Source organism: Planctomyces sp. SH-PL62 (assembly GCF_001610895.1).
Classification (GTDB): Bacteria; Planctomycetota; Planctomycetia; order Isosphaerales; family Isosphaeraceae; genus Paludisphaera.
In genome coordinates this window covers 2,132,977-2,190,647 of the sequence record NZ_CP011273.1, presented here as the reverse complement: position 1 = coordinate 2,190,647, position 57,671 = coordinate 2,132,977, and the positions used below count along the sequence as shown (strand labels likewise).

General features: G+C 70.3%; 46 protein-coding genes (1 of these 46 running past the window's edge). 29 read left to right on the top strand and 17 right to left on the bottom strand.

Annotated features, from left to right (window positions below; all coding sequences use genetic code 11):
• Window positions 1-185 precede the first annotated feature (185 nt).
• Complete coding sequence (locus VT85_RS08375) at window positions 186-1,433, bottom strand: acyltransferase family protein (RefSeq protein ID WP_197491170.1); 1,248 nt, start codon at window positions 1,431-1,433, stop codon at window positions 186-188.
• A 183-nt stretch (window positions 1,434-1,616) separates the two neighbouring features.
• Between VT85_RS08375 and VT85_RS08370 the strand changes: the two genes are divergently transcribed.
• The 3 genes from VT85_RS08370 to VT85_RS08360 all read left to right on the top strand — a co-directional run bounded on the left by VT85_RS08370 (window position 1,617) and on the right by VT85_RS08360 (window position 6,110).
• Window positions 1,617-3,818, top strand: coding sequence for a sigma-70 family RNA polymerase sigma factor (locus VT85_RS08370; protein WP_197491169.1), 2,202 nt, complete (start codon window positions 1,617-1,619; stop codon window positions 3,816-3,818).
• Window positions 3,819-4,061: 243 nt separating this feature from the next.
• On the top strand, window positions 4,062-5,396 hold the full coding sequence (locus tag VT85_RS08365) for a Gfo/Idh/MocA family protein (RefSeq protein WP_068413238.1): 1,335 nt from the start codon (window positions 4,062-4,064) through the stop codon (window positions 5,394-5,396).
• Window positions 5,397-5,420: 24 nt separating this feature from the next.
• Window positions 5,421-6,110, top strand: a complete 690-nt coding sequence (locus VT85_RS08360; protein WP_068413236.1) for a HEAT repeat domain-containing protein — start codon at window positions 5,421-5,423, stop codon at window positions 6,108-6,110.
• A 344-nt stretch (window positions 6,111-6,454) separates the two neighbouring features.
• Here VT85_RS08360 and VT85_RS08355 read toward each other — a convergent pair whose 3' ends face one another.
• From VT85_RS08355 to VT85_RS08345, 3 genes are all read right to left on the bottom strand, one after another.
• Window positions 6,455-7,267, bottom strand: coding sequence for a carbon-nitrogen hydrolase family protein (locus VT85_RS08355; protein ID WP_068421666.1), 813 nt, complete (start codon window positions 7,265-7,267; stop codon window positions 6,455-6,457).
• Between the two features lie 26 nt (window positions 7,268-7,293).
• Window positions 7,294-8,058, bottom strand: coding sequence for a biotin/lipoate A/B protein ligase family protein (locus tag VT85_RS08350; protein ID WP_068413233.1), 765 nt, complete (start codon window positions 8,056-8,058; stop codon window positions 7,294-7,296).
• 76 nt (window positions 8,059-8,134) lie between these two features.
• Window positions 8,135-8,563, bottom strand: a complete 429-nt coding sequence (locus tag VT85_RS08345; protein WP_068413230.1) for a hypothetical protein — start codon at window positions 8,561-8,563, stop codon at window positions 8,135-8,137.
• Between the two features lie 191 nt (window positions 8,564-8,754).
• Here VT85_RS08345 and VT85_RS08340 point away from each other — a divergent pair, with 191 nt between their 5' ends.
• The 3 genes from VT85_RS08340 (at window position 8,755) to VT85_RS08330 (ending at window position 11,779) form a co-directional block, all read left to right on the top strand.
• Window positions 8,755-9,741 carry an aldo/keto reductase gene (locus tag VT85_RS08340; protein WP_156513136.1) on the top strand — a complete coding sequence of 329 codons (987 nt, stop codon included), beginning with the start codon at window positions 8,755-8,757 and terminating at the stop codon, window positions 9,739-9,741.
• 108 nt (window positions 9,742-9,849) lie between these two features.
• Window positions 9,850-11,163 (top strand): MFS transporter, encoded by a 1,314-nt coding sequence (locus VT85_RS08335; RefSeq protein ID WP_068413224.1) that lies wholly within the window; start codon window positions 9,850-9,852, stop codon window positions 11,161-11,163.
• Window positions 11,156-11,779 carry a hypothetical protein gene (locus VT85_RS08330; RefSeq protein ID WP_068413221.1) on the top strand — a complete coding sequence of 208 codons (624 nt, stop codon included), beginning with the start codon at window positions 11,156-11,158 and terminating at the stop codon, window positions 11,777-11,779. Before VT85_RS08335 ends, VT85_RS08330 begins: the two co-directional genes overlap by 8 nt.
• A gap of 21 nt (window positions 11,780-11,800) precedes the next feature.
• Here the strand turns inward: VT85_RS08330 and VT85_RS08325 are convergent, their stop codons facing one another.
• Both VT85_RS08325 and VT85_RS08320 read right to left on the bottom strand, forming a co-directional pair.
• Window positions 11,801-14,659: a molybdopterin oxidoreductase family protein gene (locus tag VT85_RS08325; protein WP_068421662.1), complete on the bottom strand. Its 2,859-nt coding sequence runs from the start codon at window positions 14,657-14,659 to the stop codon at window positions 11,801-11,803.
• A 129-nt stretch (window positions 14,660-14,788) separates the two neighbouring features.
• Entirely contained in the window at window positions 14,789-15,823 is a 1,035-nt protein-coding gene (locus VT85_RS08320) for a YheT family hydrolase (protein WP_068413218.1), read from the bottom strand.
• A gap of 407 nt (window positions 15,824-16,230) precedes the next feature.
• On the opposite strand from VT85_RS08320, the gene VT85_RS08315 reads away from it, so the two are divergent.
• The 3 genes from VT85_RS08315 (at window position 16,231) to VT85_RS08305 (ending at window position 20,909) form a co-directional block, all read left to right on the top strand.
• On the top strand, window positions 16,231-17,796 hold the full coding sequence (locus VT85_RS08315) for a B12-binding domain-containing radical SAM protein (protein WP_068413215.1): 1,566 nt from the start codon (window positions 16,231-16,233) through the stop codon (window positions 17,794-17,796).
• Window positions 17,797-18,149: 353 nt separating this feature from the next.
• The gene (locus VT85_RS08310; protein WP_082858446.1) at window positions 18,150-19,115 is read left to right on the top strand and encodes an acyl-CoA desaturase; all 966 of its coding nucleotides are present in this window, start codon (window positions 18,150-18,152) and stop codon (window positions 19,113-19,115) included.
• A gap of 630 nt (window positions 19,116-19,745) precedes the next feature.
• A complete protein-coding gene (locus VT85_RS08305; RefSeq protein ID WP_068413212.1) occupies window positions 19,746-20,909 on the top strand; it encodes a TlpA family protein disulfide reductase in 1,164 nt (387 codons plus the stop codon).
• Window positions 20,910-21,292: 383 nt separating this feature from the next.
• Here VT85_RS08305 and VT85_RS27470 read toward each other — a convergent pair whose 3' ends face one another.
• Window positions 21,293-21,532 (bottom strand): hypothetical protein, encoded by a 240-nt coding sequence (locus VT85_RS27470; protein WP_156512751.1) that lies wholly within the window; start codon window positions 21,530-21,532, stop codon window positions 21,293-21,295.
• A 3-nt stretch (window positions 21,533-21,535) separates the two neighbouring features.
• On the opposite strand from VT85_RS27470, the gene VT85_RS27465 reads away from it, so the two are divergent.
• From VT85_RS27465 to VT85_RS08290, 4 genes are all read left to right on the top strand, one after another.
• Window positions 21,536-22,324, top strand: a complete 789-nt coding sequence (locus VT85_RS27465) for a hypothetical protein (RefSeq protein WP_156512750.1) — start codon at window positions 21,536-21,538, stop codon at window positions 22,322-22,324.
• On the top strand, window positions 22,306-23,082 hold the full coding sequence (locus VT85_RS27460) for a hypothetical protein (protein WP_156512749.1): 777 nt from the start codon (window positions 22,306-22,308) through the stop codon (window positions 23,080-23,082). Before VT85_RS27465 ends, VT85_RS27460 begins: the two co-directional genes overlap by 19 nt.
• Window positions 23,083-23,164: 82 nt before the next feature.
• Window positions 23,165-24,541 carry a glycosyltransferase family 87 protein gene (locus VT85_RS08295; RefSeq protein ID WP_068413209.1) on the top strand — a complete coding sequence of 459 codons (1,377 nt, stop codon included), beginning with the start codon at window positions 23,165-23,167 and terminating at the stop codon, window positions 24,539-24,541.
• Between the two features lie 473 nt (window positions 24,542-25,014).
• On the top strand, window positions 25,015-26,004 hold the full coding sequence (locus tag VT85_RS08290; protein ID WP_068413202.1) for an Ig-like domain-containing protein: 990 nt from the start codon (window positions 25,015-25,017) through the stop codon (window positions 26,002-26,004).
• A gap of 55 nt (window positions 26,005-26,059) precedes the next feature.
• On the opposite strand, the gene queG is transcribed toward VT85_RS08290, so the two are convergent.
• The 3 genes from queG to nth form a co-directional block, all read right to left on the bottom strand.
• On the bottom strand, window positions 26,060-27,175 hold the full coding sequence (gene queG / locus VT85_RS08285; protein WP_068413199.1) for a tRNA epoxyqueuosine(34) reductase QueG: 1,116 nt from the start codon (window positions 27,173-27,175) through the stop codon (window positions 26,060-26,062).
• 9 nt (window positions 27,176-27,184) lie between these two features.
• Window positions 27,185-28,102, bottom strand: a complete 918-nt coding sequence (gene metF / locus VT85_RS08280; RefSeq protein WP_068413196.1) for a methylenetetrahydrofolate reductase [NAD(P)H] — start codon at window positions 28,100-28,102, stop codon at window positions 27,185-27,187.
• A gap of 122 nt (window positions 28,103-28,224) precedes the next feature.
• Window positions 28,225-28,896: an endonuclease III gene (gene nth, locus VT85_RS08275; protein ID WP_068413193.1), complete on the bottom strand. Its 672-nt coding sequence runs from the start codon at window positions 28,894-28,896 to the stop codon at window positions 28,225-28,227.
• 105 nt (window positions 28,897-29,001) lie between these two features.
• On the opposite strand from nth, the gene VT85_RS08270 reads away from it, so the two are divergent.
• The 6 genes from VT85_RS08270 (at window position 29,002) to VT85_RS08245 (ending at window position 38,203) form a co-directional block, all read left to right on the top strand.
• Window positions 29,002-29,679, top strand: coding sequence for an LON peptidase substrate-binding domain-containing protein (locus tag VT85_RS08270; protein ID WP_068413190.1), 678 nt, complete (start codon window positions 29,002-29,004; stop codon window positions 29,677-29,679).
• A 135-nt stretch (window positions 29,680-29,814) separates the two neighbouring features.
• The gene (folE, locus tag VT85_RS08265; RefSeq protein ID WP_068413187.1) at window positions 29,815-30,405 is read left to right on the top strand and encodes a GTP cyclohydrolase I FolE; all 591 of its coding nucleotides are present in this window, start codon (window positions 29,815-29,817) and stop codon (window positions 30,403-30,405) included.
• A gap of 57 nt (window positions 30,406-30,462) precedes the next feature.
• Window positions 30,463-31,215: a hypothetical protein gene (locus VT85_RS08260; RefSeq protein WP_068413181.1), complete on the top strand. Its 753-nt coding sequence runs from the start codon at window positions 30,463-30,465 to the stop codon at window positions 31,213-31,215.
• Between the two features lie 29 nt (window positions 31,216-31,244).
• A complete protein-coding gene (locus VT85_RS08255) occupies window positions 31,245-31,757 on the top strand; it encodes a hypothetical protein (RefSeq protein WP_068413178.1) in 513 nt (170 codons plus the stop codon).
• A gap of 93 nt (window positions 31,758-31,850) precedes the next feature.
• Window positions 31,851-34,889 (top strand): FAD-binding and (Fe-S)-binding domain-containing protein, encoded by a 3,039-nt coding sequence (locus VT85_RS08250; RefSeq protein WP_068413176.1) that lies wholly within the window; start codon window positions 31,851-31,853, stop codon window positions 34,887-34,889.
• Window positions 34,890-35,272: 383 nt separating this feature from the next.
• Window positions 35,273-38,203: an outer membrane protein assembly factor gene (locus tag VT85_RS08245; RefSeq protein WP_197491167.1), complete on the top strand. Its 2,931-nt coding sequence runs from the start codon at window positions 35,273-35,275 to the stop codon at window positions 38,201-38,203.
• Between the two features lie 820 nt (window positions 38,204-39,023).
• Here the strand turns inward: VT85_RS08245 and VT85_RS08240 are convergent.
• The gene (locus tag VT85_RS08240; RefSeq protein WP_156512748.1) at window positions 39,024-39,305 is read right to left on the bottom strand and encodes a hypothetical protein; all 282 of its coding nucleotides are present in this window, start codon (window positions 39,303-39,305) and stop codon (window positions 39,024-39,026) included.
• Window positions 39,306-39,423: 118 nt separating this feature from the next.
• Window positions 39,424-40,270 (bottom strand): IS5 family transposase gene (locus VT85_RS26600; RefSeq protein ID WP_068419915.1). Its coding sequence is split into 2 segments (ribosomal slippage): window positions 39,424-39,930 and window positions 39,932-40,270, totalling 846 coding nucleotides; the frame shifts between segments, so codons are not numbered across the junction.
• A 401-nt stretch (window positions 40,271-40,671) separates the two neighbouring features.
• Between VT85_RS26600 and VT85_RS08225 the strand changes: the two genes are divergently transcribed.
• Window positions 40,672-42,117, top strand: a complete 1,446-nt coding sequence (locus VT85_RS08225) for a DUF1501 domain-containing protein (protein WP_068421651.1) — start codon at window positions 40,672-40,674, stop codon at window positions 42,115-42,117.
• Window positions 42,118-42,231: 114 nt separating this feature from the next.
• On the opposite strand, the gene VT85_RS08220 is transcribed toward VT85_RS08225, so the two are convergent.
• A complete protein-coding gene (locus tag VT85_RS08220; RefSeq protein WP_068413167.1) occupies window positions 42,232-42,444 on the bottom strand; it encodes a hypothetical protein in 213 nt (70 codons plus the stop codon).
• Window positions 42,445-42,649: 205 nt separating this feature from the next.
• Here VT85_RS08220 and VT85_RS08215 point away from each other — a divergent pair, with 205 nt between their 5' ends.
• From VT85_RS08215 to VT85_RS08185, 7 genes are all read left to right on the top strand, one after another.
• The gene (locus VT85_RS08215; RefSeq protein WP_197491166.1) at window positions 42,650-43,009 is read left to right on the top strand and encodes a PadR family transcriptional regulator; all 360 of its coding nucleotides are present in this window, start codon (window positions 42,650-42,652) and stop codon (window positions 43,007-43,009) included.
• A 100-nt stretch (window positions 43,010-43,109) separates the two neighbouring features.
• Window positions 43,110-46,376, top strand: coding sequence for an efflux RND transporter permease subunit (locus tag VT85_RS08210; protein WP_082858442.1), 3,267 nt, complete (start codon window positions 43,110-43,112; stop codon window positions 46,374-46,376).
• A gap of 29 nt (window positions 46,377-46,405) precedes the next feature.
• Window positions 46,406-47,761, top strand: a complete 1,356-nt coding sequence (locus VT85_RS08205; protein ID WP_068413165.1) for an efflux RND transporter periplasmic adaptor subunit — start codon at window positions 46,406-46,408, stop codon at window positions 47,759-47,761.
• A gap of 479 nt (window positions 47,762-48,240) precedes the next feature.
• Window positions 48,241-49,488 (top strand): TolC family protein, encoded by a 1,248-nt coding sequence (locus tag VT85_RS08200; protein WP_156512747.1) that lies wholly within the window; start codon window positions 48,241-48,243, stop codon window positions 49,486-49,488.
• Between the two features lie 366 nt (window positions 49,489-49,854).
• Window positions 49,855-50,157, top strand: coding sequence for a type II toxin-antitoxin system prevent-host-death family antitoxin (locus VT85_RS08195; RefSeq protein ID WP_082858440.1), 303 nt, complete (start codon window positions 49,855-49,857; stop codon window positions 50,155-50,157).
• A complete protein-coding gene (locus VT85_RS08190; RefSeq protein WP_082858439.1) occupies window positions 50,154-50,453 on the top strand; it encodes a PIN domain-containing protein in 300 nt (99 codons plus the stop codon). The genes VT85_RS08195 and VT85_RS08190 overlap by 4 nt, the downstream gene beginning before the upstream one ends.
• Window positions 50,454-51,371: 918 nt before the next feature.
• Window positions 51,372-51,968, top strand: a complete 597-nt coding sequence (locus VT85_RS08185; RefSeq protein WP_068413161.1) for a transposase DNA-binding-containing protein — start codon at window positions 51,372-51,374, stop codon at window positions 51,966-51,968.
• Here VT85_RS08185 and VT85_RS08180 read toward each other — a convergent pair.
• The 3 genes from VT85_RS08180 to VT85_RS08170 all read right to left on the bottom strand — a co-directional run bounded on the left by VT85_RS08180 (window position 51,936) and on the right by VT85_RS08170 (window position 54,227).
• Window positions 51,936-52,712 (bottom strand): transposase, encoded by a 777-nt coding sequence (locus VT85_RS08180; RefSeq protein ID WP_082858376.1) that lies wholly within the window; start codon window positions 52,710-52,712, stop codon window positions 51,936-51,938. The two genes, VT85_RS08185 and VT85_RS08180, sit on opposite strands and share 33 nt — an antisense overlap.
• A complete protein-coding gene (locus VT85_RS08175; RefSeq protein WP_068411620.1) occupies window positions 52,709-53,266 on the bottom strand; it encodes a helix-turn-helix domain-containing protein in 558 nt (185 codons plus the stop codon). Before VT85_RS08175 ends, VT85_RS08180 begins: the two co-directional genes overlap by 4 nt.
• A gap of 145 nt (window positions 53,267-53,411) precedes the next feature.
• Window positions 53,412-54,227 carry an IS5 family transposase gene (locus VT85_RS08170; protein WP_068413158.1) on the bottom strand — a complete coding sequence of 272 codons (816 nt, stop codon included), beginning with the start codon at window positions 54,225-54,227 and terminating at the stop codon, window positions 53,412-53,414.
• Window positions 54,228-54,347: 120 nt separating this feature from the next.
• Between VT85_RS08170 and VT85_RS08165 the strand changes: the two genes are divergently transcribed.
• On the top strand, window positions 54,348-55,763 hold the full coding sequence (locus VT85_RS08165; RefSeq protein WP_068413155.1) for an IS701 family transposase: 1,416 nt from the start codon (window positions 54,348-54,350) through the stop codon (window positions 55,761-55,763).
• A gap of 127 nt (window positions 55,764-55,890) precedes the next feature.
• On the opposite strand, the gene VT85_RS08160 is transcribed toward VT85_RS08165, so the two are convergent.
• Window positions 55,891-57,285 (bottom strand): ISNCY-like element ISPlas1 family transposase, encoded by a 1,395-nt coding sequence (locus VT85_RS08160; RefSeq protein WP_068413152.1) that lies wholly within the window; start codon window positions 57,283-57,285, stop codon window positions 55,891-55,893.
• Between the two features lie 152 nt (window positions 57,286-57,437).
• On the opposite strand from VT85_RS08160, the gene VT85_RS26595 reads away from it, so the two are divergent.
• The gene (locus tag VT85_RS26595) for an IS5 family transposase (RefSeq protein ID WP_231871479.1) occupies window positions 57,438-57,671 on the top strand; it runs 613 nt beyond the window's last position. Within the gene, window positions 57,438-57,671 belong to an annotated coding region that runs on past the window's edge; the region does not span the whole gene.

Here is a 57,671-nt window from a genome sequence, read left to right as displayed (position 1 = left end):
TTGTCCATCAGCAATCGTCTCTGCCCAGGTCGCTCGCTCATGTCGTCGGCCGCTGAGACGCTCGACACCATTGTACAACATGGGCAATTGGAGAAGCATGGAAAATTTGTAACGATCAGGAGTCATGGGCGATTCGTCATGGGTTTGCACAGATGCAAAACCTGGGCCGATCCTGATCATTGCTCCTAGACCTTCAGGAAGAGCCGACGGCGGTACATCCAGAATAGGACGAGCCATAAAATCGACAAGGTCGCGACGCCCTGCACGAACGGCTCATACTCCGGGCCGAACCCCTTGAAGACGTCGGGGCCCAGGTGGGTGCGGAACGCCGAAACGATGAAATCCTCGACGAGGTGGGCCAGGCAGTAGGCGGCGATCGAGTTCATGCCGATGACCCGGAGCGGGAACGCCCACCGCTTCCAGCCTAGCATGTCCATCACCAGGTAGAATGCGGCGAGGGTCAGGAAGGCGATCCCGCCCGAATAGAGGGTCCACGAGGGGGTCCAGATCCGCTTGACGACCGGGACCAGCCCCGCCGCCCCGAGTCCCCAGCCGACGGCCGTCGCGGCGACCCCGGCGGCGGCCAGCAGGCCGAGCTTCGACCAGGGGGTCCGCCGCTCCTTCAGCAGGCCGCCGGCGAGCAGCCCCATGATCATCGTCCCCAGCGTCGGGATGAAGCTGAGCGTGGCGTAGCCGCCGCCGTTGTAGAGGAACGGCTTCTCGCGCGGGAAGAGGTTGAGGAACCAGGCGTCGAACGCCCAGGCCGGGTTGCTGTTCTTGTTCCAGTGGGCCTCGAAGCCCCCCAGCAGGTGCGGCCAGTCGGCCGGGACGCCGTGCGCGGGGTAGTCGAACCCCGTCCCCGGCGCGGGATAGGCCGCGAACAGCAGCCAGTAGCCCGCCAGGATCACCGCCAGCGCCGCACCCTGCACGCGGCGGGAATACCAGCCCAGCAGGAACAGGAACGGATATCCCAGGCCGATCTGCGAGAGCGTGTCCTCGAACGTCCAGTTCGTCTGGGAACGGCCGACCGACCGCAGGAAGACCCCCAGCAGCACCAGCACCAGCGCCCGCCAGAGCGCGTGCGCGCTCATGACCCCCCGCGACTGCCCCTTCGCCATCCGCGAGGCGATCGAGAACGGCAGGGCGACGCCGACCAGGAACGAGAACGACGGCTGGATCATGTCGTGGACGACGCAGCCGATCCACTCGACGTGGTCCTGCTGGGTGGCGAGGAACCGCCAGAACTCGCTCTCCGGGAAGTTCCGGGCCATCTGCCCGAAGCGGAGGACCTCGGCCATCATCAGGAACATGACCAGGCCGCGATAGGCGTCGATCGAATCCAGCCGGGCCATCGCCGCGACCGCCGGGTCGGGGATGGTCGGCGAGTCGGCGACGGGGGCCTCGGGCTCGACGGGCGTCGTCTCTGTGCTCATGGATGGTGTCTCGGGGCTGCGAGGAAGACCTCGGGCACGTTTGCCTGCCACGATAACCCGTGCGACCGGCCGAAGCGAGGAGCCATGTCCCGCCCCGAATCACCGGCCCCTCGCGAAATTGTTGAAAGCGCCGGGCGTCCCCGGGGCACTATGGGGCGACGAACCATCCAGGAGGGCGACGAAATGACGGCAAGCCGGGGCGGGGGCGGGCTGGTCCGCTCGATCCAGACGCTGTACGAGGCGGGCTCCCTCGCCGGGCTCGACGACGCGGAGCTGCTCGGGCGGTTCCTCGACCGCGCGGACGGGGCGGAGGCCGCGTTCGAGGCCATCCTGGCGCGGCACGGGGCGATGGTCCATCAGGTCTGCCGCTCCGCCGCCGGCTCGGACGCCGACGCCGAGGACGCCTTCCAGGCGACGTTCCTCATCCTGGCCTGCCGCGCGCCGAGCGTCCGCCGCCGCGCCTCCCTGGCCCCCTGGCTGTTCGGAGTCGCCCGCCGGGTCGCGGCCCGGGCGAGGGCGAACTCGGCCCGACGACGCGTCCACGAACACCGGGCCGGAGCGATGGCGCCCACCGTCTCCCTCCCGCCCGACACGGCCGACGACCTGGCGATCCTGATCGAGGAACTCGACCGACTCCCCGCCCGGTATCGCGACCCGATCGTCCTCTGCCACCTCCAGGGCCTGACCTACGAGGCCGCCTCGCGACAGCTCCAGTGCCCGCTCGGCACCCTCGGCGTCCGCCTGAAGCGAGGCAAGGAGCGGCTGCGGGCCCGCCTCGAACGCCGAGGCGTCTCCGACCCGGCCCGGGCCCTCGCCCCGCTCCCCCCTCCCTTCGTCCCTGTCGCCCTGTCGACCGCGACGGCGAGGCTGGCGACCCTCGCCGCCTCGGCCCTCGGCGCCGGCGTCCCGATCCCCGTCCTGAACCTGACCCAAGGAGCCTTGCGGACCATGCGGATCTCGAAACTCATCGGAGCGTCGGTCGCCTTGCTCGCCCTGGCGGCCGGCGCGTGGACCTGGAACGCCTCGGCGGCCGATGACAAGGCGGCTCCGTCTCGTGAAGCCTTCGGAGCCCGCTCGCCGACGAAGTACCGACTCACTGGACGGGTCGCAGACCCGGACACCGGAGAGCCGATCGCCGGCGCCACGGTCGAGGTCTTCACCTCGGAACCGGGCAAGAAGGAACTGGTGCTTAAGTCCGCCCAGTCCGGCGCAGATGGCGTCTACTCGGTGGATCTGCCGCCAGGGCACTGCTCCATGCCGAGGATCGAGCCCGCACCAGGCTGCTATGTCCTGTGGGACGGGCTGAGCTTCACGCCGTTCGCGGTGGGGGACGCCGCCCCGGTCGCGCGCAGGGACTATCCGATGCGTCGGGGGGCGACCTGGGAGTTCCAGCTGGCCTGGGCCGGCGACGGCCGCCCGGCTGCGCACGGTAGGATCTTTACAGGGCCCGTCCGGGCCGTCGCGGGTGCCGATGGCGTGGCGCGGATGGGGCTCCCCCGCACCGGCGGCGAGATCGAGGGCAACATCGAGGCGCCTCGGCGGTGGGACGCCCGGCCGCTCGGGTTCTCGCTCCGGTGGGACGACGGTTTCCGACCCGAGGCCGTCCGGAGCGTGGAACGCCTTGACGGATCGGATCGCTACCGGCTGATGGACGGGGAGGGCCGGTCGGCCCAGTTGGAATGCAAGGAAGGCGGCCACATCCAACCGCGTCTCGAAGACGGCCGGATGGCGATCCACGTCGCACTGCCCTCGTCCGAGCCGGCGGTGCTCGCCGAGGTCGGCGGGACGGTCGTCGACCGCTCGGGCGACCCCGTCTCCGGAGCCCTGGTCGAAGCCGCCTACGTTTGGAGAAACGAGAACGGCTCGACGAGCAGCACGATGATCGCGACGGAATCCTGCCGGGCGACCACCGATGAGCGGGGCCGCTATCGGCTCGACTGCATGCCCGACGCGGTGGCGGGAGCCGCGCCGACCGCGATCCGCCTGCTGGTGAGCAAGGAGGGGTTCGTCGGCGTCGACACCGAGCCTCTCGACGTCGAGCGAGGCAAGCCCGCGACTTTTCCGGATGTCCTGCTGGCACCGGGTTGCTCTGTCGTCGGCACGGTCGTGGACGTAGACGGCAGGCCGGTGGAGGGGGCCCAGGTCGAAAACCATTCGAGGCAGAACCCGCGGGTCGAGGTCGCGCGGACCGACGCCTCCGGCCGCTTCCGGTTCGACGGATTGGCCGAAGGGCCCGCCTCGCTCTCCGTCCGGTGCGGCGACCTGATGAGCGAGCCCGGCCAGGCGCTCCGGGCTCGCCGCGATCCGGAGCCCGTCACGATCCGTCTCGTCCCCGTCTCGCGCATCGACGACCCCGCGCCCGCTCCCCGTCGGCCGATCCTCTGAACCCGCATCGATGGTCGTCGACTGCCTCCTTGCTTCGCATGCCGGGGACGGGGATGATGGCGGGAGGCCCGTCGGCCGACGGGTCGTCCTCCTACCTTCGCGAGCGAGCTTCCCCCTCCCTGCAACCGGCCGATCGACGCCCGGCGAGTGCGACGCCGGCGGCCCCGGGCGGAGACGCCCCGGGGGGCGGACGGCACCCACGGGAGGCTCGCCCGGACATCCCAGACAGAGGGAGACTCCACGATGACGGATCCCGTTTCGACCGCCGACGGCACGGCCGCGAAGGGCCAGACCCGGCGCGACTGCTTGAAGACGGCGGCCCTCGCCGGCGCGGCGTTCGCCGTCCCGACGATCGTGCCGGCCTCGGCCCTGGGCCGCGACGGAGCCGTCGCCCCCAGCGAGCGGATCACCATGGCGGGCGTGGGCCTGGGCCCTCGCGGCCAGTTCGTGCTCGACTGGATGAGCCCCGAGCCCGACGTCCGGTTCGTCGCCATCGCCGACGTCCAGAAGAGCCGTCGCGAGGAGGTGAAGGCCAAGATCGACAAGAAGAACGGCGACCAAGACTGCAAGATGTACGCCGACTTCGAGGAGATGCTGGCCACCCGGCCCGACATCGACGCCGTCCTCATCGCCACCGGCGACCGCTGGCACGCCCAGGCCGCCATCCGCGCCATGCGGCTCGGCAAGGACGTCTACTCCGAGAAGCCCTCCAGCATGACCGTCGCCGAGGGCCGCGCGGTCGTCGACGCCGCCGAGCGGTACGGCCGGATCTATCAGACCGGCACCCAGCGGCTCAGCGAAGGCCCGTTCCGGACGATCATCGAACTGGCGCGCAAGGGCAAGCTCGGCAAGATCCACACCGTCCGCGCCCACATCGCCCCCTGGGACTCGGCCGACCTCAGCCACGCCTGGCTCCCCGAGGAGCCCCTCCCCTCCAAGGAAGACGTCAACTGGGACGCCTGGCTCGGCGGCTGCCCCTGGCGGCCGTTCAACACCGGCTACATCAAGGGCGGCTGGCGCGGCCACTACGACTTCCACACCAGCTGCATCGGCGAGTGGGGCGCCCACACCTTCGCCCAGGGCCAGGCCGGGATCGACGCCCTGGACACCTCGCCGATCGAGTACGCCTACGTCAACAACGTCAGCGGCGACGGCATGGTCACGACCTTCGCCTCCGGCGTGAAGATGATCCTCCAGCGCGAGGGCTGGCGCGGCTCCTGCGGCATGACCTTCGAAGGCGACGAGGGCTCCGCCTCCTGCGCCGACGGCTATGAGAAGCCCGACGTCTCCTCGCCCGCCCTGCTCGCCGAGGGGGAGAAGCTCCTGGCCGAGTACATGGAAGAGACCAAGCGGCCGATGAACCACGTCCGCGACTTCTTCGACTGCGTCAAGACCCGGCGCCAGGCCGTCGCCAACCCCGGGGTCATGCACCACTCGATGGCCACCGTCCACGCGGCCAACGTCTGCATGTGGCTCAGGCGCGACGTCCACTTCGACCCGGTCCCAGAGGAGTTCGTCGGCGACGCCGAGGCCGACCGCTTCCTCACCCGAGCCCAGCGCGCCCCCTGGATCATCTAATCCCACCCGTCGAGGAATGCCAAGATGAAGACCAAAGCCGCCGTTCTCGCCGGGGCCGCGCTGCTGGCCGCCTCGTCCTCGGCCTTCGCCCAGAAGGCGTCGCAGTCCGCGGGCAACCGCAAGAAGAAGAGCCAGGACGAACTGGTCGAGACCCTGCAGAAGTCCGACGCCACCCGCAAGGATAAGGCCGACGCCCTGCGCATCCTGGCCCAGGTCGGCGACCGAGGCTGCCTGCCGGTCGTCGCCCCCCTGCTGAAGGATGAGGACCTGGCCGACATGGCCCGCTACGCCATCGAGCCGATCCCCGACCCGGGCGTCGACGAGGCCCTCCGCGCCGTCGTCGCCGAGGCCTCGGGCCGCCCGCTCGTCGGCGCGATCGCCAGCCTTGGCGTGCGCCGCGACGTCAAGGCCGTCCCCGCCCTGGTCGCCAAGCTGGCCGACGCCGACGCGCAGGTCGTCGTCGCCGCCGCCAAGTCCCTGGGCGCGATCGGCACGCTCGCCGCCGCCAAGGCCCTCGAAGAGGCCCTCGCCAAGACCAAGGACGCGCCCCAGGCCGCCGTGGTCGAAGGCCTCTTCCGATCGGCCGAATCCCTCGCCGCCCTCGGCCAGTGCAAGGCCGCGGCCGAGGTCTACGACGCCCTCGCCAAGTCCGCCCCCCTGGACTGCGTGAAGGAATCCGCCGCCAAGCACGCCGAGAAGCTCCGCAAGGCCTGAGCCTCGGCGCGATCCCCTCGCCCCCCTCCCCGACTCCGGGGAGCGGGGGCCGCCCCCCAACTGCAAAATCGGGTCCGTTCCTTCCCGCCGGGAATCGGAGCCCGAGATTGGGTTCGCTCGACGGGTCCTGGAAACGAACCCATCGGGCGCAAGGGCCGACCAAATCGGTGTTTAAGCCGAGTTGTCGGTCCCGAGAATTGGGTTTGTTCGGCGGTTTTCATGGTGGAGATTCGCTCGTCGTCCCTGGCCTCTCGGTGGGGGGCCGTCGTGGCTGCGACGATCGCGGCGCGCAACGGCCCCCACCATGACAATGGCGCATGTCGCGGGATCGCGAACGGCGGTCGTCAGGCCGGGTCGTAGGCGGAGACCGGGATCGCGCGGCGGATCTCGGCGACGCGGCCCGGGTCGATCTCGGCGAGGGCCAGGCCGGAGGGGCCGTCGGGGGCGGTGGCGAGGACCACGCCCCAGGGGTCGACGATCATCGCGCGGCCGAAGCTCTCGCGAAGCTCGGACTCGCCGCCGTGGCGGCCGTACTGCGCGGGGGCCAGGACGTACGACTGGCACTCGATCGCGCGGGCGCGGAGGAGTTCGGCCCAGTGATCGCGGCCGGTCCGCATGGTGAAGGCGGCCGGGACGCAGAGCATCTCGGCCCCTCGCCGCACGAGGCCGCGGTACTGGTCGGCGAACCGCAGGTCGTAGCAGACGCTCAGGCCGAACCGGCCGAGCGCCGTGTCGGCGCCGACGAGGTCGGTCCCCGGCTCGATCGTCCGCGACTCCATCGCCCGCACGGCGTCGGAATGGTCCACGTCGAACAGGTGGATCTTGCGATAGATCGCCAGCCGGGAGCCGTCCGGGCCGAACAGGACGCTCGTGTTCCGACACCGCTGGGGCGACCCCCCGCGCTCGTTGAACGAGCCCAGCAGCAGGTGGATCGCGTGCCGCCGCGCGAGGTCGGCGAAGAACGAGCACGTCGGGCCGTCGAGCGGCTCGGCGCGGCGGACCTTCTCGTCGGCCGGGCCGAGGAAATTCGCGTTCTCGGGCGTGCCGATGAACTTCGCCCCATACCCCGCCGCGCGGGCGACCAGGGCTTCGATCTCGGCCAGGTTGCGGCCGACGTCGGTCGTCGAGGAGGTCTGGATCACGGCGGCCAGGAACATCGGATCGTCCTTCTCGGATTCGGCTTTCAACGCTTGTGATTCCAGTCGGGGTTCCGGTACACCTCACGCTCGATGCGCCCGGCGTGGTCGAGGAGCCCGTCGGGCCAGAGGGCGGCGGCGGGGTCCATGCCGAGAGCGCGGGCGAGGGGGGCGGCGAGGGCGTCGGCCCAGTCGCGAGCGTCGTCCGAGACGTCGGCCAGGTCGGCCGCGCCGGGGAGTTCGGGGACGGCGTCGGCGGCCCTGAGGAGGAGCGAGCTGTGCTGGAGGACGGCCCCCGCCCTCCTCCGTTGGGCGCTCCCCAGCAGCTTGACGCCGCGATGCACGAGGTCCTCGCCGTCGCGGCCGGCGAAGCAGAGGAACGGATGGTCGGGGACGGCGACGGCCTCGGCCCCAGCCTCGGCCGGGTCCAGTTCGCCGTGGCGGCGGGCTTCGACGGCGCGGGAGGCGAGGAGGTCGGCCGTGGCGCGATGCACCGCGCGGTAGAGGGCCGTGTTGGGCCTCGCGAGCGGGTGGTCCGACGGGATCACGATCGCGAAGGTGAGTTCGTTCTCATGCCAGATCGCCCCGCCTCCGGTCGAGCGCCGGACCTTGGCGGCGTCGCGCCATCGGGGCTCGGCCTCGGTCTCCGCCCAGCGCTGGAAGTAGCCGAGGCTGAGGGTGGGCGTCGCCCAGCCGTAGGTGCGGAGCCAGGCCGACGACGGGTCGCGCGCGACGAGGTCCAGCAGGGCCTCGTCGATCGCCATGTTCGTCGGCCCCTCGGCGACGTGGTAGGGGAGGATTCGGCAGATCATGTCGCTGCGACGGCGTCGCGTCCTCCAGGATCGGGATTCGGGAGCGGACCTGAATCCGCCGTTGATCGTCGCCGCCTCATCGAGCCTTCGGGCGGCCCGTCAGCCGGCGATACCGCCCACCGCAGCGGCGGTCTGCGGATTGCTCGTGCTCCCGTCTCCAGCGCCGGCGGACGGCCAGAAGCCGTGGCGACTCGCGGCCGTAACAATGGACGTCCCCCTCGTGGCAGAACAGGAATTCGAGTCCACCGCCCTGGAGAATCAGGTCCGACTCGCGGAGTTGGAACGTCCCGTCGGCCTCGGCGTCCTCGATGAAGCGGATCAGGCGGCCCAAGGGGACGGGGACGTCCTGGGACTGCACGCGGGCGTCGAGGGCGCAGCCGAACCCGAAGGTCACGTGGATCGTCTCGACCCCCATCGCACGGAAGTCGTCGACCACGGAGACGATTTCGGCGTCGAGTTCTTCGAAGGTCGGATAGCCGGTCGTGAGTTCGATGATGGAATCCATAAGGCGGCCCTGATCGCGGGGCCGTTCGCTTCGATGGGTTGGGCCGGGCTCCGAGATCCTCGCTCCAGCCCTTGTCCTCGATTCTATACTGGAATCGACGAACCACCAATGACGACGATCGGTCGTCGGGCGATGGGCTCGTCTCACACCTCCGGGAACATCGATCGATGTCGCATGGATTTCGCCGAGAACTGCCGCTCCGCAAGCTGGGCGGCCTGGACGTGCGGGCGCCGGGATTGGGCTGCATGGGGATGAGCGAGTTCTACGACCCCGCGAGTCAGGACGAGGCCGAGTCGATCCGGGTGATCCACCGCTTCCTCGACGAGGGGGGCGACCTGCTGGACACGGCCGACATGTACGGCTCGGGGCGGAACGAGGTGCTCGTCGGCAAGGCGATCGCGGGCCGTCGCGATCGGGTGATCCTGGCGACCAAGTTCGGCAACGTGCGGGGGCCGCAGGGGGAGTTCCTGGGCGTCCGGGGCGATGCGGCGTACGTCAAGGAGGCCTGCGACGCCAGCCTCCGGCGCCTGAAGGTCGATTACATCGACCTTTATTATCAGCACCGGGTCGACCCCCAGGTCCCCATCGAGGAGACGGTGGGGGCGATGGCCGAGCTGGTCCGGGAGGGGAAGGTGCGGCATCTGGGACTCTCGGAGGCGGCGACCGAGACGATCAAGCGGGCGGCGGCCGTCCACCCGATCGCGGCCTTGCAGACCGAGTACTCGCTCTGGAGCCGGGAGCCGGAGCTGGCGATCCTGCCGACCGTCCGGGCGCTCGGGATCGGCTTCGTGGCCTACAGCCCGCTCGGCCGGGGCTTCCTGACGGGCCGGTACAAGTCGCCCGAGGACTTCGCGGCCGACGACTACCGGCGGAACTCGCCGCGGTTTCAGGGGGAGAATTTCCGGAAGAACCTCGACCTGGTGAAGGTGATCGAGGAGATGGCCGCCGCCAAGGGCTGCTCGCCGAGCCGGCTCGCCCTGGCCTGGGTGCTGGCCCAGGGGGTCGACGTCGTGCCGATCCCGGGGACCAAGCGGATCGAGTACCTGGACGAGAACCTGGGGGCGGCCGACGTGACGATGACGGACGAGGACCTCGGGAAGATCGACGCCCTGCTCCCCGCCGGCTCGGCCTCGGGCGACCGCTACCACGCCCAGGCGATGCAGGCCGTCAACAAATAAGCGGACGGTCGGGGGCGTCCCGGCAACTGGCCTTGGGTGCCGTCGCGCGTCTCTGGTAAAGTCGCATACGCCCAGGGGAGGGCTCGACGGACCAGGAGCAGAGCGGCGATGAAGACGCGCGGGCGGTGGCGGCTGTCGGTGATGATGGCCTTGCTCTACGCGGTGCAAGGCGTCTTCTGGCCGCTGCTGGGGGTGCACCTGGGGGAGCTGGGGATCGACGGCCGCTGGCGGGGGCTCATCTTCGCCTCGCAGGCGCTGGCGGCGACCCTCCTGCCGCTGGGCGCCGGGCAGCTGGTGGACCGGCTGATGCCGACGCAGACGTTCCTCGTGCTGGCCTACGGGATGGGGACGCTCCTGCTGGCGGCGCTGGCGTCGGGGTGGATCGTCGGGGCGGTCCCGCTCTTCCTGACGTTCCTGCTCTATTTCTCGATCATCATGCCGACGCACAGCCTGAGCAGCTCGCTGGCGATGCGGAACCTGGACGACCCGAGGCGCGAGTTCGCGTCGGTCCGGCTCTGGGGGACGGTCGGCTGGATGGCCGTGGGCTGGCTGGCCTCGATCGTGATGCTGACGCTCGGCGGCGGCCGGCTCGCGACCGCCGGGGGGATCCCCGAGGTCTTCTGGACCGCGGCGGCGCTCTCGCTGGTCATGGCCGTCTACTGCGCGACCCTGCCGAACACGCCCCCGCTCGCCGGCGAGACGTCCGGCCGGGCGAACCTCCGCAAGGGGGTCGAAGTGCTTCGCGAGAAGGACGTTCGGGTCTTCTTGATCACCGCCTTCGGCGTCTTCCTGACGATCCCCCTGGTCTACCAGGTGGTGCCGGCGTATCTGGCGGCGAGGGGGCTGCCGCGGCCCTGGATCTCGACGGCCATGTCGCTCGGCCAGGCCCCGGAGGTCGTCGCCCTGGCGGTGATGCCCTGGCTGCTGGGGCGGTGGGGCTACAAGGGGACGATGACCCTGGGCCTGGCGGCGTGGGTCCTGCGCTACCTGGTCCTGGCGACCCACCCGCCGCTCTGGCTGGCGGTGGGGGTGGGGGTGCTCCAGGGGGTCGGGATCGCCTGCTTCTCGATCGGCGGCCAGGTGTTCCTGGACGGGCGGGCGCCGACGACGCACCGGGCGAGCGTCCAGGCGATCTTCCTGATCCTCTCGACGGGGCTGCCGTCGTTCCTGGGGAGCCTCGCGGTGGGCGAATGGGTGCGGCGGATCTCCCTGGGGGACGACGTCTGGGTCTTCCTCGTCCCTTGCATCCTCGATGGTGCGCTGCTAGTTTATTTCGTGAGGGGGTTTCGATCGCAAACTCCCATCGCGGGTCGTTCCGGCGCGGCAGTCGACGACGACGCCGACCGCCTTCAACGACTCCCTGCCAGGCGAGGCGTGGTTGCGTGCGTCGGGAATTTGGTGACGGAGTCGGCCGATGGGTGATTATCTCCGCCTGTTGACCGTCGATGAACGCGACGTCCCCCTCGCCGTGTTGCAGCGGGCCGTCCCCTTCGGGGCGGTCTGGTCGGTCGACCATCCGGGCATGCTGGGGAACTACCTGGCGATCGGCCCCGAGGCCGAGGACCTGCACGACGTCTGGGCGACCGTCGAGCTCAACCCCGTCGGCCCCAACACCCTGGGGGCCGAGGAAGTCGCCGACTTCATCGACAGCCTGGAATCGGGCGGCCCCCCCTCGGCCGTCCGCTGGCTGGGCGACTACCTGGAGAGCGTCCGGGCGATCTACGCCATCCGGATCTATCCCGAGACCATCCGCAACCACCCCGAGGCGATCGAGGCGATCTACGCCGTCCGCGCCGCCCTTCGGGAGACGATCGGGGGCGTCGGCCAGTGGGACGGTCAGGGCTTCACGAACGAGGACGACCGCCTCGTCTGGACCACCCCCCGGACCACCCTGCGGGGCCTCACCGACGCCGCCCTCCTGGACGAATCCACCGGCGAATGGATCCCCTTCGAGCTCGACCTCGACGAGCCCCGCGCCCGCGACGCCTTCCTCCGCGGCGAGTTCCCCAAGCCCGGCCCCGCCCCCCGAGGGGCGTGAGCGCGCCGATCGCGGGACGACTCACGACGGGACGTTGAGCGCCTGGGGGGCGGCGTGGTCGATCCGGGTCCGAAGCCAGGTGGACTGGCGGTGGTTCCGGGACGAGGCCTGCGCCAGGTCTGATTCCATCTCCCGGTCGCGGAGGGCGAGGGCGGACGCGGACAGGACCTCGTAGGCCAGCTTCAGCTCCTGTGTGAGCAGCCAGAGGTCGTGGAGGTCGCGCACCAGGCCGAGGCTGCCGCCGCGAGGGCCCCGGAAGAGGGCCGCGTGGAGGTTCTCGGGCTCCTCGTCGCTGGTCTCGCCGTGGCGTTCGGCCAAGGGTTCGAGGAGGCGGCCGTTCTCGTCGGACCAGGAGGCCAGCATCCGGGTCGTCTGGAGGACGTCCGGCTCGTGGCCGTGGCGATCGGCCACGAGCCGGAGGGACTCGGCGAGATGCGCCTCGCTCCGCCTCGCCAGGCCGAGGTAGTTCGCCACGTGCCGCTTGCCGGCGGTGGACGCCTCGACGAGCTTGGCGGCCGAGCGGACGGCCGCGACCGCCGAGCCGACCCCCCGCGCGACCGCGCCGGCGACGTCCCCGGCCCGGGTCGCGATCGAGACCTTCGCCAGGCTCACGGCGGCGTACTTGAAGTGGGGCTGCTTGCTCACGGGGTCCCATTCCGTGAGCGTCAGCTCGTTGGCGGCCCGGGGGCGGTCGGTGTAGTCCCAGTACCCGTAGTGGAACGGGACGAAGGCGTGGCCCGGGAGGATGTCGCCGATCCTGGCGGCGACCCGGATCCGGCCCCGGCTCGAGGCCACCTCCACCAGGTCCCCCTCGGCGATCCCGAGCGTCTCGGCGTCCTCGGCCGCGATCTGCACGTAGGCGTCGGGCGCGGCGGCGTCGAGGGCCCGCGACCGCGCCGTCTTGGTCCGGGTGTGGAACTGGTAGACCACCCGCCCGGTCGTGAGCCGGAAGGGGTAGTCGGCGTCCGGCTCCTCGTGCGGCGGCTCGTAGTCGGCCGGCTTGATGAGCGCCTTGCCGCCGGGGTCGCTCGCCCTGTAGAGCTCGGGGCGGACGAGGCCGCCGGTGATCAGGTCGTGGCCGTAGGTCTCGCAATAATCCGCCGACGTCGGGAAGACCCCATCCTCGTAGAGCCGCTCGCGGCCGTCCGGATAGCGATCGTTGCAGGGCCACTGGAGCGGGCCGCGCGCCAGGCGGGCGTAGGTCATCCCGGTGTAGTCGCAGGGGCGGCCCCGCGTGCATTCCTTCCAGGCCTCGAAGGCCCCCTCGGGGTCGGACCACTTGATGAGAGGCGCGCCGTCCTTGTCGCGGAAGTCCATCCGTCGGGCGTAATCCAGGAAGATGTCGAGGTCGGATCGGGCCTCTCCGGGGGGCTCGACCGCCTTCTGGGCGAGGTGGACCGTCCGGTCGACGTTCGTGAAGCATCCCGTCTTCTCGCCCCAGAGCGCGGCCGGCAGGACGACGTCGGCCAGCTCGGTGGTCTCGGTCGCGAAGGCGTCCTGGGCCACGACGAACAGGCCGGGCTCGGCGAGGATCTCGCGGATCCGGTGCAGCTCGGGGAGCGAGACCGCGGGGTTGGTGGCGCTGATCCAGAGAAGCTTGATCGAGCCGGTCTCGGCGTATCGGAAGATCTGCATCGCGTGGGTCGGGGGGGCCCAGTGGGGGATGACGTCGGGATCGACGTTCCAGAGCCGGGCGAGCTCGTCGACGTGCGCGGGGTTGTCCCAGTTTCGGAAGGCCGGCAGGTCGCCGTCGGCGCCGCACTCGCGGGTGTTCTGCGCCGTGGGCTGGCCGTTCATCTGATAGAGGCCGCAGCCGGGCCGGCCGAGCATCCCCCGGATCAGGTGGAGGTTGTTGACCTGGCACGCCGCGGCCGTCGCCTGCATCGACTGATACACCCCCTGCAAGACCGTCGAGACCAGCGACTTCGCCCCGCCGAGGATCGCCGCCGCGGCGCGAAGGGAGTCGGCCGGCACGCCCGAGACCTCGGCGACCCGCTCGGGGGGCCAGCTCCGGACGGCCTCCTCCAGGCGCTCGAAGCCGACGGTGTGGGCCGCGATGTAGTCGCGGTCGACCTGGCCCGCCTCGATGATCAGGCGGATCAGGCCGTTGAGCACCGGGACGTTCGTGCCGAGCCGGGGGGCGAGGTGGACGTCGGCCTCCTTCGCGGTCGCCGTGGACCGAGGGTCGATCACGACGAGCCGGGGCGGGTCCGGCCCGCGCCGGCGGTCGAGGATCCGCGCCCAGAGGACGGTCTGCTGCGAGGCGACGTTGTGGCCGATGTGGAGGATCGCCTCGGTCGCGTCGAGGTCCGCGTAGGAGCCGGGCTGGCCGTCGGAGCCGAAGGTCTCCTTCAGGGCCGCCGCCGCGGTCGCCGTGCAGAGCCGGGTGTTGCCGTCCATGTGCGGCGTCCCCAGGCCCGCCTTGCCGATCACGCCGAGGGTGTAATACTCCTCCAGGAAGAGTTGCCCCGACGTGTAGAAGCCGATGGCCCCCGACGTGAACCGGTCGCGGATCTCCCGGGACCGCTCGACGACCAGGCCCATCGCCTCGTCCCAGGTCGCCTCCTCCAGCCGGCCGCCGCGGCGGATCAGGGGCCGGACGAGGCGGTCGGGGCTGTTGTTCGCCTCCCAGCCGTGGAGCCCCTTGGGGCCGAGCCGGCCGCGGTTCACCCGGTCGTCGGCCCGCCCGCGGACGCCCACGATCCGGCCGTCGCGGACGCCGACGTCCAGCCCGCAGCCGTTGGAGCAGAGCACGCAGGCCGACGCGACCCACCGCTCCGGTTCCGCCGTCGTACGCTCGTCCACGCGGGACGGCCAAACCCCCTCGAACGGGGTCCGCCCGCCCCAGACGTCGGCGATGCTGTCGCGCGTCTCGCCCATCGAAGGCCCCTTTCGGATCGCGCCGCGGCTCGTGGGATCGTCGCGCCGATCCCAGAGGTCCCGAGGCAAACCGCGGGCCGTGATGAAGGAATCTTCATGGCCCTGGAGACGAGGGCCTCCACCCGCCCGTCACCCGCCCCAGCGCCCGGCCAGCCAGGCGGCCAGTCGGGTCTCCAGCCAGCGGCGGTCGCCGAGCCAGGGGCGTCGGCTGACGTAGCCGAGGTGGCCGCCGTGGGGGAGCAGCTCGAACCGGACGTTCGGGGGGAAGGCGACGGCCTCGAAGGCCGAGGCCGGGATGAACGGGTCGTCGGCGGCGTGAACGACCAGGCCGGGGACCGCGATCTCGGGGACGAGCGGCCCGGCGCTGTTGCGACGGTAGTAGTCCTCGGCGTCGGCGAAGCCGTTGCGGGGCGCCGTGTACCGGTCGTCGAAGTCGTACAGCGAGCGGACGTCCTCGATCTCGGCGGGGCCGAGGTCCGGGAAGCGCTCGTGCAGCCTGCGCACCTGGGCGCCCAGCCAGCGGACGAAGCTCCGATCGTACACGCGGTTCTCGGGGCGTCGCATGGCGCGGCAGCAGAGCGACAGGTCGATCGGCGGGTTCGCGGCCAGGACGCAGTCGATCCGGGCGCCCGGGTAATCGGGCCGGGAGGACTCGGCGGCCAGCTTGAGCGCCTGGTTCGCCCCCATCGAGAAGCCCGCGACCGCGATCGGCGATCCCGGTGCGCGTTCCGCCAGCCAGTCGACGACCGCCCGGACGTCCTCGGTCCGGCCGGCGTGATAGAACCCCCGGGCCAGGCCGAAGCCCTCCCCCGCCCCGCGCAGGTTGACCCGGACCACCCGGACCCCCAGGTCGTCCAGGCGGCGGGCGAACCGCACGAGGTACGAGGCTTCCGCCGTGCTCGCCAGCCCGTGCAGCAGTACGGCCGCCGGCGCGCGCTCGCCCCACCCTTCAGGCAGCGACTCCCTCACCCGGAGCCGATCGCCGTCCGGCAGCGCGATCGTCGCCGCCTTCGAAGGCCGCGGCGAGCGGTTCGGGCCCAGGTAGCGGCCGACGATCGTCTGGGCGTGCCCCCCCCGGATCCAGGGATGGGGCGCGAAGGCCGGGATCTCGGCGGCGAGGCCGCGCCGGGGGACGGCGGGACGGAGAATCGGAAATCGTGGCATGAAATGTGATAAGAAAACGGAGAGTCCTCACCTGGCTCCGCCACGTCAAAGGCGTCGGGCCGGCCTCGGGCCGTCGTCCCGATCCCCGGCCGGTCCACGGGTTCGCGGAACGCGTGGCGCCCGAAGGGATCCCGCCGGAACTCGGTGGAGTCGAGTGAGGAGTCTCGGAAAACGCGGTGGAAACTCGCGGGAAAGGACGCCGGTCGTCCTCGCCTCGCGGTCGGCCCCAGGGAGACGTTCTTATTGTAGGAGCGATCCGGCCGACGACGACCCCCGCCAGGCGTCGTCCCCCGAAATCGCGGTTGGCATCTGGGCAAGGCGCTCCCGCTGGAATAACATGTTCATTCTCGGGAACTTGCGCACCTCCCTGACTTACCCGACTCCAGGACGAGAGGGATGGGCAGTATATGGCAGACATCGTCATCATCAACCCCCGGTTCGAGCCGTCGTACTGGGGCATGGATCATCTTTTGCCGTTCATGGGGAAGGCCGCGAACCTGCCGGTCGCCTGCCTCCCCCTGCTCGCGGCGCTGACTCCCGAGGAGCACACGGTCACCCTGCTCGACGAGAACGCCGAGGAGATCGACTTCGAGCGCTGCGCCAGGGCCGACATCGTGGCGATGACCGGCATGAGCGTCCAGCGGTTCCGCATGAAGGAGATCCTCGGCGAGTTGAAGGCCCGGGGCTGCTTCGTGGCGATCGGCGGCCCTTGGATCACGGTGCAGGAAGACTATTTCGACGACGAACCGGCCGACGCGATCTTCATCGGCGAGGCCGAGGAGACCTGGCCCCAGTTCCTGAGGGAATGGAAGCAGGGCCTGAACCAGTATCGCTATGAACAGGTCGAGAAGACCGACATGACGAAGGTGCCGACGCCCCGCTTCGACATGCTCGACATGAAGCGGTACGCCTTCGGCAGCCTTCAGTTCTCGCGCGGCTGCCCGTTCCAGTGCGAGTTCTGCGACATCATCGTGACCTTCGGCCGCCGGCCCCGGATCAAGACCACCGAGCAGGTGATCGCCGAGCTGGAAGCCATCTGGAAGACCGGCCTGCGGATCGCCTTCGTCGTCGACGACAACCTCATCGGCAACAAGAAGGCGATCAAGGAGGTCCTCCGGGAAGTCGTCGTCTGGCAGCGCAAGAACGGCTACCCGCTGAGCCTCTTCACCGAGGCCTCGATCGACCTGGCCGACGACCAGGAGCTGATGGACCTGATGGTCGAGGCGAACTTCGTCGCCACGTTCATCGGCATCGAGAGCCCCAGCGAGGAGTCCCTCCGCGAGACCAAGAAGTTCCAGAACGTCCGCGACGGCGGGACGCTGCTGGAGAAGGTCCACCGCATCCAGAACTCCGGCATGGAAGTCTGGTGCGGGATGATCATGGGCTTCGACAGCGACGACGTCGGGATCTTCGAACGCCAGATCGAGTTCATCCAGCAGAGCCGGATCTCGTTCTCCATGAGCGGCATGCTCTCGGCCATCCCCAAGACGCCGTTGCACGCGAGGCTGGCCGCCGAGGGCCGGCTCGACCCCGCGGACCGCTCCGAGTTCGGCACCAACGTCATCCCCCTGAAGATGTCTCGCGAGGAACTGCTCGACGGCTACTTCGAGGTCCTCAACCGGCTCTACGAGCCCCAGGCGTACTTCGACCGGACCGACGCCCTCTTCATGAACCCGAACTTCGACTACGGGATCACCCTCAAGAAGAAGTGGTGGAAGATCTCGCGCCGCTGGTTCCTCTCGGAGATGCAAAGCGCCGTCGAGGGCCTGGGCCTGTTCGCCCGGCTGATGAAGAACGTCCCCGAGCCGGAACTCCGCAAGGAGTATCGCAAGCGATTCATGAACTTCATCAAGGTCCACCGCCGCCCCGGCCTGGTGATGTTCTACGTGTTTCACATGGCGATGCACTACCACACCTGGAAGATGGCCCGCTCAATGTCCAGCCGCAGCCAGCAGCTCGTGAACTCGTTCTGACGACGGCCCTCGGGGGCGGAAGGACGACCTCGTCTCCGCCCCCTTCTCCTCTCCCCCATCCCTCGCAAATCCCGGCATCGGGCGTTTTCGAGGGCCTCGCTCGGCAAGCCCCCGGAACTTCGTGAAAAATGGTACAGCCGGGCGAGAGCCGAGCGAATCGGTGTCCGTTCTCCTGCGAGCGAAACCCCAGCATCACGACTTGGGCCGGCGACGCGCGGCTTCTCGATGATTGAGGAGTCGACGCAGGTTTGGTTCGTTCCGCGCCGGCTCCTCAACAGCCCGCCGATCCCCGCCGACGGCGGCCGAAAGCTCGTCGCGGAACTCTCCTGGAAAGCTACTCAAAAAGGTTGACTATGAGCACTACGACGACCGCGCCGCCGGTCCAGAAGCGCTTGGCCTGGGCCCCGATCCTGTACATGGGGGGGCTCCACGTCCTGGCGCTCTTGGCTCTGGCGCCGGCCTTCTTCTCCTGGTCCGGTCTGTTCCTCTGCCTGGCCCTGCACTGGCTGACCGGCGGGATCGGCATCTGCCTGGTCTATCACCGGCTGCTCACGCACCGCAGCTTCCGACTGCACCCCAAGTGGCTCGAATACCCGCTGACGATGATCGGCATGATGGCTTCGGAGGGAGGCGCGATCGGCTGGGTGGCCGACCATCGCCGCCACCACGCCCATTCCGACGAGGAACAGGACACGCATTCGCCCTTGCAGGGGTTCTTCTGGGCGCACATGGGCTGGTTCATGGTGACGGATGAGAATTCCCGCCATACCGACGCCTACTACAAGCGATGGGCGCCCGACCTCTTCCGCGACCCGATCCACCGCTGGCTCGACAACACCTTCATCCTCTTCCCGCTGGGCCTCTTCGCCCTGCTCTACGTCGCCGGCCAGTATTACGGCGGCCTGGGGATGAGCTGGATGATCTGGGGCGGGTTCGTCCGCACCATCTTCGTGCTGCACACGACCTGGCTGGTGAACTCGGCGAGCCACATCTGGGGCTACCGCAGCCACGCCACCCGCGACCAGTCCACCAACCTCTGGTGGTGCGCCGCGCTGACCTACGGCGAAGGCTGGCACAACAACCACCACGCCTTCCAGACCTCGGCCCGCCACGGCCTGGACTGGTGGGAGGTCGACCCGACCTACATGGCGATCCAGGCCATGCGACTCGTCGGCGTCGCCAGCGACGTCAAGCTCCCCAAGATCCGCAAGAACGCCGACGGCTCGCTGATCGAGACCGACGTCCGCCCGGCCGTCCCGCCGACCACCGCCGCGACCCCGCAGGAAGTCCTCGCCGAGGTCCAGGAAACCCACGTCTGACGACGAACGGGTCGATCCGCGAACGAACGAATGTACGAACAAGCCGTCGACCGCCGCGAGCGACCCTCGCGGCGGTTCGTCGTTTCGAAGGGCCGCGCGGCCCCGGCCTTGTCATTCCGGCCGCCAGCGGCGATGATGTCGTCGATCCCGGGCGTCGATCCGGCGTCGGGGATCATGCGGCCCTAGCTCAACGGCAGAGCAGGGGACTCATCAATCAAGCGCGAGCGAAGAATGGTGGCGTCGGGGGGCGACCCCTGAACGCGAACCGGGTGAATTGCGGGAACCCTAAACCTCCGCGAGGGGGCACGGCGATCCGCAGCCAAGCCTGGCCGGGCTAACGGTGGCCAGGAAGGTTCAGAGACTAGCGGGGTGAGCCCCAACGATAACCCCCGCCGAGAGCGCCCGGCCTCCCCTGCCCCTCCGGGGTCAAGGCGAGGATGAGATAGTCCAAGCCCCGTGGAAACGCGGGGGCCCTTGAATCCCTTGGTTGCAGGTTCGAATCCTGCGGGCCGCATTGCCGCCGATCGCCATCGCGAAAGCTCGACTCGATCCCGTCCCGATCCGATTCGATCCGCCTCGGTCGTCCCCACCCGTGTTTCGTCTCCTCGTCCTTCGTACGGGAGCCACGCCGTGTCGACCTTCGCCCCCCTGCTCCGCCTGGCCGTCCTCCTGGCGACCCTCGGGACGCCCCTCGACGAGCCTCGCCCCGAGGAGCCTCCCCTGGGCGAGCGCATCGGGGCTCTCAAGCAACGGTTCGAGACGCGCGAGGAGGCTTTCACGGTCGAGCTGCGCGCCGCCAACTCGCTGGACGAGAAGGCCCGCCAGCAGAAGATCACCGACGAGAACGAGGCCTTTCAGCGCGATTGGTTCGCGATGATGGACGAGCTTCGCGCCCTGATCCGCGCCCATCCGGCCGATCCCGCGACGCTTGACGGGCTGATCGTCCTGACCGATACGATGCGGAGTTATCTCGACCCGGATCTCGTTCGGATCGTGAGCGAGCACTTCCGGAACGACCCCCGGATGGGGAAGCTCTGCGCCGCCCTCGCCACCCGCGAGGACATGACCGGCCTCCTCGGCGAGGTGGCCGGGAACCATCCGGAGCGGGCCGTTCGGGGGCAAGCGACCTACGCCCTGACCATCTGCCATCGCTACGCGGCCGATGAATCCTTCGGCGCCCAGGGGCAGACCGAGGCCGCCAGGAAGGCGCGGCTCGATCGGGCGAATGCGGAGTTCGAGCGGGTCGTCGCCGAGTTCCCGGACGTCGACTCGGCCGACGGCGACTTCAAGTTGGCCGACAAGGCGAAGGCCGAACTGGCGAGGATCGCGAACCTCCCCAATTTGAAGGTCGGCAAGATCGCGCCCGAGATCGTCGGCGAGGACCTCGACGGCCGTCCGCTGAAGCTCTCGGACCATCGCGGCAAGGTCGTCGTCGTCTGCTTCTGGGGGACCTGGTGCGGCCCCTGCATGGCGATGGTCCCCCATGAGCGCGAGCTGGTCGCGCGGCTGAAAGCGGAGCCGTTCGCCCTGCTCGGCGTCAACTCCGACGAGGCCGACGATCGCGAGAAGGCCCGCCAGGCGACCCGCGACAAGGAGATGACCTGGCCCTCGTGGTGGGACGGCGGCTTTCGCGGGGGCATCCAGACCGCTTACGACGTCCGACACTGGCCCACGGTCTACATCCTCGACTCCGCCGGCGTCATCCGGGGTGTCGACGTGCGCGGCGAGGCGCTCGACAAGGCCGTCGACGAGCTTCTCGCGGAGATGAAGAAGGCCGCGGCGAACGTCCCCTGAGACCCGAACCGCAACCCGGTCGGGCCACGACTTTGCACGCCGACGGCCGCCGGTGCTATGATCCGGTCGGCGTGGATCGGGGGCGCTGGGCCCGACCGCCAGGCTTCCCGACCTTCCGCGAGCCCCTCGATGATCGACGACGATCCCATCCCGTTCGCGGACGTCCCGGAACCGCGGGCGACCCCCTTCCCTCGCGTCGAAGCGGCTGCGGAAGCGCCGGCGCCCGCGCCGATTCCCGTGGTCGTGCGGCGATGGCCGCGACGCCTCGCCGCCGTCTTGATCGTCGCGGCGTCGCTGGCGCATGGCTGGGCGATCTGGCGAGGGCTGGGCGGTTGGGAAGGCATTGATGGCGACTGGGTGCCGTGGCGGGACGATCATCCGCTTTATTTCCACAGCGCGCTGGTGACGCGGGCCTTCCTGGCGCAGTCGGGGACGACGGCCGGATATGATCCGACGTTCATGGCGGGGTATCCCAAGAGCGTGGTCTTCCCGGCCTCGTCGACGCTCCCCGAGGCGGCCGTCTGGGCGTTCGGGGGGGCCGGCCCGAGCGGGCGTTCAAGCTCTACCTGCTGCTGGCGGCGGCCGCCGCCCCGTGGCTCGTGGCATGCGCGGGGTGGGTGCAAGGGATGGGACGAGGGGCGATCGCGACGGCCGTCATCCTGTTCCTGGGATACGTCTGGACGGACTGGCCGATCAACTACGTCGGCTTCGGGATGCTCCCGTATTTCGTGGCGGCGCCGACCTGCCTGATCGCGGCCGGGATGTTCGGCCGGTTCGTCGACGTCGGCGGCTTCGGACGCTGGCTGGCCGCCGCCCTGCTCTGCTCGGTCGCGTTCCTGATGCACCTGACGGCCGGGATGCTGGTCGCGCCCGCCGGGGTCCTGGCGTACCTGGGGGTCTGGTTCGCGAGGCGTCGGCGCGGCGAGGGGCTGCCGATCTCGCGGCACCTGGGAGTCTGGGCGGTCCCGGTGGTCGTGCTGGCCCTCAACGCTTTCTGGTGGGCGCCGGCGTTGTGGCTGTCGGCCACGAAGGGGGAGAGCGGCTTCGCTTTCGTCCACCCGGAAGGCTCGATGTCGCGGATCGTCCAGCTTTTCACGAGCGAGGCGCCCGCGGAGCTGATCCTGGTGGGACTGGGCCTGCCGGGGCTGATGGTGCTGGCGACTCGCGGGCTGGGCCGCGGCCTGGCGCTGGCGGGGGTGGCGGCGGCGGGCTGGTTCTGGGCCTACACGGCGGCCGACCTCCGCGCGCTCGACTTCCTCCAGCCGGGAAGGCACACGTTCGCCCTCTATTCGGCCCTGGCCGTGGCGTCGGGGCGGCGGGGTCGGCGGTCGTCGCCCGGCTGCGGCCGAGGCCGGGGGCGGCGGGCTCGGAGGCCGTCCGGCTCGATCGCTGGGCCGTGTTCGCGGCGGTGCTGATCGGGGTCCGCATCCTCGGGACGCCGGCCGTCGGCTCGATCCGTTCTCGGGTCCTGACCGAGCCGACGTTCCTCTCGACGCAGCCCCCTCCCCGGTTCTTCTGGATCCTGAAGCGGTTCCAGGAGAACGTGAAGCCGGGCGAGCGCGTGCTCTACGAGGAAGGGGGCGAGGACGTGCCGGGCTCGCCCGACCCGTTCGGCGGCGGGCGGTTCAGCGGCCTTCTGCCCTGGAAGACCGGGGCCGAGCTGATCGGCGGGCCCTACCTCCGCGCGAACCTCAAGACGAACTTCACCCAGTTCGGCGGCGACCGGCTGTTCGGCCGTCAGGGCTGGGACCGGGCGTTCTTCGAGCGGTACGCGAAGGTCTATCGGCCCCGGTTCCTCCTCTGCTGGACCCCCCACGCGCGGCGGTTCTGCCGCGACAACCCGGACCTGGCGACGATCCTGGACGACGACGGTACGCTGTTGTTCGCCCGGATCGAGGGGTTCGACGGCGACGCGATCCGAGGCTCGGCGCGGGTCGAGGCGAGTCCGGGGAGGTTGGTGGTCCGGGAGATGGTCCCCGATCTTGACGGTTGCGTCGTCTTGCGGTATCACTCCGTCCCGAGCTTGCAGGCCCAATCGGCCGTGCCGGTCGACGAGGAATACGCGGAGGAAGACCCGGTCCCATTCATCCGGGTCCGGCCCGCCGCGGGGGTCTCGGAGGTGACGCTGGAGATGGCGCCGCCGATCCGGGTGCCCTGGTCGTCGAGCCGGTGAAGGGCTCCCACACAGTCCGCGACGAAGCACGCGTTGCCTGCTGATTCGTTCCGCGCGGCTTTCTCCAGGGAGGGAGTACGCTGTGCCCGAGATCGACACCGAAGCCAAGCGCCGCGCCATGGGACGCCTCACGCAGCCCGTTTTCTGGGGCATCTGGGCGGCCGTCGTGGTCATCGCGGCGGCGTTCTACTACCCCAAGGCGGCCGACTCGCGGAGCGCCTTCGTGCGGTGGCAGCCCCAGGTGCTGAAATTCTGGGAGGGGACGAACATCTATGACAAGATGTACTTCCCCAACCCGCCGATCATGCCGATCACGCTCTATCCGCTCATGACCCTGCCGCCGGTCGCCGCGGCGATGAGCTGGTTCTTGATCAAGGCCGCGCTGACGTCGATCACGCTCCTGATCTGCTTCGACGCGGTGCGAGTCCGGGGCAAACCCCTGCCGCCGTTCTTCCAGACGGCGGTCCTGCTGCTGGCCCTCCGGCCGATCCTGGGGGACCTGCACCACGGCAACATCAACCTGCTGATCCTCTTCTTCCTGGCCGCGATGTTCCAGGCCTGGCGGAAGGGGTTCGACAGGCTGGCGGGGCTGTCGCTCGCCCTGGCGATCTCGTTCAAGGTGACCCCCGCGCTGTTCCTGCCCTACTTCGTGTACAAGCGATCGTGGCGGACGGTGGGCTGGACGATCGCGGGACTCTTCCTGTTCCTCCTGATCGTGCCGAGCGCCGTGATCGGACCCCGGTTCAACGCGCTCTGCCTCTCGACGTGGTGCCAGCGGATCGTCACGCCGTTTCTGGTCGAGGGGAACACCAGCCCGCAAGAGGCGAATCAGTCGATGGTCGGCGTCATGACCCGGATGCTGACCGAGATCGAGCCGGGGACGAACCGCTACGACGTCCAGTTCGACCTGAACCTGGCGGCGCTGCCGCCGGATTTCGTCGCCGGGTTGGTCAAGGTGGTGAGCCTCGCCTTCATCGCGGCCCTGGCCTTCTTCTGCCGCGCCAAGGATCCCGACCGCACGAACCTCAGCTATCTGGGGGAGATCTCCCTCGTCGTGCTGGCCATGCTCTTCCTCTCCGAGCGGAGCTGGAAGCACCACTTCGTGACGATGGTCTTTCCGTTCACCTTCCTGATGGCCGAACTCTTTTCGCCCCGGACCCCGCTCCGGGCGCGTCGAGGGATCTTCGCGGCCCTGGTGGCGTCGTTCCTGCTGATGGCGAGCACGTCGAGCGAGTTCGGCGGCCTGTTCGCCCACGGCAAGGGCCATGAGATCGCGCAGGGCTACGGCATGTTCATGTGGTCGGCCTTCGTGCTCTTCGTCGCCGTCGCCTGGCGGCTTCGCAAGCTCGACCCCGGGACGGACGGCCTGGAAGCCGCCACGTCTTCCCCCCCGCCCTCCCCGGCGACCCTGGGCTCTCCCAAGTTGGGGATGTCGCACCGGAACTTCGCGGCCAAGTAAGAGACTCGCCCACAGAGGCGTCGGATTTCAAGCCGGCCTTAGGTCGCGCCAGCCGCCTTCGCGCTGGTCCTCCCCCTCCTCCGGCCTCTCGGGCCAACCTCCCCCGGGAGGCGGGAAGGACGTCGTCCGAGCCTCCAGCCCCCTTCCGGGACGGAATCCAGGCCCGGCGCGGCTGCTCCTGCATCTCCGCAAAATCGACCACCGCCGGCCATCCTGGAGACGGGATGGGCCGGCGGCTGGCGTTTGTGTTTGCGGGCTGAGTGAAGATTGCGGGCGGTCGGGGTTTTTCGGATTCGGGTGAAGTTCCGGCCTGGGGCGGTCGATCTAAAGATCCTATCGCGGCCGAGCCGTGCGCCTCGCGGCGAGATGCGGCGGGCGCGGGGCCGGACGCACGTCCGACCGTTTTGGGGAAGCGATCACGACCGACCGGCGCCTGGATCGTCCGTCGGCCGTCGGCTCAGGAGGGCCTCCAGATGAACGAGTCTCGGGAACTGCAGCGGAACCGTCGCAAGCCCGTGTTGGCCGTCGACGCGCTCGAGGAGCGTCGGGTGCTCAGCGCGGGGATGGGAAGCACGTTCGCCATCGTCCCCGGGTCCGTGGCGGAGGCGGGCAAGGCGACGACGGTCGAGGTGAAGTTCGACTCGACCCACTTCACCCCCGGCGCGAGGGGGCGGATCGTCCTGGGGATCGACGTCGCCGCCGACCCCGGCTCGCAGGTCAAGCCGGAGATCGTCTCGATCCGGTCGGCCAACGGCCGGGGCGTGCCGTTCCAGCGGGCGACCTACTCGCAGACGATCGTCAAGACCCAGGGGCTGCTGAGCCCGCGCAGCTCGGCCGTGACGGCGAGCCTGACGGCCCCCAGGGAGGGGCAGGCGGCCACGTCGTACAGGGTCGACGTCCGGGGCTCGACCTCGGAGACCGGCGCGTACCTGCTGGGCTTCTACCTGCCCGGCGACGCGGACGGCGACGGCGTCGTCAGCAAGGACGACATCCAGAAGATCGCCGCCCAGTTCGGCAAGATCTCGACCGACGACGGCTATTCGTTCGACGCCGACTCCAACCGGGACGGCAAGATCGACATCCGCGACGTCCGCATGGCCGGGCAGAACGTGGGCGCCAAGACGATCATCAGCCCCGTGACCAGCGTCAACCTGGACCCGGCCAGCGACACGGGCGTCTCCGACCGGATCACCAACCAGCGGGTGGTGAAGTTCATCGGGTCGGCCTCCCCGAACGCGTCGATCACGTTCGCGGAGATCAACGGCAACTCGCCGGGCGGGACCGCGACCGTCGGCGCCGACGGCAAGTACACGATCGACGTGCAGCTCGGCGACGGATCGAACACCTTCAAGGTGACGGCCGCCGACGCCTTCGGCCAGGTCATCTCCGGCGCCATCGCCCCGGTGAACTACAGCACGAATCCGCCCACCGTCGTCAACACGATCCCGAAGAAGGTCTCCTGACCTCGGCCCGGCCGTTCCGCTTCGGGCGGATTGCGACGACGCCACGCTTCCCGGCTCACCCGGCCCCCGCGACGGCCTCGCGGACGGCCGGGTCGTCGTCGTGGCGATGGGCGTCGAGCGCGGCCCGCGCCTCGGGCGTGGCCAGCCGGCCGAGCGCCCAGGCGGCGGCGGCCCGGACGGCGGAATCCTCGCCGCGATCGGCCAGGCGCCCGGCGAGCGCCGGGACGGCGTCGAGTCGGCCCTCCACGCCCATCGCCATCGCGGCGTTGCGGAGCAGGCCGTTGCGGCGGGTCCGTTGCATCGCCGAGCCCCGGAGCGCCCGCTTCCAGTCCCCCTTTGAGCGGCCCAGCCATTCCAGCAGGTCGGGGGCGTCCCACTCGGGCCGTGGGGCCAACTCGGGGATGAGGCCGGGGGGGGCCTTGCGGTTCCACGGGCAGACGTCCTGGCAGACGTCGCAGCCGAAGACCCAGCCGTCGAGGTTCGACCCCGCCGGCTCGGGGATCGGGCCGACGTGCTCGATGGTCCAGTAGCTGATGCACTTGCGGGCGTCGAGCCGGTGGGGGCCGTCGAAGGCGTCCGTCGGGCAGGCGTCGAGGCATCGCGTGCAGGTCCCGCAGTGCGACGTCTCGTGCGGGGCGTCCGGCTCCAGGTCGACGTCGACCAGCAAGGCCCCCAGGAACGTGAAGCTGCCGAGCTTCCGGTCGATCAGCAGGGTGTTCTTGCCGATCCAGCCCAGGCCGGCGAGCCTGGCGAAGTCGCGCTCCAGCAAGGGCGCCGTGTCGACCACCGCCCGGGCCGAGACGCCGGGGGCCTCGGCCCGGAGCCATTCGATCAGGGCTTCCAGCCGGGCCCGGACGACGTGGTGGTAGTCGTCCCCTCGCGCATATCGGGCGATCTTGCCGGAGGTCGGCCGGGGGGGGCCGGACGGACCTTCGCCGTAGACCAGGCTGACCATGAGGACCGAGCGGACCCCTTCCAGGACGGAATCGGGGTGGGCGCGGGCGTCGGCGTGCTTGCGCAGGTAGGTCATGCCGGCGTCGAAGCCGGAGTCGAGCCAGTCGCGGAATCGGTCGTAGTCCGGGGGGCGGACGGCCGGGGCGATCCCCGCGCGGTCGAAGCCCAGGGCGATCGCCTGTTCCTTGAGCCGTCGCGAGAGATCGCGGGGGTGCATCGTCGGGTCTCAGGCCGGCTTGCGGCTGGCGAGGGCCAGGGAGTCCTTGACGCCCAAATTCTCGTAGATCCGCCGGGTGGCGTCGGAGCGGTTCAAGGTGTAGAAGTGGAGCCCCCGGACCTGATTGTCCAGCAGGTCGCGGCACTGCTCGGTGGCCCAGTGGACGCCGACCTTGGCGATCGACTCGTTGGAATCGCCGCAGCGGTCGACGGCGCGGAGGAGCTTGGCCGGGACCCGCGCGCCCAGGGCCAGCTCGAAGATCCGCATCAGGGTCTCGCGCGAGGTGATCGGCATGATCCCGGCGAGGATCGGCACGCGGATCCCGGCCAGGTCGCAGCGCTCGCGGAAGTCGTAGAAGTCGTCGTTGCCGAAGAAGAGCTGGGTGCAGATGTAGTCGGCCCCGGCGTCGACCTTGCGCTTGAGGTTGTCCATCTCCTCGCGGCGGTTGGGGGTCCCCGGATGGCCCTCGGGGAAGCCGGCCACGCCGACGCCGAATCCGCGCGCGTCGCCGGTCGTGCGGGAGCGGACGAATCGGACGAGCTGGTCGGCGTACTGGAAGGCGTCGGCGGCGGGGTCGTAGGCTTCGAGGTTCCGGGGGGGGTCGCCGCGGAGGGCCAGGATGTTCTCGATGCCGGATTCGGCGTAGCGGTCGAGGATCGCGGCCAGTTCCGGTTCCGAGTGGCAGACGCAGGTCAGGTGGGAGACGGCCGTGATGTTGGTCTGCTGCTGGATGCGGACGATCAGGTCGTGGGTGCGCTCACGGGTGGAGCCGCCGGCCCCGTAGGTCACCGACACGAACGACGGCTGCAACTCCTGGAGCCGGGCGATGTTCTCGAACAGGTCGGCCGACGCCTTGTCGGTCTTCGGCGGGAAGAACTCGAAGCTGAAGGTCGTGGGGTTGGCGTCGAAGATGTCGAGGATGTGCATGGTCGCGTAAGCCCTTCGGTCGCGTCTCGGGTCGGCGCCCGGTCGTTCGTCCCTGTTCGATCGCAACGTCCGAATGAAGCCCAGGATATCCGCGAGCGGGGGCGGAAGACAGGGGAATCCCGCTACGCTGACGAGGTGACGCCGATCCTGGGGCAGAAATCGGCCATCGGGCAACGGCTGCATCGCGGCTTGCGCGCCAGGCAGGTTTCCCGGCCGAGGAAGATCAGCCGATGGCTGAATCCGACCCATTCGTCGCGCGGGAGGATCGCGACCAGGTCGCGCTCGATCTGTTCCGGGGTCGCTCGGGAGGTGAGGCCCAGGCGGGTGGACAGGCGTTTGACGTGGGTGTCGACGACCACGCCGGTCGCCAGGCCGAAGGCCGTACCCAGGACCACGTTGGCCGTCTTGCGGCCGACGCCGGGGAGCGCCGTGAGGGCGTCGAGGTCGGGGGGGACCTCGCCGCCGTGGTCCTGCTGGAGCCTGGCGGCCATCTCCTGCAGATTCCTGGCCTTGGCCCGGAAGAAGCCCGTGGAGCGGACCACCTCCTCGACCTCGTCGCGGTCGGCCGCGGCCAGCGATCGGGCGTCGGGGAAGCGTTGGAACAGCTCGGGCGTGACCATGTTGACGCGGGCGTCGGTGCACTGGGCCGAGAGGATCGTGGCGACGAGGAGCTGGAACGGGCCGTCGTGGACGAGCGCGCAGAGGGCCTCGGGATACGCTTTCTTGAGTACCGGCAGGACGAGCCGGGCCTGGGCCTTCGGGTCGATCGCCGCCGGATTCTTCTTCTTCGCCATGCCGCCTCCCGGGCCGATCGTCCTTGCGCCTCGCGGCGTCGACTGTGGCGTCGGGGCGGGAAAGCTGTCAAGATGGGGCGTCCTACGATGGACGGCGGAGGAAGCATGGGCGACGAGCTGGATTTGAAGGATTTCTCGGGGCGGGCGCGGCTGTTCCCGCTCCCCGGGGTGGTGATGTTCCCGCACGTCGTCGCCCCGCTGCACATCTTCGAGCCGCGGTATCGGCGGATGGTCGAGGATGCGCTGGACGGCGATCGGCTGATCGCGATGGTGCAGGTCGCGGCCGATCCGGCGACGGCGTGGAAGGAGCCCCCTCCCGTGGCGCAGGTCGGCTGCCTGGGGCGGATCGTCCACCACGAGCGGCTGGCCGACGGCCGGTTCAACATCCTGCTCCTGGGCCTGAAGCGGGCCCGCCTGATCCGCGAGACTCCCGACCCCGAGCTTCTGTACCGTACGGCCGAGGTCGTGCTGATCGAGGACGAGCCGTCGTCGCGGGCCGAGGCGGAAGGCCGGGCGTACCTCGTGGATCGCTTCCGCGACGTGCTGGGCGCGGCGGGAGACTTCGACCCCGAGTTTTTCAAGCTTCTGGCCAACGCCGAATCGCTCGGGGGCCTGACCGACGTCATGGCCCACGCCCTCCCCTTCTCCGCCGAGTCCAAACAGCGTCTGCTCGCCGAGCCTTCGGTCGACGTCCGGGTCCGCATGCTCTACCGTTGGATCGGCGAGCTCGTCCTGGTTCCCCCCGAGAAGCGCCCGTTCCCGCCCCCCTTCAGCGACAACTGAGCGGGCCTCCCTCGGCTTGATTTCCCCGGCCGGGAAACCTACAATAGATCCAATGTTCGTGCGGAAGTGCTTGTTTGGTTTCGACTTGCGTTCGGCCAACCGCCTGATTTCCCACCCCGAGAAAGCCCCGATTTCATGTCCGAGTCGACCCCGCACCACCCCTTCGATCTGGACCGCATCCGCCGGGCCGTCCGCGAGATCCTCCTGGCCGTGGGCGAGGACCCCAACCGCGAGGGCCTGCTGGAGACGCCCGACCGCGTGGCGAGGATGTATGCCGAGGTCTTCCAGGGGCTCCACCAGGACCCCCGCATCCACCTTCGCAAGGCGTTCACCCACAAGTGCGACGAGATGGTCCTGATCCGGGACATCCGGTTCGTCAGCTTCTGCGAGCATCACCTGCTGCCGGTGATCGGCCAGGCGCACGTGGCGTACATCCCCAACGGCAAGGTCGTGGGCCTTTCCAAGATCCCTCGCGTCATCGACGTCCTCGCCAAGCGTCCCCAGCTCCAGGAGCGGCTGACCGAGGAGGTCGCCGACCTGCTGATGCGGGAACTGGACGCGCGGGGCGTGGCCGTGGTCATCGAAGCCAGCCATAGCTGCATGACCATCCGAGGCGTCCAGAAGCCGGACAGCTCGTTCGTCACCAGCGCCGTACGCGGCGGGTTCAAGGACGACTCCGCCACGCGGGCCGAGGTCATGTCCCTCATCTTCGGCTCCCGGCGCTGAGTCGCGAGGCGAGCCCCGCCCCGCCCCCCCCGCCCCTGAAGGATCGGATCGAGGATCATGCTGGCCGATTTTGCGATGCGACTGGCCTTCGGCCTGGCGGTCGCCGCGACGGCCGCCCCCCGGCGGTCGACGCCGGCCTCTTACTTCCGGACGTTGTGCCTTGTTATGCTGGGGGGCGTCGTGCTCGCGATCCTCGCGAGTCGGGGGCGCGACGGATTTCCGGCGGGCTGGGGATTCGGGCTGATGATCGCGACCGCCGCGGTCGCCTACGTCGGCTCGGCGTCCTGGGGCCTCGGACGGTCGAGCGTCGGGACGACGGCGCTGGCGGCCCTGGCGGGGCTCTCGGGAGCCTGGCTGGCGGGGCTCTCGTTCGAGGAGGGGGGGCCTTCGTCGTTCAACTCGATCAGCCGATGGGCGTCGGGGGTCGCGATGGGGGGGGCGACGGCCGCGATGCTGATGGGACACCAGTACCTGACGGCCCCCACGGCCTCGATCGGGCCGCTGCGCCGCGGCGTCGCGCTGATGGCGACGGCCCTCGCGGCGCGGGCGCTGCTGGCGACCGTCGGGCTTTTGATGGCGGGTGAACCGCTGGCGGGACTGTCATCGACGTCGTCGGCCTGGCTCTTCCCGTCGATGCGATGGGGGATGGGGCTGGCGGGGCCTTCGGCGGCCGCCTTCCTGGCGTGGCGGGCCGTCGCGATCCGGTCCACGCAGTCGGCGACGGGCATCCTGTACGCCGCGACGGCCCTGGTGCTGTTCGGAGAGTTGGTCTCGCTGATGGTCTCGCGCGCGGGGGCGCCGATCCTCTGAGCCGGGCTGGGAAAGGGCGGGTCGGTCCGATGGAACTGACGTTCGAGTGTGCCCACTGCAAGATGATCGACCACACGGAGGACGTGGAGGCGAAGGGCCGCGCGCTCTGCCGGCATTGCCACGCCGCCCGCGACCTGGCCCCGTCGGCCTTCGACGCCGAGGGGGGCGTGGTCGGCTGCCCCCTCTGCGGCGCGGGCGATCTCTACGTCCGCAAGGATTTCCCCCAGGCGCTCGGCCTGGCGATCGTGCTGGCGGGGTTCGCCGTCAGCACGGTGTTCTGGTATGATGAACGGCCGCTGTCGGCCTATCTGGTGCTGGGCTCGTCGCTCTTGCTCGACATGGTCCTGTACCGCTGGGTCCCCGACGTCGCCGTCTGCTACCGCTGCTCGAGCCAGCTCCGAGGGCCGGGGCTCGCCGCCAGGGGCCTGGGCGCGTTCGATCTGGCCGTGGCCGAGCGCTATCGCCAGGAGCGGTTCCGGGCCGAGGCCCTGAAAGCTCGGGGGGCGTCGGCCGGGCCGGGGGCGGGCGGGGACGCGGGCTGAACCAGTCTGAATCAAACCGGACGGGGCGGCGTCGGCCTCGTCGAGACGACGCCCGACCCTTCCACGCCTTCGCAACGGGATCGAGCCGCTCACGTGGACGAACGCCGAGCCCGCATCTACGACGACCTGCGCGGCATCGTTTCCGGGGACCTCTACTTCGAGCCCCTGGACCGGGCCCCGTACGCGCTGGGGGCGGGGCCGTTCGAGATCGACCCGCTGGGGGTGGTGGCCCCCCGATCGGCCGAGGACGTGGCGACGTTGGCGCGGTACGCCACCGAGAACAGCCTGACCTTGCACCCCCGAGGGGCTGCGACCGACGCCGGCGGCGGGGCGCTGGGGGACGGCCTGATCGTGGATTTCAGCCGCCACCTGCGGCGGATCACGGCGATCGGCGAGGATCGCGTGGAGGCCGAGGCGGGCGTCGTCTTCGACGCGGTGAACGCGAGGCTCGCCCCCCTGGGCCGCCGCCTGGAGCCGACGCCCGCGACCTCGGAGGCGGCGACGCTGGGAGGGGCGATCGGCGTGGACGCCTCTGGCTCGCGGTCCTGCCGATACGGGCCGACGAGCCGATGGGTGGAGCGGCTGGGCGTCGTCTCCGCGCAGGGGGAGACGGCCGATTTCGGCTTCGAGCCCTGGCCCGCGTACGAGGACGAGTCGGCCGACTTCAAGTCGCTGGTCGTGCGCAAGCTGCTCCGGGTCCACAAACGTCGGCGATGGGCGTGGGAGGCGCGGGGCGAGTCGGGGACGGCCGCGTCGCCGCTTCGCGATCGCGCCGGCTATCGGTTGGGGGAGGCGGCCGACGACGTGGGCGTCGACCTGGCCCGGCTGCTCTGCGGCGCCGAGGGGACGCTGGCGATGGTCGTCCGGGCGACCTTGCGGACGGTCCCGCTCCCGGCCGCGACGGCGGTGGTGATCCTGCCGTTCGTGCGGCTGGTGGAGGCGGCCGGCTGCGTGCCGTTCCTGACCGGCGGCGACACCTCGCCGACCGCGTGCGACCTCTACGACTGGCGTTCGGTGAGCCTGGCGCGAGACGCCGAGCCCCTGTTCCGCGAGCACGTCGGCGAGGCGGTCGAGTCGGTGATGGTGGTCGAGTTCGAGGGGGCCTCCCCGGGCGAGGTGGCCGGTCGGGCCCGGCTTTTGATCGAGAAGGCGTATCGCACCGGGCTGCTCTCGGCCGACCCGGCCGTGGTCCACCGTCGGGCGGACTGCGAGCGGCTGGTGCGGCTCAGGAAGTGGATCGAGCCGCTGTTCCTGCGCGGGCGCGGCCGGTCGGCGCCGTCGCCGATCCTGGAGGACGTGACGGTCCCCGTGGAGGGGCTCGCGCCGGCGATCCGCAGCCTTCAAGACGTGCTCCGCCGTCGCGACCTGACCTGGACGCTCGACGTCTTCGCCGCCGAGGGTCGGATTCGGATGCGGCCGTTCCTGGACCCGGGCGATCCGGCCGGTCTCGACCGCCTGGAGGACCTGGCGTCGGAGTTCTTCGACGTGGTCCTGGAGGCCGGCGGCACGATCGCGGGGTCGCAGGGCTGCGGGCTCCTGCGGACGCCGTTCCTCCCCCGGCAGCTCGGCGAACAGGCGCGCGCCTTCCGCGACGTCAAGGACGCGTTCGACCCGGGCCGGCTGCTCAACCCCGGCAAGGTCGTCGAGGACGCCCGCCAGGGGGCCCGACGTCTCAAGGCGTTCCCGGAGATCCCCGGCCCGACGCCCGACGTCGGCCCCGGCCCCGCTTCGGGCCTCGTCGCCGCGCCGGAGGCCGTCCAGGCGGTCGCGGCGGTCGGCGGGCCGGCGTCCCCCTTGATCCTGCCGGTCCTGCGGTGGCCGGGGGACGACCCCACGACGGTCGCCTCGTCGTGCAACGGCTGCGGGAGCTGTCGGGGGACGGACCCGGCCTTGCGGATGTGCCCGAGCTTCCGGGCCTTCGGCGAGGAGGCGGCGTCGCCCCGGGCGCTGGCGAATCTGGTGCGGCAGGCGTCGGCCGGGATGGTCGACCCGCGCTCGTGGGGCTCGGCCGAGTTTCTCTCCAAGGCCGGCTACTGCATCCACTGCAAGCTCTGCCAGACCGAGTGTCCGGCGGGCGTCGACGTGTCGAGCCTGGTGATGGAGGCCAAGGCGGCGTTCGTGGAGGATCACGGGCTGGCGCCCCAGGAGTGGATCTTCTCACGCCTGGAGATGTGGGCGAGGCTGGCCAGCCGGTTCCCAATCGTCTCCAACTTCCTGATGTCCCGCCGCGGCGCGCGATGGCTCCTGGAGCGGGCGCTGGGGGTCTCGCGGCGACGAGTCTTGCCGCCGGTGCGGCGGACGCCGTTCACGCGTCGGGCGGCCAAGCTGGGTCTCCACCGGCCGAGGCCGTCGAAGCCCGGCCCGCGGGTGGTCTACTTCGTGGACGTGTACGCCAACTACTACGACCACGAGCTGGCCGAATCGGTCGTCGGGGTGCTCCAGCAGGCCGAGGTGAACGTCTACGTCCCCCCCTCGCAGCGCAGCTCGGGGATGGCGCCGCTGGTCGTCGGCGACGTGGATCACGCGCGGGAACTGGCCCTGCGGAACCTCCGCGTGCTCGGCGACGCGGTGCGAGACGGCTACACCGTGGTCTGCTCCGAGCCGACCGCCGCGCTGATGCTGCGGCAAGAGTACGTCAAGCTGACCGACGACCTCGACGCGGCGCTGGTGGCCCAGAGCACGATGGACCTGGGCCAGTATCTCCAAGGCCTGGACGCGAGGGGCCAGCTCCCCGCGCCGGGAGAGCCGGTCCGGGCGCGGGTCGGCTACCATCAACCCTGCCACCTGCGGGCGCTGGAAGTGGGGCTCCCCGGCTTCGACCTGCTCCGGAAGGTCCCCGAGCTGGACGTCGAGTTCATCAACCGGGGGTGCTCGGGCATGGGGGGGACGTTCGGCCTCCGCCGCGACCAGTTCCGCGCCAGCCTCCGCGCCGGGAGGGGCCTGCACAAGCGGTTGATGGACGACGACATCGAGATCGGCTCGACCGAGTGCGGCGCGTGCCGGATCCAGATGGAACAGGGCCTCTCCAAGCGGACGCTCCACCCGATCAAGCTGCTGGCCCTGGCCTACGGGCTCAATCCGTCGCTCCGGCTCCACTTCAAGGACCCCAAGCCGAGACACGCGATGTCCTGAGCCGTGGCGGGGGGCGGCATTCGCCGCTTCCGGCCTTGCGTCGGTCCGGGAACTTGAGTAAAAAGCCCCCGCCTGTCACGTCTTCGTCAGCAGGCGGCGCAATCATGGGGGCGGTCGCGACCAGGACGGACGCGGACCTCGCCCCGCACGACCCCGGAGAGCGGGGACGCGTCGCGACTCATATTCGTGATCCGGATGGGATGAGGGGGCGATCGTCGCCTCCTCGACTTCGACTGGGATGATCGACCGAGCCTGGGCGACGATCCGACCTCTCCGCGGCCACGGCCCATGCCGAGGCTCGCCACGGTCGGCCCGGGTCGGGGGGACGATCGCTCATGACGCCTCAAGCAACCAGACGCCTTCCGGCGCCAGGGACGGGTCCGGTGGAGCGAAATCTCATCGAAGCCGACGTCATCAATAAGAGGCCGCCGCGCCGACGCCCCAGGGCGGCCCGCGTCCTGGCCTTCGTCGCCGCCCTGCTGGGCCTGGCGGCCGCGGCCTCCACGGCCTCGGCGCAGGCGGTCCCCAAGGGGACGGTCGTCGAGATCCGCGTCGAGGGGAACTCGGGGATCACCGCGGAGAAGATCCGCGGCAAGCTCCTGAGCAAGACCAACGCCCCCTTCGACCAGCAGAAGGTGGACGCCGACCTGCGGACCCTGATCGGCACCAAGTGGTTCACCGACGTCCAGCCGTTCTACGAGGAGAAGCCCCCCGGCAGCGGCGAGATCGTGCTGATCTTCCGCGTCAAGGAGATGCCCATCCTCCGATCGGTCGAGTTCCGGGGGCGCCGGAAGATCCCCCTGAAGGAGATCGAGGAGAACACCGGCCTGAAGGTCGGCAACCGCGCCGACCCCACCCGCACGCGACTGGCCGTCCAGCAGATCGAGCGGCTGTACGTCGAGAAGGGCTACGAGCTGGCCCAGGTCTCGCTCCTCGAAGGAGGGGAAGCCGACACCACCAAGGTGGTCATCCAGATCTTCGAAGGCCCCAAATATCAGCTGGCGTCGATCGACTTCAAGGGGAACGTCTTCGCCACCGACGCCCAGCTCTGGAACAAGATCTCCAGCCGCAAGCCGATCCTCGCCGGCTTCGGCGGCAAGTACCACCGCGACATGCTCGACGAGGACGCCCGCAAGCTGATCGAATACTACCAGTCCCAGGGCTTCTTCGAGGTCCGGGTCGCCCCCGTCACCCGGCCCGGCGAGGGCCTGGGGGACGTCCACCTCACGTTCGTGGTCTCCGAAGGGGTCCGCTACCACGTCCGCGACCTCGTCTTCGAGGGGAACTCGCGGATCAAGGAGGAGCAGCTCCGCGACGGGCTCCAGCTCCACTCCGGCAAGCCCTTCCTCGACGTCGTCCGCGACGCCGACCGCGAAGCCATGCTCAAGCGCTATTATGAGCTGGGCTGCATCAAGACCCAGATCGTCGCCGAGCCCCGGTTCAGCAACGAGCCCGGCGTGGTGGACCTCGTCTACAAGATCGAGGAGAGCATGCCGTTCACCCTCGGCGAGATCGTCGTCCGGGGCAACTCCCGCACCCGCGACGAGGTCATCCGCCGCGAGTTCTGGCAGGCCGGGCTCCTCCCCGGCGAGGTCCTCGACCAGAACCGCCTGGCCCTGGCCCAGCAGCGGCTCCGCAACCTCGGGTACTTCAACGAGAACCCGGAGATGGGCAAGCAGATCGAGGTCAAGATCGTCAACGAGCGGCCCTTCGACAAGCCCTACCGCGACCTCATGATGCCCCTCATCAGCGAGATCGGCAGCACCCGGATGCAAGCGGCCGACGAGCCCGCCGGCGCCGCCGCTCCCAGGGAGATCGCCAGGGCCGGCGCCCCCGCGCCCGTGGCGGTCGCGACGACGCCCCTCTCCGCGACGACTTCCCCCTCCGCGAACGCGGCCCCGGCCGCCGCGCCCCGGGTCCGCATGCAGGGCGAGGACTACTCGGTCGTCCCCGCGCCCGTCGATTCGGCGGTCGGCGGGGCCGACTCCGGGCCGTCGATGCTCCAGCCGTTCGGGTCCGGCTCCGGGGGCTACTTCAGCCCCCCCGCCGACACCGTCCCGCCGATCCGCGTCCCCGCCCCGGCCGCCGAGCCCGCGCCTGGGTTCCTGGGGGCGGCCCCCCCCGCCGCGCCGGGGCGGAGCCAGCCGCCGGTGGGCTCGGGCGAGCCGCCGGGATCGTTCCCGAGCATCCCCGGCCTGAACATGACCGACGTCGGCCCCGACCGCAACGACCCGTTCCCGAATCGGTCCTACGCCGACATCGTGACCACGCTTGAGGAAGCCCCCACCGGCCGCCTGATGGTCGGCGTGGCCGCCAGCAGCTTCCAGGGCCTCTTCGGCAACGTCACGGTCTACGAGAAGAACTTCGACCTCTTCAACGTCCCGCGCTCGTTCAACGACATCTTCAACGGCATGGCCTTCCGGGGCGGCGGCCAGGAGTTCCGCCTGGACCTCCAGCCGGGCACGCTGATCAACCGCTTCCAGGCCAGCCTCCGCGATCCCTACCTCCTCGGGCTCCCCATCGGCGGCGCCGCCGCCGGCTACTACTTCAACCGTCTCTATCCCGACTGGTCCGAGTCGCGCGGCGGCGGCCGATTCTCGCTGGGACGCCAGTTCGGCACCAGCACCTACGCCGACGTCGCGGCCCGCGTCGAGGACGTGAACTTCTACGGCTATCGGAGCCCCGCCCCGGCCCAGTACCTCGCGGCCAGCGGCCATTCGTTCCTGGCCTCGCTTCGCCCCAGCCTCCGGTTCGACAACCGCAACAGCCCGTTCATGGCGACCAAGGGCCAGTACGCCGAACTCTCCTTCGAACAGGGCTGGGGAACCTACACCTGGTCCAAGTTCGACGCCGAGGGCCGCGTCCACTACACCACCGGCAGCCGCCCCGACGGCACCGGCAAGCGGTTCGTCACCCTCCGAGGCCACTTCGGCATCGCGACCCAGTCTCTGCCGGTCTATGAGCGGTTCTTCGCCGGTAACTTCGGCAGCCTTCGCGGCTTCCAGTACCGCACCGTCAGCCCCAAGGCGATGGGCGTCCCGACCGGCGGCGTGATGATGGCCCTGGGCTCGCTGGAATACCAGTTCCCCTGGACCGCCGCCGACACCGTCCACCAGGTCGTCTTCACCGACTTCGGCACCGTCGAGAACGACTACAGCTTCAACAAGCTGCGGGTCTCCGTCGGCACCGGCCTCCGCCTCATGGTCCCGGCCCTCGGCCCCGTCCCCCTCGGCTTCGACATCGCCATCCCCGTCATGTCCGCCGAGGGCGACGCCCTCCGCTACTTCAACTTCAGCATGAGCGCCAGCTACTGAGAATTGCTGTTTCTCCAGGAGAAGGAGAGGATCGACACTATTCAGCGGTACTAAACCCCCCGCGAGAGTAGGAGGCGAGACCTGGCGGACCGTGGTGGTGGCGCGAGCGTTCGAGGTGGGCGGCGACGATCGCCGGCAGGCGTCGCACCGCCCCGGCGGAGGTCGGCGAGCGCGACAGGGCGGCCGCCTAGGCGTGGTACTCGGCCCGCACCGCCGAGGTCGCGGCGCCCCGGCCCTACGTTCGGGTCGCCGACCTCTTCAATCTCTACCTCGACGCCTGCGGGACGCGGGTCGTCCGAGGGGACATGGACCGTGCGACGGTCCGCCTTGCGATGACCGTCCTGACCCAGGCTTCGGGATTCGTCGACGCGGGCGGCAAATTCGGCGCGATCCCCGTCGTGGAAGAACTCCCGCAAGAGCGGCAAGCCCCGCCGCATCGTCCTGCTGCCGGGAGTCCTCCGGCCCCGGCGTCGCCTCCACGACCGGCTTCGACCCGACCCCGACGACCTGATCTTCCGCTCGGCGACGGGGAAGCGTTGGGATCCCTCGCTGCTGGCCCAGGCGACGGCCCGGCTTCGTCGGGCCGCGGCCACGGGTGGCTTCGATCTGGGGCAACTCGGCGGAGACGGCGAGGGGCGGGCTCGCGGTTATCTGTGGCGGCATCTTGCGGCGTCCCAGCTCGTGATGGCGGGCGTCGACTTGCCGACCGTCGGCGAGTTGCTCGGGACGTCGCCGGCGATGATCGCCAGGGTCTACGGCCATCTCCGCGACGACCACGTCGTCGCCGCCGCGGAAGCCCTCGGGTCGGACGGGCGTAGGTTTACCAGCGGTCCAGGCGGTTCGGGACGAGGGGCCGGCCCCCGAGGGGCTTGACCTTCGGGGCTGGGGCGGACTCGGGGGCCGTCTGGACCCGCTTCCGCCCGGCCTCCCACGACTCGACGTCGGCCGTGTCGAACCGAGTCGTCGCCCAGCTCACGTTCCGGGCCGTAGCCCTGAGTTCGATCATCGGAATCCCGCCGCTCAGGACCGTCTCTCGGGCCTGACGCTCTGATACGTTCCATCGAACCGCCAGGTCTTTGACCGTCAGCAACTCTCGCGACACCGCTCGGCCTCCCCGGGATGATTCCTCTCGTATCGCCGATTCTCGATCGAACCTCAAACGGACACGTAGAGCAAAAATTGAAAGTCCTCCGGCGGGCTCCCGCGCTCTTCGCGACTGACTAGGTTCTGTCTGACGGCTCGATGAGCCGAAAGCAACGGCGGATCATGGCCAGCTTGACCATGGCCAGGAAGTTGACCGCCAGCTTCTCGAACCGCGTCGCCAGCCGCCGGTTCTCCTTCATCCAGAGGATGCACCTCTCGACGATGTTGCGGCGGCGGTAGGCCTCGGCGTCGAACGTCGGGCTTCGCCGCTGGTCCTTGCGGGTCGGGATCACCGCCTTGATCCCTCGCCGTCGCAGGTAGCGGCGGATGCGTCTGTAGCTATACCCCTTGTCGCCGGCCAGGCGGCGGGGCCGGCGTCGCGGCCGGCCCCGGCCGGGCCGCTTGATCCGCACCGCCTCGAGCGCCGGCTCCAGGGACCTCGACTCGTGGGCCTGGCCCGCGGTGACGACGGCCGACAGCGGGACGCCGCCGGAGTCGACGACCAGGTGCAGCTTCGTCCCGAAGCCGCCGCGCGAGCGGCCGAGGGCGTGGTCGGCCGGCTCGGCCGTCCCCCTTTTCCCCCCCGGCCCCGGCGGCCGCGCGGCCGGCCCGGATGGACGTCCCGTCGATGCACCAGAGGTCGAAGTCGATCCGCCCCGAGGCGTCCAGCTCGAGATGCAGCCGCTCCAGGATGCGGTCGATCGTGCCGTCGCGGGCCCAGCGGTTGAATCGGTCGTAGACGCTCTTCCACTTTCCGTATCGCTCCGGCAGCTCCCGCCACTGGGCGCCCGTATGGAGGATCCAGAGGACGCCGTCGAGCGTCGTGCGGTGGTCGTTCCACCGCCCGCCCGGCCTCCCGACCGGAGGGAGCAGGTCGGCGATCAGGGCGAACTCCTCGTCCTTCAGCTCGTAGCGTCGCGTCATCGCGGCCTCCTCGGGGAAGCCGCTATCGTAACGCCTTGCGAGCCGTCAGACAGAACCTAGCCCGGGACGTCGCTCGAGGCTTCGCAATCGTCCGCTTCTAACGGTGGGGCGGTTCCGGGCGCCGGCTTCCGTACCGGCGATCCCGTCCGACTGGACGCTCCGGTCGGCGACCCGCTCCACGACCCACCTCCGTCGGGATTCCCCACGTCCAGGTCGGCGAAGATCGACCCGGGCCTGGACCGATCGGGCAGGGCGCGCCCGATGGCGGTGGTTGGCAGGGCAGTCGATCCCCGACGAACGCCGGATCGGTTAAACTTCGGTTGAATCGTCAACTCGGTGGCCCACGAACTCCGTAGCGACGCATGACCGCCGAAGACTCCCCCGAACGCGAGGCGAGTATCATGGCTCGATTTGTGGAAGGATGTTCGTCATTCCGGTCCGGCTCGCGTCGCGAGTTTCTTCGCGCGGGTGGGCTCGGGCTCCTGAATCTGGGCCTGCCCACCCTGCTCCAGGCGCGCGAGATGACCGCGGCGCAGGGCGACGTGATCGGGGGCGCGTCCGCTTCGACTTTCGGCCGGGCGAAGTCGTGCATCCTGCTGTTCATGTGGGGCGGACCAGCCCAGCAAGAGACCTGGGACCTCAAGCCCGAGGCGCCCGAGGGCGTGAGGGGCGAGTTCAAGCCGATCGCCACCACGGTGCCCGGCCTGGAGATCTCCGAGCATTTCCCCATGCTGTCCCAGCGCGCCCACAGGCTCGCGGTGATCCGGTCGATGCACCATGGCGACGTGAACCACACCACCGCCACCCACGAGCTGCTCACCGGCCGGCCGATCCCTCGCGTGGGCGGCGGCCCGTTCGGTGAAGATTGGCCGCACTACGGGTCGATGCTCGCCCACCTCGGCAGGCACCAGGATCGCACGTCGCTTCCCACCTCCATCCAGATGATGCCGGTGAGCCTGGACGGAGCCCCTCGGTTCGTCGAATCCAGCCACGGCCAGGGCGCGGGCTGGCTCGGGCCGGCTCTCGACCCTTTCACGATCGACGCCGATCTGAACCGGCAGGCGGCCGCCGCCGACTTCCGGCTGCCCGCGAGCATCGCGCCCGGTCGGTTCGCCGACCGCCGCAAGCTTCTCCAGACGGTCGAGGATCAGGCCCGCAGACTTGAGCTGAACGCCCAGGTTCAGGCCATGCAGGCGCATTACGTCCGCGCCCACGACCTGCTGACCGATCCTCGTGCCCTGGCCGCGTTCGACCTGGATCAGGAAGACCCGAAGCTCCGCGATCGGTACGGCCGGCACGCCCACGGCCAGGCCGTCTTGCAGGCGCGACGCCTGGTGGAAGCCGGCGTGCCGATCACGACGGTCTTCTGGCAGAACGACGGAACCACGAACGTGAGCGTCTACTGGGACACCCACAACCGCAACTTCATCGACCTCAAGACCCGGCTGATGCCTCCCGCCGACCAGGCCTTCTCCGCCCTGCTCGACGACCTCGGATCGCGTGGGCTGCTCGACGAAACCCTGGTCGTCTGGACGGGCGAATTCGGCCGGACCCCGCGTGTGGGGCAGTCGGTCGTCGGTGGTGCGGGGGCCGGTCGCGATGGTCGGGACCACTGGCCGCACTGCTTCAGCACCGTGCTCGCCGGCGCGGGCATCCGCGGCGGCACCGTCTGGGGTGCGTCTGACCGCTGGGCGGCCTACCCCGCACGCGACCCGGTGACGCCGGCCGACGTCGCGGCCACGATCTATCACCTGCTCGGCATCGACCCTTCGCTCGAAATCCGCGACAAGCTCGACCGCCCGCACCGTCTCTGCCTCGGCGAGCCGGTGACCGGCGTACTCGCTTGAGCGGGCGAGGGGCCCGTATCGAGTTCCCGTCCGCGCCGAAAATCCTCGTCGACCATGGATGACCTCCCCCCTCAAAACGAGTCCGGCCGCCATGTGAGGATGGCGGCGAGATCCTCAAGGAGGCTGCCTCGGGAACCTTCCGGGCCCGGCGAAGCGACGCTCCGGCGTCGGGGCGCCGCGACGCGCGATGGGGTCCATGAACCATTCGGTCGCCAGGAAGTCGGCGTCGACCAGGCACGAGAAGAGCATCCGGGTGAAGAACCCAATGGCGAACGACACGCTCCGAGGTGGGAGCGAATTCGCGTAGTCGCGGACTTCCGGCGCCATGACTCGCCTTGGCCCGGCCTTATCTTGTTCGCGGTGTGACGCGAAACCTCGCGCCTGCGGCTTCTCGGATTGCGGCACGAGGCGAATGCCACCCGCGTGGCATCCACCGTCCCCAACGGAGTTGCGATAGCAGGCGCCCCGGGCCACTTGCCGCTACGCCCGTTAAACTCTCTAATATCGAAAGTCGATATCGGAAAGGCGAAACGTGGGCGATCTGCTGACGAAGATGTTCCTGGGAGGGTTCGTGCGGATGCACGTCCTCTACCACGCCGTGAAGGAGCCCATCTTCGGCGTGGAGATGATGGAGGAGCTCGCCCGGCACGGATACGACGTCGGCCCAGGCACCCTCTACCCCATGCTCCAGAAGCTCGAAGAGGTCGGCTACCTGACGTCGCACGCGGAGGTCGTCGCGGGGAAGTCGCGGAAATACTACCGGGCGACCACGGCAGGGGCTGCGGCCCTGGAGGCGACCAAGGCCAAGCTCCGGGAACTGGTCGAGGAAGTCCTCGAGGACGGGCCGCCGAGGCCCGGCCTGGAGCCCGACCGGTCGGACGATCCCGCCTGAGAGGCGGCCCGCCGATCCTCCTCGATCCGTTTCGACTCCAGGGCCGGTCGGCGGCCCAGACCCCGCCCGCCGCGACGGCCTGACCGGAGGAGACCCGTTCATGAACCCCATCGTCTTCGCCATGAGGCGGCCGCTCACCGTCATCGTGGCCGTCGTCGCCGTCGCCCTCGGCAGCGCGCTCGCACTCCTCCGGATGCCCGTCGACGTCTTCCCGAACCTCAACCTGCCGGTCGTCTACGTCTGCCAGCCCTACGGCGGCATGGACCCCGCCCAGATGGAAGGGCTGCTCACCAACTATTACGAATATCACTTCCTGTATATCGGCGGCATCCACCACGTCGAATCGAAGAACATCCAGGGCATGGCCCTGATGAAGCTTTTCTTCCACCCGGGCACGAACATGGCCCAGGCGATGGCCGAGACCATCGGCTACGTCACCCGCTCGCGGGCCTTCATGCCGCCGGGGACCGTCTCGCCGTTCATCACCCGGTTCGACGCCGGGAGCGTGCCCGTCGGCTACCTCGTCCTCTCCAGCGAGACGAAGAGCATCGGCGAGATCCAGGACCAGGCCCTCTTCAAGGTCCGCCCGATGTTCGCCAGCCTCCCCGGGGTCTCGGCCCCGCCGCCGTTCGGCGGGAGCCAGCGGACCGTCGTCGTCAGCCTCGACCCGGACCGGCTGCGTTCCTACAAGATGTCCCCGGACGAGGTGACGAAGGCCCTTGTCTCGGGCAACGTCATCAGCCCGTCGGGCAACGTCCGCATCGGCGACGAGATGCCCATCGTGCCGGTGAACTCGCTCGTCAAGCAGGCGGACGACCTCAAGGCGATCCCCATCCGCCCGGGCGCGACCCCCACCGTCTACCTCCGCGACGTGGCGACCGTCAAGGATTCCTCCGACACGACGACCGGCTACGCCCTCGTGAACGGACGCCGGGCGGTCTACATCCTCGTGACGAAGCGCGCCGACGCCTCGACGCTCTCGGTGGTGAGGAGCGTGAAGGAGGCCCTGCCGTCGATGCAGGCGGTCCTCCCCGACGACATCAAGGTCGGGTTCGAGTTCGACCAGTCGCCGACCGTGACGAACGCGATGAAGAGCCTCGCCACCGAAGGGGCGCTCGGGGCGTTGCTCACGGGGCTCATGGTGCTCGTCTTCCTCCGCGACTGGCGGAGCGTCGTCGTCGTCGTGCTCAACATCCCAGTCGCCCTCTGCGGGGCGGTCGTCGCGCTCTGGCTCACCGGCCAGACCATCAACCTGATGACGCTGGGCGGCCTCGCCCTCGCCATCGGCATCCTGGTCGACGAGGCGACGGTCGAGATGGAGAACATCCACGCGAAACTGGAACACGAGCACGCGGACGACGTCCCGCGCGCCGTCCGCCAGGGCAATTTGGACACCGCCGTGCCGCGGCTGCTCGCGATGCTCTGCATCCTCGCCGTCTTCATCCCGTCGTTCTTCATGCAGGGGGCGGCCCAGGCCCTCTTCGCGCCCCTCTCGCTCGCCGTCGGCTTCGCCATGGTCTCCTCCTACCTCCTGTCGAGCACCTTCGTCCCCGTCCTCTCGGTCTGGCTGCTCAAGAATCGACGCCGGCCCGAAGGCCGCCCCGGAAGGCGGACGACGTTCGACGCGACGCGGGACGCTTATGGGCGATTCCTGGGATGGGTCGTCCGACTCCGCTGGCTGGTCGTCCCCGCTTATCTCGCCTCGGCCTTGCTCATCACCTACGGGGTGGGCCGACGTCTCGGCATGGAGATCTTCCCGCGAGTCGACGCCGGGCGATTCCAGATCCGCATCAAGGCGGCGGCCGGCACGCGGATCGAGAAGACCGAACAGATCGCCAGGGCGGCGCTCGCGGCCGTGGACGAGGACGCGGGCGAGGGGGCGGTCGAGATCTCCGTCGGCTACGTCGGCCTGATCCCGTCGAGCTATCCCATCAACGCGATCTATCAATGGACCGCGGGGCCGGAGGAGGTGGTCCTCCGCGTCGCGCTCCGCCACGACGCCGGCGTGGACGTCGAGGCCCTCAAGCGGCGGCTCCGCGACAAGCTCGGCCGCGAGATGCCGGATGTGCGTTTCTCCTTCGAGCCGGCCGACATCGTCAGCGACGTCATGAGCTTCGGTTCGCCGACCCCCGTCGAGGTCGCCGTCAGCGGCCCGGCGTACGCGGACGTCCGGGCCCACGCGGCGAAGGTCAAGGACGAGCTCGCGAAGGTCTCCTCGCTGCGGGACCTGCAATACGCCCAGGCGCTCGACTACCCGACCGTGAGCGTCGACATCGACCGCGAGCGGGCCGGCCTGAGCGGCGTCACCGTCGAGGAGATCTCCCGCTCGCTCGTGACCGCCACGTCGTCGAGCCGTTTCGTCGTGCCCAATTACTGGCCCGACCCCAAGACCGGCATCGGCTATCAGGTCCAGGTCGAGATCCCCCCGGTCGTCATGGATTCGATGAGGCAGGTCGAGACGATCCCCGTCCAGCGCGCCGGCGGGCCGTCGGTGCTGATGCGAGACGTCGCCGAGGTGCGACGCGGGTCGATGCCGGGCGAGTTCGACCGCTACAACATGAAGCGCTCCATCAGCCTGACGGCGAACATCGCCGGCGAGGACCTGGGGCGGGCCGCGACCCGGGTCGCCGAAGCCATCAAGCGGGCGGGGGACCCGCCGAAGGGGGTCGTCGTCGACGTCCGCGGGCAGATCGTCCCCATGCGCGAGATCCTCGCCGGGCTCTCCGTCGGCCTCGCCATGTCGATCCTCGTCATCCTGCTCCTGCTCACGGCGAACTTCCAATCCCTGAGGCTGGCCCTCGTCGCCGCCTCCACCGCCCCCGCGGTCGTGTGCGGCGTGGTCGTCGCCCTCTGGGTTACGGGGACGACCATCAACCTCCAGTCGTTCATGGGGGCGATCATGGCCGTCGGGGTCGCCGTCGCGAACGCCATCCTGCTCGTGACCTTCGCCGAGCGGCGGCGTCGCGAGTCCGACGCCGGGGCGGCGGAGGCCGCGCTGGACGGCGCCAGGGGGCGGCTCAGGCCCATCCTCATGACGAGCTGTGCAATGACGGCGGGGATGGTCCCCCTGGCCCTCGGCCTCGGCGAGGGGGGCGAGCAGACCGCTCCGCTCGGCCGGGCCGTCATCGGCGGGCTCGTCGCCGGGACCCTGGCGACCCTGTTCGTGCTCCCGTCCCTCTTCGCCCTCGTCCAGGCCCGGTCGAGCAGGCGGTCGGCTTCCGTCGACCCGGACGACCCGGAGAGCCGCTACTTCGATCACCCGGCGGCGGACATGCCGGGCGACTCCCCGAACGGGCCGCCTTTCGAAGCCGCGACGGCCTCGCATGGCGAGGGCCGCCGGGGACTTCCCGGGGAGCCCCACCGATGACGCACGTCCCTCGAGAGGAACCATCGACCATGCGAGCCAGACGATCGCACGCGGCGTGCCTGCCCGCCCTCGGGCTTGCGGCGACGGTGTTCGCCGCCGGGTGCGACCGCACGACCGGCGAGCGGACGGCCCGAGCGGAGCTGAAGGAGTCCCCCGCCGTCGTCCGGGTCTCCGTCGTGAAGCCGACCCGGGCGACCGTCTCTCGGACCAGTGAACAGCCGGGGCAGATCGAGGCGGTCGAGACGACGCCCATCTACGCGAAGCTCGGCGGCTACGTCGAGGCCGTCGCCGTCGACATCGGCGATGCGGTCAAGACGGGGCAGGAGCTCGCCCGCCTCCACGTGCCCGAGACCGAGGCCGACCTCAAGCAGAAGCGCGCCGCCGTGCGGGAGGCCGAGTCCGAACGGAAACAATGCGAGGCCGCCGTCGAGGTCGCCCGGGCGGGCGTCGAGAGCGCCGGGGCGAAGGTCCAGGAGATCCAATCCGGCGTCAGGAGGGCCGAGGCGGAGGCCGAACGCTGGCGAGCGGAATTCGCCCGCGTCGAGCAACTCGCCAACGAGCGGGCGCTCACCGGCAGCCTCGTCGATGAGACGCGGAGCAAACTCCAGGCGGCCAAGGCCGGCCGCGACGAGGTCAAGGCCAAGGTGCGTTCGGCGGAGGCGGCGCTCGCCGAGGCGGAGGCGTTCCTCGGCAAGTCGCGTTCCGACCTGGACGCGGCCGTCTCGCATATCGAGGTCGCCCGCTTCGAGGCGGAACGGGCCGAGGCGATGGAAGGTTATGCGAGGATCCTCTCGCCCTACGACGGCGTCGTGACCAGGAGGGGCGTCGACGTCGGCCACCTCACGACGCCCGGGGCCGCGGGCGAACCGCTCTTCGTCGTCGCCCGTTCCGGGGTCGTCACCGTCGTCGTCGGCGTCCCCGAGACCGAGGCCCCCTTCGTCGACGTGGGTGACCGGGCGCGCGTCCGCCTGCAGGCGCTGGAGGGGAGGACGTTCGAGGGCCGAGTGACCCGGATCGCCTGGGCCCTCGACCCGGCGACGCGGACGCTTCGCACCGAAGTCGACCTGACCAACGCGGGCGGGTTGATCCGCCCCGGCCTCTACGCCTACGCGACCATCATCGCCGAGGAGCACGAAGACGTGCTCAGCGTACCCGCTTCCGCCGTCGCCTCCGAGGGGGGGAAATCCTTCTGCGTCACCCTTGAGGAAGGCCGTGCGAGGCGAAAAGAAGTGAAGCTCGGCCTGAGCGACGGCAAACGGACCGAGGTCGTTTCCGGGATCGGGGAGGGGGACGAGGTCGTCGAATCGAACTCCGCCTCGCTCGCCGACGGCCAGGCCGTCGCCAGGATCGATCCCCCGTCCGCGACTCCCAAGGGGAAGAATTGACGCAGGCGGCACGACCGGACCTCGTCGCGGTCGGTCGGCGAGACCGACTCATCCCGACGAACCCGCAGGAACGAAACAAGGGTGACGCCTCGACGCGGCGCGGCCAGGGAGGGCCTGATGAACGACAGCCTATTCAGGAGAGCCGGGCTCATCGGGTCGGCCTTCGCCTTCCTCGCGCTCGGTGCGGCCGACCCGCCGGAACGACCGCGAGACCGCCCGGCGGCGGCGACTCGCGACGCGACGCCCCCCCGCAGGACGCGCCCCTCCAGGCCCTCCCCGACGGGACGCGACAACCCGAGCCGACATCGCTGGCGACGCCCCCCGAGGACGACCTGGGGACGCCCCTCATCCCGGAACAGGTCATCCAACCCATCGACCTGCCCGGAGCCCTCCGACTCGCGGGGGCGAACGATCTCGACATCGCGATCGCTCGCGAGCGGGTCGCCCTGTCCCTCGCCGAGTTGCAACAAGCCCGGGTCATGTGGCTGCCCAGCCTCTACCTCGGGCCCAACTGGATCCGCCACGACGGCCAGGCCCAGGTCGTCGAGGGCCAGGTCCGCACCATCAGCAAGAGTTCGCTCTTCCTGGGGGGCACCGCGGCGGCCGGCTCCAGCGTGAGCGGCCCGGTGCCCGCGGGCGGGCCCGCGCAGGTTTCCGGGCTCACCTCCATCCTCCGATTCTCGGACGCCATCTTCGAGCCGCTGGCCGCGAGGCAGGTCCTGGACTCGCGGAGGGCCGGGATCCAGACCGCGACCAACGACGCCCTGCTCGGGGTCGCCGAATCGTACCTGGACCTGCAACGGGCGGCCGGGACGCTGGCGATCGCCCGCGAGGCGGCGACGAATGCGGAGGCGCTCGCGAGCCTGACCGCCTCGTACGCCCGGAGCGGCGCCGGCCTCGAAGCGGATCACCGCAGGGCGGCCGCCGAGCGGGAGCGGCAGCGGAAGAACGTCGAGCTGGCGGTCGGCGAGCTCGAGGCGGCCTCCGCCGAGCTCGTCCTCAGGACGCGGCTCGACCCCAGGCTCGTCGTGGCCCCGGTCGAGCCGCCGGAGGCCGTCCTCCGCATCGTCCCGGAGGGGTGCCCGATCGACGAGCTCATCGTCGTCGGGCTCCGCAGCCGACCCGAGCTGGCCGAGGCCCAGGCGCTCGTCCAGGCCACGCTCACCCGCCTCAGGCAGGCGAAGCTCAGGCCGTTCATCCCGAGCCTCGCGTTCCGCTACTCCGGCGGCGGGTTCGGCGGCGGGGCGAACGGCTTCTTCGGCGATTTCGCCAGCCGCAGCGACGCCGACGTGAACCTCTACTGGGAAATCCAGAACCTGGGATTCGCCGACCGAGCCATCACGAAACAACGGGCCGCCCAGCAACGCACCGCGAACCTGGAGCTGTTGAAGCTCCAGGACCGCGTCGCCTCCGAGGTGGTCCTGGCCGAGAAGGGGCGGATCGCGGCGGCGAGGCGGATGAAGAGGGCGGGCCAGGCCCTGCCGGAAGCCCAGGAATCGCTCGCCCTGAACCTCACGAGCATCCGGCGTGGGGCGGGCCTGCCCGGGGCGACCCGCCCCATCGAGGTGCTCCAACCGATCCAGGCCCTCGCCCAGGCGCGCACGGACTACCTCGACGCCGTGCTCGACCACAATCGGTGGCAGTTCCGCCTCTACCGCGCCCTCGGCAGGCCTCCGGGCCTGGCCCCGATTTCGATCGGGACGGATTCGACTCTCGAGCCGGACTGAACGCCGCCAAGCCCGCCGCGCGATCGGCGTCTCCCACGGCGAACCCGTTCCAAACGACGACCCCGCGACGCGGCGGAGACGCCCACCGACGTCCACCGGCCCAGCGAGTCGGCGACCTGCGCGAATCATCCCTCGGCGTCGCGGCCGAGGCTCGGGCCGAAGCCGAGGACCCGTCCCTCGTCGGTCGAGCGGCCCACGCCGAAGTCGGCCGGTCCGCAGGCGGCTGAATCGTTCGTCGGCGAATGCCGCTGAATCGCTGCGAAGAAAGCGGGCCGATCACCGGCGAACCTCACCTTGAAGACTTGCCGAAACGTCCCGGACGATCCAACATGGATGGAGCGGCCAGCTGCATCACGGAGGTGCCGAATGACCTGGAACCTGGCTGATGCGAAGAACCGACTCTCCGAGGTCGTGAACCTCGCCTTGAGCGAAAGTCCGCAGACCATCACCCGCCGCAACGATACGGTGGTCGTCATCTCGTCGGCGAAGTACGAGGAGCTCACGGGCAAGACGCTCGATTTCAAGGAGTACCTCCTCCAGGGGGGCGGGCTCGACGAACTCGATTTGACGCGGGACCAGGGCCCCGGACGGGACGTCGATCTGCGAGGGCGCTGCTCGACGCCGACATCCTCGCCGAGCTGGTGTAGCGCGACGGGAACTCGGCGGTGAGGGCCGCCCTCGACGAACTCCCCGCGGCGAACGTCTTCCTGAGCGTGCTGACCGTGGGGGAGATCGTCAAAGGAATCCCCCTCCTGGGCCCGGGCCGGAAGAAGAAACATCTCACCAAGTGGCTCGCCAGGCTTGAGAATCAGTACGCCGAGAGGTTGCTCCCGCTCGACGTCGAGACCGCTCGCATCTGGGGGGAGCTGACGGCTCGCACCCAGAAATCCGGGGTGGTCGACCCTCCCACCGACGGCCTGCTCGCGGCGACGGCTCTTCGGCACGGGTCGCACGTCATGACCTGAAACCCGAAGCACTTCGAGGCCAGTGGGGCCCTCATCTTCGACCCCTGACGGTGAGTCCGGACGACGCCTGGGTAGACGTAAGGCCCGCACCTCGAGCGAATCGCGACCGACTCGACCTGGCCCGTCCCGGCGTCGTGGGACGATCCCGGAGGAATGCCGGCGGCGAAGCCCGCGCCCCGATCATCGGCCCGGCCCCATTCGGCCGGGACCGGGTCCCCAACATCTTCTTGACGCGCCGCCGCAACCGTCGCGAGTTCTTGCGTCTCGCGGAGTGGCTGGGCCGCGAGTCCCGGGCCGATGTCGTCGAGCGATACGGCGGCGAGGGCGTGGAGGACAAGGGGTACTGGCCCCTCAGTGTCGACGGGTCGACTTGGCTCTCGATGCGGTGTTACTCCCGGAACGGGATCTCCTTGGGGGGCCCAACCGATGAGCGACCTGCCTACGTTCGAAGCCATCGCTCGCTCGTTCAGGGGAGCCGTCCCAGCCGATCGGCCTTACGACGACCGTGACGAAATGCAATCGGCGTTCGGAGCGACCACCGGTTCGGAGTCGTTTTCGTCCGCCTGCCGCGGGACGGCCGGGTTCGGCGTCGGCCGCTAGGCAGCCGGCCTTAGTCTTTCCGAAGGTTTGCGGGGGGGGCGCCCGTAGTGTGCGAAGGCCGTCTCCACCGCTTCCCACAGGGCGGTGCGAGTCGTGTAGATCCGCTCCGGCATCTCGTGGTACTTCACCTGCCGGAAAAGGTTCTCGATCGCGTTGAGGTCGGGGCTGTAGGCCTTGTCCTTACCCAGTTCTCTGGACTGGGTGGCGGGGTTCCAATGAGGTCTTCTCCACCGCCAGCCCGGTGGGTCCTCGCGCCCCAATCCTCGTGGCCGGGCGGGACCTCCGGATCGGTCGCGGTGTCACCGGATCGGCATGGCCATGGACCCGTTCCAGGGCGACGCCCACGCCTGGGCCCGCGAGCAGTTCGGCACGGCCGACCTGGGCGACCAACGACGCACCAAGCGGCTGACTCGCGTCGCCGCCCGGATGGCCGCCGACCCCTCCGCTAGCATCCCCGGCCATATGGAGGGCCGGGCCGAGGCCAAGGCCGCTTATCGCCTCCTGGACGCCGACGTCGTCACCTTCGAGGCGGTCGCCGCCCCGCAATGGCGTCGGACCCGGGCCTGTGGGCCGGGGCTCTTCCTGCTCCTGGGCGACACGACCGAGCTGGATTTCGGCATCCTCCGCCGGGTCCCCGACCTGGCCCCCACGGGCAACGGCGGCGGCTATGGCTTCCACCTCCATGCCGCACTGGTCGTCGGGGCCGAGGACGAGCGGGTCATCGGCTTGGCCGGCGAGCGGGTCCACTACCGCAAGCCCGCCCCCGCGGGGGAGGACACGAGCCAGCGGCTCGAACGCGACCAGGAGTCCGACGTCTGGGGAGAGGTCATCGACCAGGTCGGCCCGTTCGCCGCGGAGACGCGGTGGGTCCATGTGCTAGTACTAGTGGGTCACTTGGATTGCCTGTGGCCATAAGTCGGCACGCCGCGGGACCGGGACACGCGAGCAGGCCCCCGAGCCGCCGAGGTGGTGACGGCGCTCACGCTGCCGCCGCCGCCGGGCCGCCCGCTTGCCGCCCCACTGGAACGGCGTCGGCGCCGCGTCCCAGTGCCGCGCCGCGGCTTCATACCACGCGATGATCTGGGCCGCGTCGGTCGGGTACTGCCCGTCCAGCGCCCGGCGCTTGAGGATCCGCTGCAGGCTCTCGGCCATGTTCAGCCAGGAGCCGCCCACCGGCGTGTACAGCGGCATGATCCCGTGGTCGAACAGCCAGCACACCAGCTCGGGCGTCTTGTGGCCGGCCAGGTTGTCGAGCACCAAGAGCATCCGCAACGGCGGCGGTGCCTCCGGGAGCGTCGGCACGACCGTGAGGCCCTCCTGCCAGCGTTCCCAGGCCCCACGCCAGCCGTCGTCCGGCGTCGCCGGAGGGTCGGGCATCGCGGCAAGGATGGCCGCCAGTTCGCGCTTCAGCCAGGGGTGCAGGACGGCGTTGGGGCAGGCCGTCACGCCGCTGACGCGGGCGTGGCCGTCGGCCGGGCGGAACAGCGTCAGGGCCTTCGCCGTGCCGTCGCGGAGGTACTCGTGCGGCTGGCGCGCCGGGTCCCCTTCGGGGCGCCACGACCGTCCCGGGTAGGGGACCGTCTGGTAGGGGCCGGCCTGGTCGGTGCACCAGACCTCCAGCCCCGACGACGTACCCGTGAGGTAGGCCGCCTCGATCAAATTTTTTTCGCATCAGAATCCGGGTCGGCGACCTGGACCGGCCCGACCTTGCGGCGGCGCAGCGCCTTGCCGGTGGGGCACCAGGTCCGAGTGCGCTGGTAGCTGGCCCCGGACTCGCGCAGGACGCGGCGGATGGTATAGGTCGAGACCTTCGGCAGGCCGTCGGCGGCCGCGCGGAGCGTCCGCTGCAACGTCGAGAGCGACCAGGTGGCGGTGCCGTCGCCCTCCGGGGTCGGCGCCCGGGCCGCCTCGGCGGCGATCCGCGCCCGCTCCTGCGGGCCGTAGGTCGGGCTCCGCCCGCCGCCGTGGCGGGGCTTCAACGCCTCAAGGCCCTCGGCGTTGAAGCGGGCGACCAGGTGCGAGACGGCGTCGCCGGAGCGGCGGCCGACGGCGCGGGCCGCGTCCTGGTAGTCGTCGCCGGCGGCGACGGCCAGCAGGATCTTGGCGCGGACGACCTCGGCGGCCGGGGCGGCCGAGGACCGACTGAACTGGACCAACTCCCGTCGCTCCGCGTCGGTCAGCTCGCGGAGCGGGTCCTTCTTCTGGCGCGACATGGCGGCCTCCCTGGTGCGAGAAGCCACCGATTGTACTCGCACTCAGGTCTTATGGCTACGGGCATGGCACTTGACCCACTAGTTGGACTGTCACCGATTCCAGTAGTGCTTGTCCGTGCCAGGAGTTAAGAGGCTCGGACAAAACCTATCCGGCGATGGGCAATTCGTCGTGCGATAGCCTGTAGCAGATGACGCTCGCGGCGAGGGTGGCCCAGGCTTCCCGGACGACCAGCAGGCGGTCGTAGCGGACCCGCATCCGTCGCAGCCCCTTCAGCCAGCTGATCGTCCGCTCGACGACCCATCGGACCTTGCCCAGGCCGCTGCCGTGCGGCGTCCCCCGCCTGGCGATGTGGGGCTCGATCCCCAGCCATCGCAGCAGGTCCCGGGTCGCTTCCGAGTCGTAGCCCCGGTCGGCGAACAGGTCGTCGGGCAGCTCCTTCGGGCGGCCCGGCCTGCCGCCGACGCTCGGATAGTCGAGGACCAACGGGATGATCTGGCGGTGGTCGGAGGCGTTCGCCCCCGCCGTCCGGATCGCCAGGGGCACCCCCCGACGGTCGACCATCAGCGTGTGTTTCGACCCCTTCCGGCTGCGGTCGACGGGGCTCGGGCCGGTCGCCTCGCCGCCGCCGAAGGCCCGGATCGTCACCCCGTCGACGACGACCGTGTCGGCGTCGAGCCTCCCGGCCCGCTTCAACGCCCCGAGCAGGTCGGCGTGCAAGCGGGCCCAAACGCCCAGGAGTTCCCAGGCCCTCAGGCGCCGGGCCGCCGTGCGGCCCGAGCATCCCATCTCGGCCGGGACGTCCTCCCAGCGGCAGCCGGTCGCCAGGACGAACCAGATGACCCGCAAGGCCTTGCGATGCGGGATCGGCGGGCGTCCCCCCTTGCGGCCGACGGGCTGCTCCGGCGGAAGGTGGTGGGCGACCTGGTCGTAGAAGTCCTCGGGCATGCGGGCGGCGGCCATGGCGTGGGCCCTCCGGTGAAGGATCGACGCCATGGCAAGCCTTCAGATCACATGCCGATCAGGAGGTTTTGTCCGAGCTTCTAAGCTGAGGGTCGAAGGACTTCGACGGGAGGGAACGCCATGTCGCTCCTCGACCACCCCGACGCCCAGGCGCTCCTGGCCGACGCCGTCCTGACCCCGGAGGCCGTCCGCGGCTGCGAGGGCCGGCTCGCCGCGTTCCTGGAGCGCTACCTGCCCCGCTTCCGCCGTGTTGAGCAGCGCCACAACGCCGCCCTCGTCATCCGGGGCCTGCTCGGCGGGCTGCGGCGCAAGACCTGCGAGCCGATCGCCGTCGAGGCCGGCGTCCACCGCAAGCCGATCCAGTTCCTCGTCGGCGCCGGCCGGTGGGACGACGAGGCCGTCATGGCCGAGCTCCGGCGCCACGTGGCCGAGGAGCTGGGGGATGACCGGGCGGTCCTCGCGATCGACGCCACGACCTTCCCGAAGTCCGGGGCCGACTCCTGCGGCGTGGGCCGCCAGTGGTGCGGACGGCTGGGCAAGCAGGAGAACTGCCAGCGGGGGATCTTCCTGGCCTACGCCGCGGCCCGCGGCTACGCCCCGCTGGACCGAAGGCTCTACCTGCCGAAGGACTGGGCCGGCGACGCGGCGCGACGGGCCAGGTGCCACGTCCCCGAGGACGTCGACTTCCGGGAGGGCTGGCGGATCGCCGCCGATCTGATCGAGCGGAGCGGGCCGGGGCTGCCGCACGCCTGGGTCGTCGGCGACGACGAGTTCGGCCGCCCGGCCCGGTTCCGCGCCTGGCTCCGGGGCCGCGGCGAACGATACGTGCTCGACGTGCCGAGCGACACCGTCGTCCGCGACCTGGAACGCCCGCGTCCCCCGAGCCGCCGCGCCGGCCATGGCCGCCCGCGGGCGGTCCCGTTCCGCCGGGTCGACACCTGGGCGACGGACCAGCCCGAAGGCCGGTGGGTGCGGCTGACGATCCGCGCCGGCGAGAAGGGGCCGCTGCGGGTCGATGCGATGGCGGTGCGGGTGAGGACCCGGCTGGAGCACCGGCTGGGGCCGGAAGAGCGTCTGGTCGTGATGCGGACGGTGGCGGCCGAGCCGGAGACCCACTACGCGCTGAGCGACGCGGGGCCGGAGGTCCCGCTGGAGGAGCTGGTCCGCGCCCGGTTCGCGAGGCACAAGATCGAGGAGGTGTTCGAGGCGGCCAAGGGGGAGGTCGGCCTGGCGCAGTACGAGGTGCGATCCTGGGTGGGCTGGCACCACCACGTCACGCTGTCGCTGCTGGCGCTTTGGTTCCTCTGCCGCGAGCGGCGGCGGATCGGGGGGGAAAACCAGGGCGATCACCGTGTCGCAGGTGCGCGAGGCCTTCACCCGGTTGCTGAGGTATCCCGCGCCGAGCCCCGAGCGGATCGCCGCGGAGCTGTCGCGCGTCCTGCGGCGGAAGGAGGCGGCGCGGATCTACCACTGGCACGAGGCCACCGGAGCCTTCCCGCCGCGGCGGCCGCCACCAGATACCGGTTGATCACGTGAGGCTTCGTGGAATCGGTGACAGTCCAACTAGTTCGCGGTGCGAAATTGAAGTCGTTCTCCCAGTGAAACTTGCGTCTCGCTGGCCCGGCCCTGGCACGGTCGGTCTCTGACCCTCTCGGGCCCCGGCTCACCCCCGGGCCGCCCCCGCGACCTTCGCCAGGTTGTGGGCCAGGACGCCCCACCCGACCCACCGCCCGAAGCCCCGCTCGCCGCGGTACCGACATCGCTTCAACCCGTAATCCCGCTTCAGCGCGTGGATCCGCCCCTCGATCCCGGCCCGGAACCGGTAACCCTCGCGGAACCGCCGCCCCTTCTCCTCGGCCCGCCGACCCAGCGACGCCTTGCCGACGTGAGGCAGCGCGACGTGCTTGACGCCCGCCTGTTCCGCCAGCCGCTCGTTGGCCGCCGACGCCATCCCCCGGTCGGCGGCCAGGAGGCCTGGAGCCCGGCCGAATCGGCGCTCGTGGTCGGCCAAGGCGTCGCACAGGTAAGGCTGGTCCTGGCCTCCGGCGTGCTCCAGCACCGCGTAGCCCGCGACGATCCCGCCCTCGACCTCGTCCAGCCGGATCTTGCGGCCGAACTCCACCGGCCATCCCGGCTTGAACCGCGGGACCACCTGGGTGTGCGGCTCGAACAGCGACAACAGCTTCTCGCCGCTGGGGACCGACTCGCCCTTCAGGACGCGTCGCTCGGCCTGTCGGATGGCCCGCTTCAGCTGCGGGACGGCTTCAGCGAGCCGCTCGGCCAACCTTCGCGTCGACGGCTCGTCGGTCCGCTGGCGGAGCGTCTCGGAGACGCGTCGCCCCTGGGCCGCCGTCCGCTTGGCAGCGGCGATGAGCCGGCCGTACGCCGCCTTCATCGTCTCGCGGCCCTGGTCCCCCTTGCGGCGGGCCAGGCGGTGCAGCTGCTGCGCGACCCTGCGCGCCGTGCGGATCCGGCTGCGGAACGCCTCTCCCAGGTCGGCCGCCGTCTCGCCGAGCGCCGACCTGGCCCGACGCAGGAGCCGCGAGACGACCCGCACGCCGTCCACGAGCAGGCCGCTGTCGGTCGGGAAATGGACGTTCGTCTCGACGGCCGTCGTGTCGACCCGGAGCCTGCGGCCGCGGGTCGCCCTCAGCGACCGGGCCAGCTGGACGACCCGGTCGTTGAGCGTCTGCAGGGTCTCGGGCCCGATGGCAGCGGCCCAGCGGATCAGCGTGGTGTCGTCGGGGACGCGCTCGAAGTAGACTCGGCAGAACTGGCGGAGCACCAGGCTGTCGTTGACGAAGTACTCGGCCTGCTCGTAGCTCCAGCCGTAGAGCCGCATGACCACGAGCATCCGGAGGATCACCTCGACCGGGGTGGACGGCCGGCCTCGGGAGCGGGTCAGGGGATGGCGGCGGCCGAGGTCGCCGCGGACGAGCTCGAACAGCTCGTCGTCGTCGAGCAGGCGGTCGAGCTGCTCGAGCTGGGGCTCCAAGCGGAGCCCGAGCTGGGGGACGAGCGCGAAGAGATCCGTCCGGGGGTAGCGATTCCTGAGCATGGCACCGGCCCGCCATCGGTCCGTTCGGCGCGGTTCTGGACGTGCCTCGAGCGTATCAGATGCCGCGAATCCCGCCTGTTTCGCACCGCGAACTAGGTTCTGTCTGACGGCTCGTAGAGCGTTACCATGGCGGCTTCCCCAAGGAGGCCGCGATGACGCGTCGCTACGAGTTGAAGGATGAGGAATTCACCCTGATCGCCGACCTTCTGCCGCCGGTCGGGAGGCCGGGGGGTCGCTGGAACGACCACCGGACGACCCTCGACGGCGTCCTCTGGATCCTCCACACGGGGGCCCAGTGGCGGGAGCTCCCGGAGCGTTACGGGAAGTGGAAGAGCGTCTACGACCGCTTCAACCGCTGGGCCCGAGACGGGACCATCGACCGAATC

What these genes read in the sequence shown, in the direction of transcription:
- queG (WP_068413199.1), bottom strand. Translation starts at nt 27,175, where the DNA reads ATGCACCCCCGCGATCTCTCGCGACGGCTCAAGGAACAGGCGATCGCC.
- VT85_RS08290 (WP_068413202.1), top strand. Translation starts at nt 25,015, where the DNA reads ATGAACGAGTCTCGGGAACTGCAGCGGAACCGTCGCAAGCCCGTGTTG.
- VT85_RS08370 (WP_197491169.1), top strand. Translation starts at nt 1,617, where the DNA reads ATGACGGCAAGCCGGGGCGGGGGCGGGCTGGTCCGCTCGATCCAGACG.
- VT85_RS08225 (WP_068421651.1), top strand. Translation starts at nt 40,672, where the DNA reads ATGGCTCGATTTGTGGAAGGATGTTCGTCATTCCGGTCCGGCTCGCGT.
- VT85_RS27465 (WP_156512750.1), top strand. Translation starts at nt 21,536, where the DNA reads ATGGGACGAGGGGCGATCGCGACGGCCGTCATCCTGTTCCTGGGATAC.
- folE (WP_068413187.1), top strand. Translation starts at nt 29,815, where the DNA reads ATGTCCGAGTCGACCCCGCACCACCCCTTCGATCTGGACCGCATCCGC.
- nth (WP_068413193.1), bottom strand. Translation starts at nt 28,896, where the DNA reads ATGGCGAAGAAGAAGAATCCGGCGGCGATCGACCCGAAGGCCCAGGCC.
- VT85_RS08310 (WP_082858446.1), top strand. Translation starts at nt 18,150, where the DNA reads ATGAGCACTACGACGACCGCGCCGCCGGTCCAGAAGCGCTTGGCCTGG.
- VT85_RS08365 (WP_068413238.1), top strand. Translation starts at nt 4,062, where the DNA reads ATGACGGATCCCGTTTCGACCGCCGACGGCACGGCCGCGAAGGGCCAG.
- VT85_RS08350 (WP_068413233.1), bottom strand. Translation starts at nt 8,058, where the DNA reads ATGATCTGCCGAATCCTCCCCTACCACGTCGCCGAGGGGCCGACGAAC.
- VT85_RS08360 (WP_068413236.1), top strand. Translation starts at nt 5,421, where the DNA reads ATGAAGACCAAAGCCGCCGTTCTCGCCGGGGCCGCGCTGCTGGCCGCC.
- VT85_RS08255 (WP_068413178.1), top strand. Translation starts at nt 31,245, where the DNA reads ATGGAACTGACGTTCGAGTGTGCCCACTGCAAGATGATCGACCACACG.
- metF (WP_068413196.1), bottom strand. Translation starts at nt 28,102, where the DNA reads ATGCACATCCTCGACATCTTCGACGCCAACCCCACGACCTTCAGCTTC.
- VT85_RS08210 (WP_082858442.1), top strand. Translation starts at nt 43,110, where the DNA reads ATGAACCCCATCGTCTTCGCCATGAGGCGGCCGCTCACCGTCATCGTG.
- VT85_RS08375 (WP_197491170.1), bottom strand. Translation starts at nt 1,433, where the DNA reads ATGAGCACAGAGACGACGCCCGTCGAGCCCGAGGCCCCCGTCGCCGAC.
- VT85_RS08175 (WP_068411620.1), bottom strand. Translation starts at nt 53,266, where the DNA reads ATGTCGCGCCAGAAGAAGGACCCGCTCCGCGAGCTGACCGACGCGGAG.
- VT85_RS08260 (WP_068413181.1), top strand. Translation starts at nt 30,463, where the DNA reads ATGCTGGCCGATTTTGCGATGCGACTGGCCTTCGGCCTGGCGGTCGCC.
- VT85_RS08205 (WP_068413165.1), top strand. Translation starts at nt 46,406, where the DNA reads ATGCGAGCCAGACGATCGCACGCGGCGTGCCTGCCCGCCCTCGGGCTT.
- VT85_RS08195 (WP_082858440.1), top strand. Translation starts at nt 49,855, where the DNA reads ATGACCTGGAACCTGGCTGATGCGAAGAACCGACTCTCCGAGGTCGTG.
- VT85_RS08165 (WP_068413155.1), top strand. Translation starts at nt 54,348, where the DNA reads ATGTCGCTCCTCGACCACCCCGACGCCCAGGCGCTCCTGGCCGACGCC.
- VT85_RS08315 (WP_068413215.1), top strand. Translation starts at nt 16,231, where the DNA reads ATGGCAGACATCGTCATCATCAACCCCCGGTTCGAGCCGTCGTACTGG.
- VT85_RS08320 (WP_068413218.1), bottom strand. Translation starts at nt 15,823, where the DNA reads ATGCCACGATTTCCGATTCTCCGTCCCGCCGTCCCCCGGCGCGGCCTC.
- VT85_RS08220 (WP_068413167.1), bottom strand. Translation starts at nt 42,444, where the DNA reads ATGGCGCCGGAAGTCCGCGACTACGCGAATTCGCTCCCACCTCGGAGC.
- VT85_RS08185 (WP_068413161.1), top strand. Translation starts at nt 51,372, where the DNA reads ATGGACCCGTTCCAGGGCGACGCCCACGCCTGGGCCCGCGAGCAGTTC.
- VT85_RS08270 (WP_068413190.1), top strand. Translation starts at nt 29,002, where the DNA reads ATGGGCGACGAGCTGGATTTGAAGGATTTCTCGGGGCGGGCGCGGCTG.
- VT85_RS08335 (WP_068413224.1), top strand. Translation starts at nt 9,850, where the DNA reads ATGAAGACGCGCGGGCGGTGGCGGCTGTCGGTGATGATGGCCTTGCTC.
- VT85_RS08355 (WP_068421666.1), bottom strand. Translation starts at nt 7,267, where the DNA reads ATGTTCCTGGCCGCCGTGATCCAGACCTCCTCGACGACCGACGTCGGC.
- VT85_RS08325 (WP_068421662.1), bottom strand. Translation starts at nt 14,659, where the DNA reads ATGGGCGAGACGCGCGACAGCATCGCCGACGTCTGGGGCGGGCGGACC.
- VT85_RS08345 (WP_068413230.1), bottom strand. Translation starts at nt 8,563, where the DNA reads ATGGATTCCATCATCGAACTCACGACCGGCTATCCGACCTTCGAAGAA.
- VT85_RS08200 (WP_156512747.1), top strand. Translation starts at nt 48,241, where the DNA reads ATGTGGCTGCCCAGCCTCTACCTCGGGCCCAACTGGATCCGCCACGAC.
- VT85_RS08330 (WP_068413221.1), top strand. Translation starts at nt 11,156, where the DNA reads ATGGGTGATTATCTCCGCCTGTTGACCGTCGATGAACGCGACGTCCCC.
- VT85_RS08170 (WP_068413158.1), bottom strand. Translation starts at nt 54,227, where the DNA reads ATGGCCGCCGCCCGCATGCCCGAGGACTTCTACGACCAGGTCGCCCAC.
- VT85_RS08160 (WP_068413152.1), bottom strand. Translation starts at nt 57,285, where the DNA reads ATGCTCAGGAATCGCTACCCCCGGACGGATCTCTTCGCGCTCGTCCCC.